The organism is Pseudomonas sp. A125 (assembly GCF_055409485.1).
Genome location: NZ_JBUZVP010000025.1, coordinates 56,435 through 110,895 on the forward strand (window position 1 = coordinate 56,435; position 54,461 = coordinate 110,895).

The 54,461-nt window shown below is 61.0% G+C and carries 56 protein-coding genes (2 of these 56 running past the window's edge); 24 read left to right on the plus strand and 32 right to left on the minus strand.

Translation table 11 applies throughout. The annotated features are described in order from the left end of the window. Positions 1 to 236: the 5' end (the start) of an SURF1 family protein gene (locus tag ACZRN6_RS27275; protein WP_464009277.1), read on the minus strand. Its footprint begins 505 nt before the window's first position; only the first 236 of its 741 coding nucleotides appear in the window; its start codon is at positions 234 to 236; its stop codon lies beyond the left edge, outside the window. Between the two features lie 84 nt (positions 237 to 320). Here ACZRN6_RS27275 and ACZRN6_RS27280 point away from each other — a divergent pair, with 84 nt between their 5' ends. Then, a complete protein-coding gene (locus tag ACZRN6_RS27280) occupies positions 321 to 524 on the plus strand; it encodes a twin transmembrane helix small protein (protein WP_010168612.1) in 204 nt (67 codons plus the stop codon). Positions 525 to 530: 6 nt separating this feature from the next. On the opposite strand, the gene ACZRN6_RS27285 is transcribed toward ACZRN6_RS27280, so the two are convergent. The 4 genes from ACZRN6_RS27285 to coxB form a co-directional block, all read right to left on the minus strand. After that, positions 531 to 1,418 (minus strand): cytochrome c oxidase subunit 3, encoded by an 888-nt coding sequence (locus ACZRN6_RS27285; protein WP_076013312.1) that lies wholly within the window; start codon positions 1,416 to 1,418, stop codon positions 531 to 533. Between the two features lie 35 nt (positions 1,419 to 1,453). Further along, positions 1,454 to 2,005, minus strand: coding sequence for a cytochrome c oxidase assembly protein (locus tag ACZRN6_RS27290; protein ID WP_008439615.1), 552 nt, complete (start codon positions 2,003 to 2,005; stop codon positions 1,454 to 1,456). A 141-nt stretch (positions 2,006 to 2,146) separates the two neighbouring features. Beyond that, positions 2,147 to 3,736 carry a cytochrome c oxidase subunit I gene (ctaD, locus tag ACZRN6_RS27295; RefSeq protein ID WP_088426070.1) on the minus strand — a complete coding sequence of 530 codons (1,590 nt, stop codon included), beginning with the start codon at positions 3,734 to 3,736 and terminating at the stop codon, positions 2,147 to 2,149. 58 nt (positions 3,737 to 3,794) lie between these two features. Further along, positions 3,795 to 4,922 carry a cytochrome c oxidase subunit II gene (gene coxB / locus ACZRN6_RS27300; protein WP_322142642.1) on the minus strand — a complete coding sequence of 376 codons (1,128 nt, stop codon included), beginning with the start codon at positions 4,920 to 4,922 and terminating at the stop codon, positions 3,795 to 3,797. 368 nt (positions 4,923 to 5,290) lie between these two features. Between coxB and ACZRN6_RS27305 the strand changes: the two genes are divergently transcribed. Continuing rightward, the gene (locus ACZRN6_RS27305; RefSeq protein WP_464009278.1) at positions 5,291 to 5,938 is read left to right on the plus strand and encodes a hypothetical protein; all 648 of its coding nucleotides are present in this window, start codon (positions 5,291 to 5,293) and stop codon (positions 5,936 to 5,938) included. Between the two features lie 128 nt (positions 5,939 to 6,066). Here ACZRN6_RS27305 and ACZRN6_RS27310 read toward each other — a convergent pair whose 3' ends face one another. The 6 genes from ACZRN6_RS27310 to ACZRN6_RS27335 all read right to left on the minus strand — a co-directional run bounded on the left by ACZRN6_RS27310 (position 6,067) and on the right by ACZRN6_RS27335 (position 13,628). Further along, on the minus strand, positions 6,067 to 7,608 hold the full coding sequence (locus ACZRN6_RS27310) for a SulP family inorganic anion transporter (protein WP_322142640.1): 1,542 nt from the start codon (positions 7,606 to 7,608) through the stop codon (positions 6,067 to 6,069). 84 nt (positions 7,609 to 7,692) lie between these two features. Beyond that, the gene (locus ACZRN6_RS27315; protein WP_076013306.1) at positions 7,693 to 8,424 is read right to left on the minus strand and encodes a carbonic anhydrase; all 732 of its coding nucleotides are present in this window, start codon (positions 8,422 to 8,424) and stop codon (positions 7,693 to 7,695) included. A gap of 225 nt (positions 8,425 to 8,649) precedes the next feature. Then, positions 8,650 to 9,708 (minus strand): PA0069 family radical SAM protein, encoded by a 1,059-nt coding sequence (locus ACZRN6_RS27320; RefSeq protein WP_322142639.1) that lies wholly within the window; start codon positions 9,706 to 9,708, stop codon positions 8,650 to 8,652. 81 nt (positions 9,709 to 9,789) lie between these two features. Next, entirely contained in the window at positions 9,790 to 11,088 is a 1,299-nt protein-coding gene (locus ACZRN6_RS27325; RefSeq protein WP_464009279.1) for a c-type cytochrome, read from the minus strand. Between the two features lie 12 nt (positions 11,089 to 11,100). Continuing rightward, positions 11,101 to 12,885, minus strand: coding sequence for a GMC family oxidoreductase (locus ACZRN6_RS27330; protein WP_322142637.1), 1,785 nt, complete (start codon positions 12,883 to 12,885; stop codon positions 11,101 to 11,103). Positions 12,886 to 12,887: 2 nt separating this feature from the next. Further along, positions 12,888 to 13,628 carry a gluconate 2-dehydrogenase subunit 3 family protein gene (locus tag ACZRN6_RS27335; RefSeq protein WP_322142636.1) on the minus strand — a complete coding sequence of 247 codons (741 nt, stop codon included), beginning with the start codon at positions 13,626 to 13,628 and terminating at the stop codon, positions 12,888 to 12,890. Positions 13,629 to 13,912: 284 nt separating this feature from the next. Between ACZRN6_RS27335 and ACZRN6_RS27340 the strand changes: the two genes are divergently transcribed. After that, a complete protein-coding gene (locus ACZRN6_RS27340; RefSeq protein ID WP_464009280.1) occupies positions 13,913 to 14,599 on the plus strand; it encodes a dual specificity protein phosphatase family protein in 687 nt (228 codons plus the stop codon). A 27-nt stretch (positions 14,600 to 14,626) separates the two neighbouring features. On the opposite strand, the gene ACZRN6_RS27345 is transcribed toward ACZRN6_RS27340, so the two are convergent. After that, entirely contained in the window at positions 14,627 to 14,899 is a 273-nt protein-coding gene (locus ACZRN6_RS27345; protein WP_322142634.1) for a YheV family putative zinc ribbon protein, read from the minus strand. After that, complete coding sequence (gene prlC, locus ACZRN6_RS27350; RefSeq protein ID WP_464009281.1) at positions 14,896 to 16,947, minus strand: oligopeptidase A; 2,052 nt, start codon at positions 16,945 to 16,947, stop codon at positions 14,896 to 14,898. The genes ACZRN6_RS27345 and prlC overlap by 4 nt, the downstream gene beginning before the upstream one ends. A 102-nt stretch (positions 16,948 to 17,049) precedes the next feature. Between prlC and ACZRN6_RS27355 the strand changes: the two genes are divergently transcribed. Beyond that, a complete protein-coding gene (locus tag ACZRN6_RS27355) occupies positions 17,050 to 17,592 on the plus strand; it encodes a gamma carbonic anhydrase family protein (RefSeq protein ID WP_322142632.1) in 543 nt (180 codons plus the stop codon). A gap of 11 nt (positions 17,593 to 17,603) precedes the next feature. After that, positions 17,604 to 18,257, plus strand: coding sequence for an HAD family hydrolase (locus tag ACZRN6_RS27360; protein ID WP_464009282.1), 654 nt, complete (start codon positions 17,604 to 17,606; stop codon positions 18,255 to 18,257). Positions 18,258 to 18,374: 117 nt separating this feature from the next. Here the strand turns inward: ACZRN6_RS27360 and ACZRN6_RS27365 are convergent, their stop codons facing one another. Further along, positions 18,375 to 19,445 (minus strand): aminopeptidase, encoded by a 1,071-nt coding sequence (locus ACZRN6_RS27365; protein WP_464009283.1) that lies wholly within the window; start codon positions 19,443 to 19,445, stop codon positions 18,375 to 18,377. A gap of 142 nt (positions 19,446 to 19,587) precedes the next feature. On the opposite strand from ACZRN6_RS27365, the gene ACZRN6_RS27370 reads away from it, so the two are divergent. Beyond that, on the plus strand, positions 19,588 to 20,010 hold the full coding sequence (locus ACZRN6_RS27370) for a PA0061/PA0062 family lipoprotein (protein ID WP_322142629.1): 423 nt from the start codon (positions 19,588 to 19,590) through the stop codon (positions 20,008 to 20,010). On the opposite strand, the gene ACZRN6_RS27375 is transcribed toward ACZRN6_RS27370, so the two are convergent. Continuing rightward, positions 20,011 to 20,250 carry a DUF1161 domain-containing protein gene (locus ACZRN6_RS27375; protein WP_322142628.1) on the minus strand — a complete coding sequence of 80 codons (240 nt, stop codon included), beginning with the start codon at positions 20,248 to 20,250 and terminating at the stop codon, positions 20,011 to 20,013. A 191-nt stretch (positions 20,251 to 20,441) separates the two neighbouring features. Continuing rightward, positions 20,442 to 20,873, minus strand: a complete 432-nt coding sequence (locus ACZRN6_RS27380) for an OsmC family protein (protein ID WP_322142627.1) — start codon at positions 20,871 to 20,873, stop codon at positions 20,442 to 20,444. Between the two features lie 216 nt (positions 20,874 to 21,089). On the opposite strand from ACZRN6_RS27380, the gene ACZRN6_RS27385 reads away from it, so the two are divergent. Beyond that, positions 21,090 to 22,091 (plus strand): LLM class flavin-dependent oxidoreductase, encoded by a 1,002-nt coding sequence (locus ACZRN6_RS27385; RefSeq protein ID WP_322142626.1) that lies wholly within the window; start codon positions 21,090 to 21,092, stop codon positions 22,089 to 22,091. Between the two features lie 59 nt (positions 22,092 to 22,150). On the opposite strand, the gene ACZRN6_RS27390 is transcribed toward ACZRN6_RS27385, so the two are convergent. Further along, a complete protein-coding gene (locus ACZRN6_RS27390; protein ID WP_322142625.1) occupies positions 22,151 to 22,375 on the minus strand; it encodes a DUF1161 domain-containing protein in 225 nt (74 codons plus the stop codon). 117 nt (positions 22,376 to 22,492) lie between these two features. Further along, a complete protein-coding gene (locus tag ACZRN6_RS27395; RefSeq protein ID WP_003187305.1) occupies positions 22,493 to 22,708 on the minus strand; it encodes a dodecin in 216 nt (71 codons plus the stop codon). 156 nt (positions 22,709 to 22,864) lie between these two features. Here ACZRN6_RS27395 and ACZRN6_RS27400 point away from each other — a divergent pair, with 156 nt between their 5' ends. Beyond that, positions 22,865 to 23,191, plus strand: a complete 327-nt coding sequence (locus tag ACZRN6_RS27400; protein ID WP_032885107.1) for an ElaB/YgaM/YqjD family protein — start codon at positions 22,865 to 22,867, stop codon at positions 23,189 to 23,191. Here ACZRN6_RS27400 and ACZRN6_RS27405 read toward each other — a convergent pair. Next, the gene (locus ACZRN6_RS27405; RefSeq protein WP_464009284.1) at positions 23,188 to 24,084 is read right to left on the minus strand and encodes a LysR family transcriptional regulator; all 897 of its coding nucleotides are present in this window, start codon (positions 24,082 to 24,084) and stop codon (positions 23,188 to 23,190) included. The two genes, ACZRN6_RS27400 and ACZRN6_RS27405, sit on opposite strands and share 4 nt — an antisense overlap. Positions 24,085 to 24,193: 109 nt before the next feature. Here ACZRN6_RS27405 and trpB point away from each other — a divergent pair, with 109 nt between their 5' ends. The 3 genes from trpB (at position 24,194) to ACZRN6_RS27420 (ending at position 26,831) form a co-directional block, all read left to right on the plus strand. Beyond that, positions 24,194 to 25,435, plus strand: a complete 1,242-nt coding sequence (trpB, locus tag ACZRN6_RS27410) for a tryptophan synthase subunit beta (RefSeq protein ID WP_322142623.1) — start codon at positions 24,194 to 24,196, stop codon at positions 25,433 to 25,435. After that, positions 25,436 to 26,245 (plus strand): tryptophan synthase subunit alpha, encoded by an 810-nt coding sequence (gene trpA, locus ACZRN6_RS27415; RefSeq protein WP_322142622.1) that lies wholly within the window; start codon positions 25,436 to 25,438, stop codon positions 26,243 to 26,245. It abuts the gene before it with no gap. Positions 26,246 to 26,384: 139 nt separating this feature from the next. Beyond that, a complete protein-coding gene (locus ACZRN6_RS27420) occupies positions 26,385 to 26,831 on the plus strand; it encodes an anti-virulence regulator CigR family protein (protein WP_322142621.1) in 447 nt (148 codons plus the stop codon). A gap of 96 nt (positions 26,832 to 26,927) precedes the next feature. Here the strand turns inward: ACZRN6_RS27420 and ACZRN6_RS27425 are convergent, their stop codons facing one another. From ACZRN6_RS27425 to ACZRN6_RS27450, 6 genes are all read right to left on the minus strand, one after another. Beyond that, positions 26,928 to 28,232 carry an MFS transporter gene (locus ACZRN6_RS27425; RefSeq protein WP_464009285.1) on the minus strand — a complete coding sequence of 435 codons (1,305 nt, stop codon included), beginning with the start codon at positions 28,230 to 28,232 and terminating at the stop codon, positions 26,928 to 26,930. 172 nt (positions 28,233 to 28,404) lie between these two features. Continuing rightward, entirely contained in the window at positions 28,405 to 29,553 is a 1,149-nt protein-coding gene (gene dgoD / locus ACZRN6_RS27430) for a galactonate dehydratase (RefSeq protein WP_003213645.1), read from the minus strand. Between the two features lie 33 nt (positions 29,554 to 29,586). Then, positions 29,587 to 30,207, minus strand: coding sequence for a 2-dehydro-3-deoxy-6-phosphogalactonate aldolase (locus ACZRN6_RS27435; protein WP_322142619.1), 621 nt, complete (start codon positions 30,205 to 30,207; stop codon positions 29,587 to 29,589). Between the two features lie 13 nt (positions 30,208 to 30,220). Further along, the gene (locus ACZRN6_RS27440; protein WP_464009286.1) at positions 30,221 to 31,189 is read right to left on the minus strand and encodes a 2-dehydro-3-deoxygalactonokinase; all 969 of its coding nucleotides are present in this window, start codon (positions 31,187 to 31,189) and stop codon (positions 30,221 to 30,223) included. Between the two features lie 102 nt (positions 31,190 to 31,291). Then, positions 31,292 to 31,618 carry a DOPA 4,5-dioxygenase family protein gene (locus tag ACZRN6_RS27445; protein ID WP_322142617.1) on the minus strand — a complete coding sequence of 109 codons (327 nt, stop codon included), beginning with the start codon at positions 31,616 to 31,618 and terminating at the stop codon, positions 31,292 to 31,294. 31 nt (positions 31,619 to 31,649) lie between these two features. Next, complete coding sequence (locus ACZRN6_RS27450) at positions 31,650 to 32,600, minus strand: choline sulfate utilization transcriptional regulator (protein ID WP_322142616.1); 951 nt, start codon at positions 32,598 to 32,600, stop codon at positions 31,650 to 31,652. 103 nt (positions 32,601 to 32,703) lie between these two features. On the opposite strand from ACZRN6_RS27450, the gene betC reads away from it, so the two are divergent. From betC to ACZRN6_RS27465, 3 genes are all read left to right on the plus strand, one after another. After that, entirely contained in the window at positions 32,704 to 34,218 is a 1,515-nt protein-coding gene (gene betC, locus ACZRN6_RS27455; protein WP_464009287.1) for a choline-sulfatase, read from the plus strand. Positions 34,219 to 34,234: 16 nt separating this feature from the next. Next, positions 34,235 to 35,155, plus strand: a complete 921-nt coding sequence (gene choX / locus ACZRN6_RS27460) for a choline ABC transporter substrate-binding protein (protein WP_322142614.1) — start codon at positions 34,235 to 34,237, stop codon at positions 35,153 to 35,155. 175 nt (positions 35,156 to 35,330) lie between these two features. Next, positions 35,331 to 36,899 carry a SulP family inorganic anion transporter gene (locus ACZRN6_RS27465; protein WP_464009288.1) on the plus strand — a complete coding sequence of 523 codons (1,569 nt, stop codon included), beginning with the start codon at positions 35,331 to 35,333 and terminating at the stop codon, positions 36,897 to 36,899. 53 nt (positions 36,900 to 36,952) lie between these two features. Here ACZRN6_RS27465 and aroE read toward each other — a convergent pair whose 3' ends face one another. Both aroE and hemF read right to left on the minus strand, forming a co-directional pair. Next, entirely contained in the window at positions 36,953 to 37,771 is an 819-nt protein-coding gene (gene aroE / locus ACZRN6_RS27470) for a shikimate dehydrogenase (RefSeq protein WP_464009289.1), read from the minus strand. Further along, positions 37,771 to 38,700 (minus strand): oxygen-dependent coproporphyrinogen oxidase, encoded by a 930-nt coding sequence (hemF, locus tag ACZRN6_RS27475; RefSeq protein ID WP_322142611.1) that lies wholly within the window; start codon positions 38,698 to 38,700, stop codon positions 37,771 to 37,773. Before hemF ends, aroE begins: the two co-directional genes overlap by 1 nt. 159 nt (positions 38,701 to 38,859) lie before the next feature. Between hemF and ACZRN6_RS27480 the strand changes: the two genes are divergently transcribed. After that, positions 38,860 to 39,837: an NADPH:quinone reductase gene (locus ACZRN6_RS27480; protein ID WP_322142610.1), complete on the plus strand. Its 978-nt coding sequence runs from the start codon at positions 38,860 to 38,862 to the stop codon at positions 39,835 to 39,837. 140 nt (positions 39,838 to 39,977) lie between these two features. Here ACZRN6_RS27480 and tsaC read toward each other — a convergent pair whose 3' ends face one another. Both tsaC and dprA read right to left on the minus strand, forming a co-directional pair. Continuing rightward, a complete protein-coding gene (gene tsaC, locus ACZRN6_RS27485) occupies positions 39,978 to 40,535 on the minus strand; it encodes an L-threonylcarbamoyladenylate synthase type 1 TsaC (RefSeq protein ID WP_322142609.1) in 558 nt (185 codons plus the stop codon). A 54-nt stretch (positions 40,536 to 40,589) separates the two neighbouring features. Next, entirely contained in the window at positions 40,590 to 41,684 is a 1,095-nt protein-coding gene (dprA, locus tag ACZRN6_RS27490) for a DNA-processing protein DprA (RefSeq protein ID WP_322142608.1), read from the minus strand. A 313-nt stretch (positions 41,685 to 41,997) separates the two neighbouring features. Here dprA and def point away from each other — a divergent pair, with 313 nt between their 5' ends. From def to ACZRN6_RS27515, 5 genes are read left to right on the plus strand one after another with little or no spacing between them, the layout of a single operon-like run. Beyond that, on the plus strand, positions 41,998 to 42,504 hold the full coding sequence (gene def, locus ACZRN6_RS27495) for a peptide deformylase (RefSeq protein WP_003213617.1): 507 nt from the start codon (positions 41,998 to 42,000) through the stop codon (positions 42,502 to 42,504). Between the two features lie 57 nt (positions 42,505 to 42,561). Further along, positions 42,562 to 43,521: a methionyl-tRNA formyltransferase gene (gene fmt, locus ACZRN6_RS27500; protein ID WP_464009290.1), complete on the plus strand. Its 960-nt coding sequence runs from the start codon at positions 42,562 to 42,564 to the stop codon at positions 43,519 to 43,521. Then, entirely contained in the window at positions 43,518 to 44,828 is a 1,311-nt protein-coding gene (rsmB, locus tag ACZRN6_RS27505) for a 16S rRNA (cytosine(967)-C(5))-methyltransferase RsmB (RefSeq protein ID WP_322142606.1), read from the plus strand. The genes fmt and rsmB overlap by 4 nt, the downstream gene beginning before the upstream one ends. A 22-nt stretch (positions 44,829 to 44,850) precedes the next feature. After that, positions 44,851 to 46,224, plus strand: coding sequence for a Trk system potassium transporter TrkA (trkA, locus tag ACZRN6_RS27510; protein WP_003213611.1), 1,374 nt, complete (start codon positions 44,851 to 44,853; stop codon positions 46,222 to 46,224). A gap of 18 nt (positions 46,225 to 46,242) precedes the next feature. Beyond that, entirely contained in the window at positions 46,243 to 46,554 is a 312-nt protein-coding gene (locus ACZRN6_RS27515) for a tetratricopeptide repeat protein (RefSeq protein WP_464009291.1), read from the plus strand. A gap of 130 nt (positions 46,555 to 46,684) precedes the next feature. Here the strand turns inward: ACZRN6_RS27515 and ACZRN6_RS27520 are convergent, their stop codons facing one another. Together ACZRN6_RS27520 and ACZRN6_RS27525 are read right to left on the minus strand one after the other, a co-directional pair. Continuing rightward, positions 46,685 to 47,572 carry a lysophospholipid acyltransferase gene (locus ACZRN6_RS27520; protein WP_322142604.1) on the minus strand — a complete coding sequence of 296 codons (888 nt, stop codon included), beginning with the start codon at positions 47,570 to 47,572 and terminating at the stop codon, positions 46,685 to 46,687. 40 nt (positions 47,573 to 47,612) lie between these two features. Next, on the minus strand, positions 47,613 to 48,170 hold the full coding sequence (locus ACZRN6_RS27525; protein WP_464009292.1) for a DNA-3-methyladenine glycosylase I: 558 nt from the start codon (positions 48,168 to 48,170) through the stop codon (positions 47,613 to 47,615). 81 nt (positions 48,171 to 48,251) lie between these two features. Here ACZRN6_RS27525 and glyQ point away from each other — a divergent pair, with 81 nt between their 5' ends. The 4 genes from glyQ to ACZRN6_RS27545 all read left to right on the plus strand — a co-directional run bounded on the left by glyQ (position 48,252) and on the right by ACZRN6_RS27545 (position 52,648). Continuing rightward, on the plus strand, positions 48,252 to 49,205 hold the full coding sequence (glyQ, locus tag ACZRN6_RS27530) for a glycine--tRNA ligase subunit alpha (protein ID WP_071486670.1): 954 nt from the start codon (positions 48,252 to 48,254) through the stop codon (positions 49,203 to 49,205). After that, entirely contained in the window at positions 49,202 to 51,256 is a 2,055-nt protein-coding gene (glyS, locus tag ACZRN6_RS27535; protein ID WP_322142602.1) for a glycine--tRNA ligase subunit beta, read from the plus strand. Before glyQ ends, glyS begins: the two co-directional genes overlap by 4 nt. A gap of 2 nt (positions 51,257 to 51,258) precedes the next feature. Next, positions 51,259 to 51,795, plus strand: coding sequence for a D-glycero-beta-D-manno-heptose 1,7-bisphosphate 7-phosphatase (gene gmhB / locus ACZRN6_RS27540; protein WP_166742131.1), 537 nt, complete (start codon positions 51,259 to 51,261; stop codon positions 51,793 to 51,795). Positions 51,796 to 51,877: 82 nt separating this feature from the next. Continuing rightward, entirely contained in the window at positions 51,878 to 52,648 is a 771-nt protein-coding gene (locus ACZRN6_RS27545; protein WP_003213596.1) for a lysophospholipid acyltransferase family protein, read from the plus strand. Between the two features lie 180 nt (positions 52,649 to 52,828). On the opposite strand, the gene ACZRN6_RS27550 is transcribed toward ACZRN6_RS27545, so the two are convergent. Then, a protein-coding gene (locus ACZRN6_RS27550) for a CHASE2 domain-containing protein (RefSeq protein ID WP_322142600.1) crosses the window boundary here: on the minus strand, positions 52,829 to 54,461 show its 3' portion. Its footprint extends 659 nt past the window's final position; 1,633 of the gene's 2,292 nt are visible here — the last part of the coding sequence; its start codon lies beyond the right edge, outside the window — the gene reads right to left on this strand; it ends in the stop codon at positions 52,829 to 52,831.

Below are 54,461 nucleotides of genomic sequence, written 5' to 3' on the forward strand. Positions count from 1 at the left end.
ACGCTGTGCTCGGCATCGAACTGCCCGCGCAAATGCACACGACGGAACGCCGGATCTTCGCTGGCCTGTAATTGCGTACTGCTCATGGGCTCGGCAGCGCGGCGTTCGGCGTAAGTGTCCAGCAGCGCCTGTTTTTCGTGGCCGCGTGACAGCTGCCAAAAGCCGAGAAACACCAGCAACGGCAGCAGCACGAGCACCACCAGCGTCGGCGCAATACCGGGGCGAAAGGGTTTCATGGCATTGCCGCAGAAGTCGGTGCTGCGCTGGCTATACTGAATCTCATTGCTCGCCCCCTCCAAAAAAGAGCCCCGGAGCCCACCATGCTCAAAGCAGCCATTGCCCTGATGCTGATTGCTACCGTCGTGAGCCTGTTCAGTGGCTTGTTCTTCCTGGTCAAGGACGAGGGCAACTCCAACCGCCTCGTCACTGCCTTGACCGTGCGTGTGGTGCTGGCCGTGATCACCCTCGGGTTGATCACCTGGGGGTTCTTCAGCGGCCAGCTGGTGTCTCATGCGCCGTGGTGAAACACCTCAAAGCACGTAAACGAAGAAAAACAGCCCGATCCACACCACGTCCACAAAGTGCCAATACCAACTGGCTGCTTCGAAGCCGAACTGGTGCTCGTCATTGAAATGCCCCTTCAGGATGCGCATCAGCATCACAAACAAAATGATCGTGCCGATGGTCACGTGGGCGCCGTGAAAACCCGTGAGCATGAAGAAGGTCGCGCCATACACGCCGGAACCGAGTGTCAGGCCCAGCTCTTTATAGGCGTGGATATATTCCTCAGCCTGGAACCCGAGAAATGCCCAACCCAGCAACACCGTGATCGCCAGCCAGATCTTCAGCGCGCCGCGATGGCCTTTGCGCAGGGCATGGTGAGCAATGGTGATGGTCACGCTGGAGCTGACCAGCAAGATCGTGTTGATCAGCGGCAAGCCCCACGGGCTGATGGTGCCCTTGGGCGCCGGAAACAGTTTTGGGTCAGGATTGTTCAGCAGCGGCCAGGCAAATTCGAAGTTCGGCCACAGCATGTGGGCAACGCCTTTTGAGCCTTCGCCCGCCAGCCACGGCGCCGACATGTGCCGCACATAAAACAGCGCGCCAAAAAACGCGATGAAGAACATCACCTCGGAAAAGATGAACCAGGTCATGCCCCAGCGAAACGAGCGGTCCATCTGCGAACTGTACAACCCGGCGCGGCTCTCCTTGATCACCGCGCCGAACCAGCCAAACATCATGTAGGCCAGCAGCAGGCCGCCGACAAAAAAGATCAGCGGGCCGTGGGATTCCGGGCGTGCCGCCTTCAGGTCGTTGAACCAGGTAGCCAGCCCGAACACCGTAATCAGCATGCCCAGCGTGGCAATTATTGGCCATTTGCTTTGCGCCGGTACGTAGTACGTATCATGAGTCGACATGTATTCGTTCTCCTAATCGAGCCCGCAAGCAACGCCTAGCCGCCGGTATGGACAGCCACGGGCGGTTGGCGCGCGGTGATATCGAACAGCGTGTACGCCAGGGTCAAATGCTTCACATCCTTGGGCATGTCGCGGTCGACAATGAAGCGCACCGGCATCTCTATGCGCTGACCTGGCTGCAGCACTTGCTGGGTGAAGCAAAAACACTCGGTCTTGTGGAAGTACATCGCCGCCTCGGCAGGCGAAATACTCGGCACCGCCTGGGCGGTCATCGGTTTGTCGGTGGGGTTGTAGGCCACGAACAGCATCTCGGTGACCGCGCCAGGGTTGACCACCACCTCGTCGGCCTTGGAATGGAACTCCCAGACCATGTCGATGGCATTGGTGGACAGGAACTGCACGCGCACCTGCCGCGTCGGGTCCACCACCTGCTCGCCTTCGTACTGCCCGGCGGTCTTGCCGTTGATGCCGAACGCCTTGCACATCACGTCGTAGATCGGCACCAGGGCAAAGCCAAAAGCGAACATTGCCACCACCAGGATCAGCAGCCGCGTGACCAGGCGCTTGATAGGCACGGACTCAAGCATGGCGGCCACCTGCGAATGAATGTTCTGTGAATGGCCTTTCTGTGGGAGCTGGCTTGCCTGCGATGCTGGCAACTCGGTCTTTCAGGTACACCGAGGTGATGTCATCGCAGGCAAGCCAGCTCCCACAGGATAGGGAGGTGTTCATTTGACCTCCGGCGGCGTGGTGAATGTGTGGTACGGCGCAGGCGAAGGGATGCTCCACTCCAGCCCTTCGGCGCCATCCCACGGCTTGGCCGGCGCAGGCGGGCCGCCACGGATGCACTTGATGACGATGAACAGGAAGAAGATCTGCGTCGCGCCAAAAGTGAAGGCACCGATGGAGGAGACCATGTTGAAGTCGGCGAACTGCAGGTTGTAGTCCGGCACCCGACGCGGCATGCCAGCAAGTCCTACAAAGTGCATCGGGAAGAACGCCATGTTCATCCCCACGAACGACAACCAGAAGTGCAGCTTGCCCAAGGTTTCGTCGTACATGTGGCCGGTCCATTTCGGCAGCCAGTAGTAGGCCGAGGCGAAGATCCCGAAGATCGCGCCAGGCACCAGTACGTAATGGAAATGCGCCACCACAAAGTAGGTGTCGTGGTACTGGAAGTCCGCCGGGGCGATGGCCAGCATCAACCCGGAGAAACCGCCGATGGTGAACAGAATCACGAAGGCCACCGCGAACAGCATCGGCGTCTCGAAGGTCAGCGAGCCTTGCCACATGGTGCTGACCCAGTTGAACACTTTCACGCCCGTGGGCACCGCGATCAGCAGCGTGGCGTACATGAAGAACAGCTCGCCCACCAGCGGTATGCCCACCACAAACATGTGGTGCGCCCACACGATGAACGACAGGAACGCGATGCTCGCCGTGGCGTACACCATCGAGGTGTAGCCGAACAGCGGCTTGCGCGAGAAGGTCGGGATGATGGAACTGACGGCGCCGAAGGCCGGCAGGATCATGATGTACACCTCAGGGTGCCCGAAGAACCAGAACACATGCTGGAACAACACCGGGTCACCACCACCTGCGGCACTGAAGAAGCTGGTGCCGAAGTGGATGTCCATCAGCATCATGGTCACGCAACCCGCCAGCACCGGCATTACCGCGATCAACAGGAACGCAGTGATCAGCCAGGTCCAGACGAACAGCGGCATTTTCATCAACGTCATGCCGGGAGCGCGCAAGTTCAGGATGGTGGCGATCACGTTGATCGCGCCCATGATCGAACTGATGCCCATCAAGTGGATGGCGAAGATGAAGAACGTCACGCTTTCCGGCGCGTAGGTGGTCGAGAGTGGGGCGTAGAAGGTCCAGCCGAAGTTCGGCCCGCCGCCGGGCATGAACAGGGTGGAAACCAGCATCAGGAACGCCGCCGGCAGCAGCCAGAAGCTGAAGTTGTTCATGCGCGGCAAGGCCATGTCGGGCGCGCCGATCATCAACGGGATCATCCAGTTGGCCAGGCCGACAAACGCCGGCATCACCGCACCGAACACCATTACCAGGCCGTGCATGGTGGTCATCTGGTTAAAGAACGCCGGCTCCACGATCTGCAGGCCCGGCTGGAACAGCTCGGCGCGGATCACCATGGCGAACGAGCCGCCGAGCAGGAACATCGCGAAGCTGAACCACAGGTACATGGTCCCGATGTCTTTGTGGTTGGTGGTCAGCACCCAGCGCATCAAGCCCTTGGCGGGGCCGTGGGCGTGGTCACCGGCATGACCGTGGTCATCGATCACTGCGCTCATGGCTTTTCTCCTGCGAACGAGTGGGCGGGACGGTTCAGGGAATACGCAATGAAGGAAGTCATTTGCTTTGCGCCTGTTTCAAAGCCAGCACATCTTTAGGAGTGACCATGTCGCCTTTGTTGTTGCCCCAGGCGTTACGTTCGTAGGTCACGACCGCCGCAATATCGACTTCCGACAGTTGCTTGCCGAACGCCGCCATGGCGGTGCCGGGCTTGCCGAAGTACACGCGGTGCAAGTGGTCTTCCTTGGGCCCGGTAGCAATCGGCGAGCCTTTGAGCGCCGGGAACATCGGCGGCAAGCCCTGGCCTTCAGCCTGGTGACAGGCCACGCAAGTGGTGTGGTAGATCTTGTCGCCACGGGCCACCAGCTCATCCAGGGTCCATTCCTTGGAGGTCAATTCCTTGAGCTTGGCGGCTTCTGCCTTGCGCTCGCCGAGCCAGGTGTCGTAGTCGGCCTTGGACTTGACCTCCACCACGATCGGCATGAAGCCGTGGTCCTTGCCGCACAGTTCGGCGCACTGGCCACGGTAGATGCCGGGCTTCTCGACCCGGGTCCAGGCCTCGTTGACAAAACCGGGAATCGCATCACGCTTCACCGCAAACGCCGGCACCCACCAGGAGTGGATCACGTCGGCGGCGGTCACCAGGAAACGCACCTTGGCGCCCACCGGCAGCACCAGCGGCTGGTCGACTTCCAACAGGTAATGCTCGCCTTTGACGGCCTGGTTATGGATCTGCTCGGCAGGCGTGGCCAGGTTGCTGAAGAACTCGACGTCCTGGCCCAGGTATTTGTAATGCCACTTCCACTGGTAGCCGGTGACCTGGATATCGATATCCGACTCGGTGCTGTCGTAGATGTTGATCAGTGTCTTGGTGGCCGGAATGGCCATGGCCACCAGGATCAGCAAGGGCACCACGGTCCAGAGAATCTCTACCGTCGTGCTTTCGTGGAATTTGGCTGCCACCTGGCCCGTGGAGCGCCGGTGAACGATCATCGACCAGAACATCGCGCCAAACACGACGATGCCAATCGCCACACAGATCCAGAAAATGGTCATGTGCAGGTCAAACACGGCGTGGCTGACTTCAGTGGCCCCTGGCGCCATATTCGTTGTCCAGGCGGCGTGCGCCTGGCCGAATACTGACCACAACAGTAGGCCCATCCAAACATGTGGATGTCGCGTCATTGCGGGTTCCCCTTATCGTTCTTGTTATCCCGCCGGTTTGCACCTGCGGCCAAGGGAGCGGCTTCCATACTGCTTACAACCGCTAAGCCTTGCCTGCTCATGCAGTCGGGCGTCATCAGCTAATTGCGTACAAAATCGAGTATAGACAGCGACCGCCACCCCGCAATGTGATCGGGCAAATGAACGAAAATGAAGAAACGGACCACACAACAGGACCGATGGCGCGTGTTATCCGACGAACGATGGCGATTTGATATAACGCCAGCGCATAACCATGAAATAATTATGACAAATGCGTCTTAGGCTCTCGTATAAACGAGCTACCTTATGCTCTCCCTATTTCCTACGCCTGCATCACTGGAGCTTTCATGAACACCGCCGCATTGCGCGAGCAGATTTCCCGTGCACATCAACACGAATCCAGCACTGGCCAGCTTGCTCAACAGCTGGAAGTCCAGTTACCGCACCTGCACCCGGCGATTTCCCTGCCGGATGTCGACGCCAAGGGCGTGATGACGCGTTTTGTCAGCGCCTACATCGACCAGGTCCCGGATTTGCTGGATGCGGCCAACGATGTCGCCCGCGAAGCCGGTATTGAAAGCCAGATCAAGCCGGTGCTGAAAATCGCCGAGCATTTCTTCCTGCAGCCGCCAGCGATCCTGGCCGGGCATGAAGGCCTGGACGGTTTGCTGGACGAGGCTTACCTGGCGCATCGCCTGGTGGAAGAGGTCAACGACCTGTACATCAAGCATTTCGGCCAGCCGTTGATTCCGCTGGATACCACCGTGGCGAACGTGATTGCTCACCAATTGATCGGCGAGACGTTTGCCAATCAACTGGATGAAGCGGTGCACCACGCGGTGGATGAGATGCTCAACGAAGAAAGCTTTGCACTGGAGTCGGTCGAGGCGTACCGCGACAAGCTCAAGAGCCCGCACACGGAAGCCGCGTGGAAGCGCTGGCCGTGCCTGTCGCGGCAATTGGGCGTGGGGCTTGAGCTGGACCAGCCGGCTTAAATTTCCCGACCTGCATAAATCAAATGTGAGAGCGAGCTTGCCCGCGATGCCGGTGTATCAGCCAATATATTTTTGACTGATCTATCGCCATCGCGGGCAAGCCCGGCTCCCACAGGGTTATATATAGTTCACACGGCAGCTGAACCAATCCCGGTGGTCGTCCGCACCCGTCCTTCCAACCTGCGCTTTAACCCCCGCGCCTCGATCATCAGCTTCGAGCCCTTGGCCGCATTGGCGCGCCCCCATTCCTCCAGCAATTCAAGGCAGGAGTGGTCGATGTAACTCAGGTTACTGAGCGGCACGTGCAAGGTGGTCCCGGCGGGTACCGTCGACAGCACCTGGGTCAATGCCGGCACCTTGAGAAAGGTCCCCGCCCCGGTCAATCGCAACTCCATCTCGCCGTCCTGCGGCAGGTCGATCAGGCTTATTTTCAAGCGTGAAGCCTTGAACGCCAGCTTCACCAGCGTCAATCCGAAGCCCACCAACACACCCGTCAGCAAGTCGGTAAGGATGATTGCCAGGGCCGTCGCCGCGTAGGTAAACATCGGCATTCGCCCATAACGCGCCAGGCCACGAAACGCCTTCATGTCCACCAGCTTGATCCCGGTGTACACCAGCACGCCCGCCAGGCTCGCCACCGGAATGCTTTGCAGCACGCTGGACAGCAGCAATACGAACGCCAGCAGCCACAAGCCGTGAAACATCGCCGACAAACGCGTGGTAGCGCCAGCCTGGACGTTGGCCGAACTGCGCACGATCACACCCGTCATCGGCAAGGCGCCGACCAGGCCACACAACATGTTGCCCACGCCCTGCGCCGACAATTCCTTGTCGAAATCGGAACGCTGGCCACTGTGCATACGGTCAACTGCCGCCGCCGACAGCAGGGTTTCAGCACTGGCGATAAACGCCACCGCAAAGGCCGCGATCAATAGATTGGGATCCGCGAGGTTGAGTAAGTCGCTGGGGCGCAGCCAGTCGATGGCATCCGCCAGGTTTTCCGGCACCTCTACACGCTTGACCTGCAACGCCAGCACCAGGCTGGTGACGGTCGCCAAGCCCACGCCGAGCAGGGCGCCGGGCACGAAGCGCAGCTTTTGCGGACGGAACTTGTCCCACAGCCACATCACCAGAATCGTCGCCAACCCGAGCAAACCGGCCTGCCAGCCAAGCCCGCCGCCGAGGGAAGGAATCGCTTGGACCAACGCTGCCGGAAACCCGGCGAGGTTATCCAGCCCCGAAGGTTTTGGCACGCCGTCGAGCATCACATGCACTTGCGACAGGACAATCAGCACACCGATCCCCGCCAGCATCCCGTACACCACTGCAGGCGCGGTCACGCGAAACCAGCAACCCAGCCGCAGGCGCCCGGCCACCAGTTGCAGGAAGCCCGCCAGCAACAGGATCGGCCCGAGCATGGCCATGCCATGCTGACGCACCAGTTCGAACACCAACACCGCCAACCCGGCAGCCGGGCCGCTGACTTGCAGCGGCGACCCCGCCAACCAACCCACTACCAGCCCACCGATGATCCCGGTGATCAGGCCTTTGGCCGGCGGCATCCCTGATGCGATGGCGATCCCCATGCACAGCGGCAGGGCGACCAGAAACACAACCACGGAGGCCAACAGCTCCCGCGGCAGTACAGCTTTTAATTGAGCAGCACGCATGATGACTCTCCCGAGGCATTCGCCGGGCGTGGCAAGGCCTGGCTGCTCGAATGGCAGCCATCGCGTTACCCGACAGGGGATGTTTTAGAAGCGCGCTTTAGGCGTCGCGGAGGGGATCGGTTGAGTACCGTTCAATGGCAGGAACGCTGCCTGATCCGCATCGTATGCCCTGATTTCGCTGGTCTCGATGTCATAGACCCAGCCATGGATAAACAAATGCCCGTTGGCCATGCGCGAGGCCACCGACGGGTGCGTGCGCAGGTGCTGCAGCTGGGCGATCACGTTTTCTTCGGTCAGCACATGCATGCTTTCGTGTTCGTTGGCGCAGTCGCAGTTGTCCTGGACCATGGTCTTGGCGACCTCGGCGTGGCGCAGCCAGGCCTTTACCGTGGGCATTTTTTCCAGGCTTTGGGGGTTGAGCACCGCGCGCATGGCGCCGCAGTCGGAGTGGCCGCAAATGATGATGTGCTGCACGCCCAGGGCCAGTACCGCGTACTCGATGGCCGTGGAAACACCGCCGTTCATCTGCCCATAAGGCGGTACGACGTTGCCGACGTTACGGGTCACGAACAAATCCCCCGGGGAGCTTTGGGTGATCAGTTCGGGAACGATGCGCGAGTCGGCGCAGGTAATGAACATCGCCCGTGGGCTCTGGGCCGTGGCGAGTTTTTTGAAGAGTTCTTCCTGCTGAGGAAAGATCTCGTTGTGGAAATGCAAAAAGCCTTCAACGATGTGCTGCAGCGCTGCATCGGCGGACTCCGCCTCGTGAGGGGCTGAAGCCGACGCAGCCAACGGCTGTTTATCCTTGTCACTCATGATTCATCCTCTTGGTTGGAGTAGGGGAGCTTTGCGTTTCGTCCAGCGTCGCACCATTGGAATAGTTGGAGAAACCTGGAAGGTGCGAATCCGACTCATTAGTCACTCGATAAACAAGGTACCCGCCGAAACTTAACTCAAACTGAATGAACCGCTCTAGATCGGGGCTTTCATTGATATCAAAACGCGACTATTCCTACAAGACAGTGAGTTTTACCCAACAGTCTACAACAATGCCATCTGCCTGCCCGGCGGGCAAAACGCCGTGCAGTCCAGGTTAAACCCTTCCCGGCGGTTGAGCCCCAATCGCTTGATCGCCTTGGCGAAACGTTGCGCCAACAGATCGGCAAACGGCCCTTCGCCGCGCATGCGTACCCCGAAGCGACTGTCATAGACCTCACCGCCACGCACCTGCCGCACCAGGCTCATCACATGGGCCGCCCGCTGCGGGTAATGGGCCGCCAGCCATTCCTCAAACAGCGGCGCCACTTCCAGGGGCAGGCGCAGCATCATGTACGCCGCGCTTTGTGCACCCGCGGCATGGGCTTCGGTCAGCAGGCTCTCCAGCTCGCTGTCGTTGATCATCGGAATCATCGGCGAACACAACACGCCTACCGGGATCCCCGCCTCACGCATCACCCGAATCGCCCGCAACCGGGCCTTGGGCGCAGCCGTGCGAGGTTCGAGGATGCGCTTAAGCTCGTCGTCCAGGCTGGTAAGGCTGATCATCACCGCCACCAGTCGCTGCTGCGCCAGCTCGGTCAACAGGTCGAGGTCGCGCAGGATCAGCGAGCCCTTGGTAATGATGGTTACCGGGTGGCGATAACGCAGCAGCACTTGGAGGGTTTGGCGGGTGATCTTGTACTCGCGCTCGATGGGCTGGTAGGGGTCGGTATTGGAGCCCAGGTTGATCGGTGCGCAGGTGTAGCCCGGTTTCGACAGTTGTTGCTCCAGCACGTCGGCGGCGTTGGTCTTGGCGATCAGCTTGGTTTCGAAATCCAGCCCCGGCGACAAGTCCCAATAGGCATGGCTGGGCCGCGCATAGCAGTAGATACAGCCATGCTCGCAGCCGCGATACGGGTTGATCGCCCGGTCAAACGGGATATCCGGCGAGCTGTTGCGGGTGATGATGGTTTTCGCGGTTTCGATACGGACTTCAGTGCCCTGGGTCTGTGGCACTTCCTGATACCAACCGTCGTCTTCCGCCACGCTGACGGTGGGCGCAAAACGGTTGTGCAGGTTGGTGGCCGTGCCGCGCCCGCGAGGCGGCAGAGGAGTAGACATGAAAGCGCCTCTATACTGTTTTTTTATACAGTATAGAGGCGCAAGGTTTCTGACCAGTGCCATTGGGCGGCCAACCTCCAATTAATGCTTGGAGGTCACCTGGCCAAGGTCATCGCCAGAGGTGGTCTGCATGTCATTCTTGCGCAGGTTCGCCACGTCACTGGCTTTCACCGGCGCACCTTTGTTGCCCCAACTGCCCCGCACGAAGCTGACGACATCCGCCACTTCCTGATCCGACAACCGCCAGGCAAATGCCGGCATGGTGAAGGTCGAAGGCGCTGTGTGAGTCGCCGGCAACGTACCGCCGTTCAACACGATGTTGATCAACGAGGTGGCGTCCGCCGTCTGCAACACCGGGTTGCCCGCCAGCGCCGGGAATACTCGGGTGTAGCCATGGCCGTCGGTACGGTGGCAGGCTGCGCAGTTGTCGATGTACACCGAGGCGCCGGGCTTGCTGTCATCGCCCTTCCACAGCGCGTCGGCCACCTGCTTGTCGTACTGGTGCGGCTGATCCTTGGGGTCCACCGCCGGCAGGCTCTTGAGGTAACGGGCGATAGCCGTCAGGTCCTGTTGCGACATGTACTGCATGCTGTGGACGACAACGTCGCTCATGCCGCCAAACACTGCGCTGCGATCGCTGCGGCCGGTCTTGAGGAATTGCACCAACTGTTCTTCGCTCCAGCTGCCCAGGCCGTCCTTGTGGTCACCGCGCAGGCTCTTGGCAATCCAGCCTTCCAGCGGTGCGCTGCCGGACAGGAAAGCACTGCCATCCGACGCACTCAGGGATTTTTCCTGCATGGTCAGCGCCCGTGGCGTATGGCAGGCGCCGCAATGCCCGAGGCCTTCCACCAGATACGCACCACGGCTGATCACCGGGTCGGCGCCCGCCTGGGCCTGATAATCCTCGACCTTGGGCGCGAACATCCAGCGCCAGCCAGCCAGCGGCCAGCGCATGCTCAATGGCCAGGGAATATCGCTGTCCTTGTTCACCTGCGCCACCGGCTCCACGCCCTTCATGAAGTACGCATACAGCGCCTGCATGTCGCTTTCGCTGACACGCGCGTAAGACGGGTAGGGCATCGCCGGGTAAAGGGTACTACCGTTCTTGGCGACGCCATGGCGCACGGCCTGGTCGAAGTCTTCGAAGCTGTAGTCCCCCAGGCCGGTTTTATCCGGGGTGATGTTGGTTGAGTAAATAGTGCCGATCGGCGTTTCCATCGGCAGGCCACCGGCGAACGGCTTGCCACCCTTGGCGGTGTGGCAGGCCACGCAGTCACCGGCGCGCGCCAGGTATTCACCCTGCTTGACCAGGTCGGTGTCGGCCGCACTCACCGAACAGCTGCTGATCAAGGCCAGGGAGGCAATAACAAATGCTTTCATGGTCATCGCTCCTTATGCCTGAACCAATGGGCCGGGGTTTTTCAGGTACTGCTCGCGAATCGCCCGCGCCGACCAGTAGGTCAATGCCGCCACCAGGCCCGTAGGGTTGTAGCCCAAGCCTTGTGGGAACGCGGAAGCGCCAGGGACAAATACGTTGTGCACGTCCCAGCACTGCAAGTAGCGGTTCAAGGCGCTGGTTTTCGGGTCGGTGCCCATGATTGCGCCACCGTTGAGGTGGGTGGTCTGGTAAGCCGCGGTATTGAAGTGCTCGCCGACCTTTTTGCCCAGCAAGGCGATGGCCTTGGGGTTCATCGCTTCGGCAACCTTGCTCATTTTGTCGACCATGAAGCGGTTCATCTTGATGTCGTTTTCCTGCCAGTCGAAGGTCATGCGCAGCAGCGGCATGCCGTAGGCATCGCGGTAAACCGGGTCCAGGTCGAGGTAGTTGCCACGGTAGGATTGATGAGCGCCGTGGGCATCCATCGACACTTGGTGGGTGTAATAGTCGGCGGTGGCGCGCTTCCAGGCGCTGCCCCAGGCCGGGGTGCCCGGTGGGTTGGAGGTGCCGGCAATCGGCCGGCTGCCCGCCTGGTTGACCCACATCGGCGAACCGCCCACGAAACCATGAGGCCCGTGGTCGAAATTGTCGGCGTTGAAGTCATCGATCGCCACGCCGTTGCCGCCGGCACCGATGAAATTGTTGGTGTGCACGTCCTTGTCGAAGAACACCTTGATCGTAGCCATGTTCTGGTAGGCGAAGTTGCGGCCCACCACGCCCTCGCCGGAGATCGGGTCGTAGGGTTTGCCGATGCCCGACAACAGCATCAGGCGCACGTTGTTGAACTGGAAGGAACCGAGGATCACCAGGTCCGCTGGCTGCTCGCATTCGCGCCCTTGGGCGTCGACATACGTCACGCCGGTGGCCTTGCGCTTGGTGCTGTCGAGGTTGACCTTCAGCACGTGGGAATTGGGCCGCAGTTCGAACTTGGGCTCCTGGCGCAATGCCGGCAGGATGTTCACGTTCGGCGAAGCCTTGGAATACATGTAGCAGACATAACCGCTGCAGAAGCCGCAGAAGTTGCACGGGCCCATTTGTGCGCCGTAGGGGTTGGTGTACGGCCCCGACGTATTCGCGGAGGGCAGGTTGTAGGGCTTGTACCCCACGGCGGTGGCGGCCTTCTGGAACAGCTGTGCAGAGACGGTGTTCTTCTGCGATTCCAACGGAAAATGATTCGAGCGATCCGGTGCATAAGGGTTACCACCCTTGCCTTCGCCCACCAACTGACCCTTCACCGTCCAGGCTTGCCCGGAGGTCCCGAAGACTTTCTCGGCATAGTCGAAAAACGGCTCCAGCTCTTCATAGCTGACGCCGAAATCCTGAATAGTCATGTCCTTGGGAATGAAGTTTTTCCCGTAGCGCTCTTCGTAATGGCTGCGCATGCGCAACTCGATCGGGTCTACCCGAAAGTGCACCCCGGACCAGTGCAGACCAGCACCGCCCACACCGTTGCCAGGCAGGAAGGCACCGAGCTGACGGTTGGGCATGGCGACATCATTCACGCTATGGCGAATGGTGACGGTTTCCTTGGAGATGTCCTGGAAGAGTTTTTTACGCACGCTGTAGGTCAGTTCGTCGATGACCTGGGGATAGTTGCCGTCGGGGTAGGTGTCCTGCATCGGGCCGCGCTCCAGCGCTACCACGTTAAGGCCAGCTTCCGTCAGCTCCTTGGCCATGATCGCTCCGGTCCAGCCAAAGCCCACGATCACTGCATCCACTTTCTTCATGATGGTCGCCACGTTTACGCCCTCTCGCCACGGATCGAAACAGCCGGGAAGGGGTATTGTTCGTTGCGTTCAACCCAATCCATGAAATCGGCGCGGGCGCCGGGGAAGCCGATCATGGTCCAGCCGACCATGCCTTTGTTGCCACCGTGGACCGGGTCGCAGAAGAACCCTTCCTTGGTGTTTTGCAGCAACAGATTGAAAAAAATCTTCGGCGGAACGCTGTCGAACTGTGCGTCACCGGCTTCCAGACGCTGAAGCAACTTTTCCTGGGTAGCGCTGTCTTGCTCGGCAAATAGCTTACCGTTCATCGCTTTCGACCAGGCATCCGTGGCAGCAATGCCCAGGCGATAGATTTCCTTGGGCACCAATTTGCTCTGCCAGCCCATTTCAGGCGGCGCGTCGGCATTGAACGGGCCTTGCATGAACCACAGCGCGCCCGCTGCGTAAGGCGTGTTCATCTGGCGGTCGATGTATTCCGGCGCGCCGGCTTCCAAAGCGCCTGGGCCCTGGTCGTCCGCCGGGATCAGGCGGGCAACGGCTGCGTTGATAAAGGCCCATTCCTCGGCAGTGAAATAGCTCGGCTCGTAGGCCTTGCCGCTGACAGGCGTTTTCTCGGGGCTGGCTTGAACCGGCTCCGGAACCGCCATCAGCATCGAACCGCCCAGGCCCGTGCTGGCGACAGTGACCACCGGGATCAAGGTCAAGGATTTGCGCAAAAACTCACGCCGGGGGTTGTCTTGATCTTGATCAGACATGGTGGCACCTCATCATGTGGTCACGGATTTATCAGCCGCTTCTGGGAGCGACTTATAGTATTGGCGGTAAATGGGATCCAAAGGACCCAAAAAGATAGAACACAGCAGCAATCAATAGTTACAAAGGATAGCAGCCTAAGCATCCAGGAGAATCGATTCAGCGGGAAAAAACAGACTGGCAGCCGGCTTATTCACGATTCTTTGACGAGTACCTCACACGACGTTGACCCCATGTAGGTGAATCTGGAGCTCATCGGCCCTTTACCTATTCGGTCACATCGCACATGTTCAAGAATCAATTGCTGCCTGCCCTCGGCCTCGTGTTCATGGCGATGTTCTCCACCGTCCCTACCCAGGCCGAAGAACTCACGCCCATTCGCTCGCCGGAATGGGCCCAGCCGGTGGGCAACCAATACAATCTGTACCAGATGACGCCCACGCTTTACCGCAGCGCGCTGCCAGACAGCAGTGCTGTGCCTGTACTTGAACAACTCAAGATCGGCACGGTGATCAACTTTCTGCCGGAATCCGACGCCGACTGGCTGAAATCACCCGCGATCAACCAGGTGCAATTGTCTTACCACACAAACCACGTTGACGACGCCGACGTGCTCGCCGCGTTGCGTGCCATCCAGGACGCCGAAGCCAACGGCCCGGTGCTGATGCACTGCAAGCACGGTTCCGACCGCACAGGCCTGATGGCGGCGATGTACCGAGTGGTGATTCAGGGATGGAGCAAGGAAGACGCGCTGAACGAAATGACCTTGGGTGGCTTCGGCGCCAGTAATGGCTTCAAGGACGGCGTTCGCTACATGATGAAGGCTGATGTCGACAAGTTGCGCACTGCACTGGCCAACGGAGAATGCAGCACCAGCGCTTTTGCACTGTGCTCGATGAAAAGCTGGCTGAATACGGCTGACAACGCTATTGACCCGGGCCAGGAAAAAACAGCGCTGGTCATCGCTCCCTGAGCCGTCGGCTAAGGGAGCGCTGGGTGGTCAGTCTTTTTTCAGCTTCGGATTAGGGAAGAACTGCACTGCTTGTACCTTGGGGTCCGGTGCTTTCAGCGCCGAGGTATTTACCCGTGTACCCAATTCCTTGGGCACTGACAGACCTTGCTCATTGAGCGTGTCGGAATAACCGCAGGCCACGCATTCGCGGTGCGGCACGTCGTTCTCGCTCCACATCATCAACTTGTCCGGCTCGCTGCACGCCGGGCAGACCGCCCCGGCGATAAAGCGTTTTTTGGTTTTCACAGGCCCCTCACTCATGCTGCCGCGTCCTCACTCAGGCCGCTGTGGCGCAAGAGTGCGTCAATCGACGGCGCACGTCCGCGGAAGTCGACGAACAGCACCATCGGCGCCTGGGAGCCACCACGGGCCAGGATCGCCTCGCGGAACGCCCGGCCCGTCTCGGCGTTGAGTACGCCGTCTTCTTCGAACTTGGAGAAGGCATCGGCCGACAACACTTCCGCCCACTTGTAGCTGTAGTAACCCGCCGCGTAACCGCCGGCGAAGATGTGCGCGAAGCTATTGGGGAAGCGGTTGTAGGCGGGCGGGCGCATCACCGACACCTCGTCACGCACGCCTTCAAGCACCTGCAACACACTGCGACCGTCGCCGTGGGTGGCGTGCAGCTCAAAGTCGAACAGCGAGAATTCCAGCTGGCGAACCATCATCAGCCCGGACTGGAAATTTTTCGCCGCGAGCATTTTTTGCAGCAGGTCCTGAGGCAGCGGCTCACCAGTTTCGTAGTGACCGGAAATCAGCGCCAGGCCTTCCGGCTCCCAGCACCAGTTCTCCATGAACTGGCTCGGCAACTCCACCGCATCCCAGGCCACGCCGTTGATGCCGGACACGCCAGCGTGTTCAACACGGGTCAACAGGTGATGCAGGCCGTGGCCGAATTCGTGGAACAGCGTAGTCACTTCATCGTGGGTCAGCAGGGCCGGCTTGCCGCTGTCAGCCGGGGTGAAGTTGCACACCAGGTTGGCCACCGGGCTTTGCAGCACGCCATCAATGGTGCGGCGACGGTCGCGGGCGCCGTCCATCCAGGCACCGCCACGCTTGTTGGCGCGGGCATACAGGTCGAAGAAGAAGCGGCCGACGTGCTGGCCGTTTTCCTTGATTTCAAACAGGCGAACGTCCGGGTGCCAGGTGTCGAAGCCTTTCTGCTCGGCGATTTCGATGCCGTACAGACGCTGCACAATGGCGAACAAGCCGCTGAGTACCTTGTCGATCGGGAAGTACGCGCGCAGGGCTTCCTGGGCCACGCTGTAGCGTTGTTCACGCAGCTTTTCGCCGAAGAATCCGCTGTCCCAGCTTTGCAGGTCCGGGCAGCCTTGCTCGGCGGCATAGGCCTTGAGCTGTTGCAGGTCCTGGGTGGCAAACGGCTTGCTGCGCTTGGCCAGGTCGCGCAGGAAGCTCAGTACCTGGTCACTGGACTCGGCCATTTTGGTGGCCAGGCTCAGTTCGGAGAACGAGGCGAAGCCCAACAGTTGCGCGAGCTCCTGACGCAGGTCGAGGATCTGTTCCATGACCGGGCCGTTATCGTTCTGGCCGGCATTCGGGCCCTGGTCCGATGCACGGGTGCAGTAGGCCGCGTAGATTTCTTCACGCAGGGCACGGTCGTGGGCGTAGGTCATTACCGCGTAGTAGCTCGGGAACTCCAGGGTGATCAGCCAGCCGTCGAGGCCTTTGGCCTGGGCAGCGGCCGCCATTTGCGCCTTGGCCGAATCGGTCAGGCCGGCGAGGGTCGCTTCGTCAGTGACGTGCTTGGTCCAGGCCTGGGTGGCGTCGAGCAATTGGTTGGAGAACTTGCTGCCCAACTCCGACAGCTTGCTCTGCACTTCGGCATAGCGTTTTTGCTGCTCCGGCGGCAAATCGATACCCGACAGGCGGAAGTCGCGCAGCGAGTGTTCCAGAATAGTTTTTTGCGCCACGTCGAAGCCGGCGGCTTCCGGGCTGTTGGCCAAGGCTTCGAAGGCCTGGAACAGCTCACGGTTCTGGCCCATTTCGGTGGAATAGGCGCTCAGTGCCGGCAAGCACGCCTCGTATGCTTCGCGCAGTTCGGCGCTGTTGCACACGGCATTCAGGTGGCTGACCGGGCTCCAGGCGGCGCCCAGGCGGTCATTGAGTTCGTCCATGGCCAGGATCAGCCCGGCCCAGGTCGGATTTTTACCCTGGCTTTGCAGGATGCCTTCGATGGCGACGCGGTTGTCGGCGAGGATCTGTTCGATGGCCGGCTGCACGTGCTCGGCACGGATCGCCGAGAACGGCGGCAGGTCGTAGGACTGCAGAAGCGGGTTGTTCGCGCTCACGGTTGGCACCTTGGCTGAAGAAACATGTAAGAACAAAGATGGGGCCATCTTAATTACAATCAACGCCCACCGCAGCTATCAGCAGAAGAGAGAGAGCCTATCGTGACCCTTCGCACCTACCAGAATCACACGCCGGCCTTGGCCGCCGGGGCTTTCGTCGATGCATCGGCGGTGGTGATCGGCGACGTCGAAATTGGCGCCGACAGTTCGGTATGGCCGCTGACGGTGATCCGCGGCGACATGCACCGCATCCGCATCGGTGCCCGTACCAGCGTGCAAGACGGCTGCGTGCTGCACATTACTCACGCAGGGCCCTTCAATCCTGATGGTTTCCCGCTGCTGATCGGCGACGATGTGACCATTGCCCACAAGGTCATGCTGCATGGCTGCACGGTGGGCAGCCGGATTCTGATCGGCATGGGCAGCATTGTGATGGACGGCGCCGTGGTGGAAGACGACGTGATCATCGGCGCCGGCAGCCTGGTGCCGCCGGGCAAGAAACTCGAGAGTGGTTTTTTGTATGTCGGCAGCCCGGTTAAACAAGTCCGCGCGCTGACTGACAAGGAACGGGCGTTTTTCACCTACAGCGCCGCGAACTACGTGAAGCTCAAAGACCTGCACCTGGCCGAAGGCTTCGACCAATGACAAGGACACCCATGCATTACCAAACCGTTTTGTTCGACCTCGATGGCACCCTCACCGACCCGCGCGAAGGCATCACGCGCTCGATCCAGTACGCCCTTGCCAAACTGGGGATCGATGAACCGGACCTGACCAAACTTGAGCACTTCATCGGCCCACCGCTGCTGCAGGCGTTCATGCAGTTTTATGGCTTCGACGAGGCGAAGGCCTGGGAGGCAGTGAATTTTTACCGTGAGCGTTTCAAGGTCACCGGCCTGTACGAAAACCGCGTGTTCGACGGCGTGATACCGCTGCTTGAGCAGCTGAATGGCCAGGGCCGCCAGCTGTATGTGGCCACGTCCAAGCCGTGGGTATTTGCCCGGGAGATCGCCCGGCACTTTGATTTCGCCCGGCACTTCAAGCTGATCTACGGCAGCGAGCTGGACGGCACCCGCACCCACAAGGTCGAGCTGATCGCCCACCTGATGGCCGAAGAAGGCCTGGACCCGGCCAGCACCTTGATGATTGGCGACCGCAAGCACGACCTGATCGGGGCCCGCAGCAACGGGCTGGACTGCGCGGCGGTGGGTTACGGGTTTGGCAGCCATGAGGAGCTGAGTGCCGAAGCGCCGACCTGGCATTTCGAAACATTGGCGCAGATGCATCGGGCCTTCCTGCAGCGGCCATAAAACAATCCCGTAGCAGCTGTCGAGCCCCAGCGAGGCTGCGTCGGGTGCGACTCGGTCCCAAGCTTGGTTTGAGAGCTGCGGTGCGGCCTACGCAGCCTCGCTGGGGCTCGACAGCTGCTACGGCGGGGACGGGGACGGGGACGGGGCTTCCAGTGTTCTGAGTGCCGCCTTGCGCTGATCCGCCGGCAACCCGCCCAGCGTCTCCACCGCCGCAAAAAACTTCAGCCAATCCCCGCCTTCCTCCCGGAACAACGCGGCAAACGCCGGCACCCACTGGTCATACAGGCCAAACGGCAACAGCCTTGCGTTGTTCATCGGCAAGTTCATCCAGGCGTCATAGCGCTTGTCGCCGCCCCACTGGCTATCGCGCATTTGCCGGTAGTCACTGCGCAAGCGTTCGAATTCAGCCGCCTTGGCCTGGCGCATGGCATCTGGCGCCAGCGGCTGCGGCTGCGGCTGCGTATACAACTGCTCAAGGCGCTTGCGGGTGTCGAGCACCAGCCGGGTGAACTGGTCGCGCTGTTTCAACGCAGCCTCGCTCACAGGCGGCACGCCCTGGGCGGCGCGCCATTGCCGGCTGCCTTCTTGCTCGACAAAGGTGGCGTACGACTCGTTGAACTCAGTGTCGTCCTTCACATAAAAGCGCTGGTGCGCCAACTCATGAAAAATCAGCGTGGCCAGGCGCTCATCGCCCCAGCTCATCATCGAACTCATGATCGGGTCGTTGAACCAGCCCAGGGTGGAATAAGCCTCGACGCCACCAATCGACACGTCCATGCCTTGCTGCTTCAACAACGCTGCCTGGCCACGCGCCGCGCCCTGGTTGTAATACCCGCGATAGGCCACGCAACCGGCAATCGGGAAGCAGTGGGTTTGCGGCGACAGGGAAAATTCCGGCGTGGCGAAGACGTTCCAAACTACATAAGGACGGCCGATATCGGCATACAGGCGGTAACTCTGGTTATCCGGCAGGTGCAGGTGTTCGCTCGCGAACGCGCGGGCTTTCTGCGACTGCGCCAAGTGGTCACGCAGGAGCTGCGAGCGGGACGGGTCGGCGATGACCTCGGAAACCGGCTCCCGGGCCCGCAGCAATTGCCATTGGCCGTCGGCCAGTTGGCTGTAATAACTGACGCTGGAACAGCCACTGAGCACCAGCAACATCAACCCGGGAAGTAAACGCCTGACCATTAAAACCTCTCACCGGTAACCATCCCGCCAGACTATCTCGCCTGTGGGGAATTTTTCCATGGCGTGGCGTGTTTATACTCACAGGGAGCCTGCTGTCGAACGCAGCCGCTCAAACAACCATTCCTAGCCTTGAGTGCTTAACATGCGTCAGCTACTGCTTCCCGTCGCCGCGATTTTTCTCAGCGCCTGCGCGTCGACGCCGCTACCGGCCGTTGATCCGCAGCAAGCCTGGGTCGACTTCGCCACCCCAACGCCCGGCGCCAAGCTGGTTATGGCGCAACGCCTGGACGGAAAGAACCTGAACGACGGGCGCTTCTTCCAGGTGCCGCCTGGCAAGCATGAACTGATGGTGCGTTTTGATTTCGAGGTGCCTACCGGCGGCAGCTTTGGCGGGTTTGGCCAAACCACCGACCGAACCTGTTTCATGACCCTGCAATACGACCGATTCGAGGCAGGCCAGCGCTATCGCCTGGAAGGGCGGTCACTGGGCTACAACCCGAATATCCGGTTGTACAACAAAGCGGGTCAGTTGCTGGCTGAAGAACGTAGCGTCAACTGCATCTGATCAGTCGTTGTTCTTCTGGTAGACGATAGCCTTGGTGCCGTTCTCACAGCTGCCGACAACCATGGCGCTGTCGTGCTTGTCAGCTTCTTCCTTGCTGACGACTTCGAGGGTGTAGGACGGAACGGCATTCGCCTGGATCTTGATCTCAATCTCTTTCCTGAGCTCTTCACAGTCTTTCGGCGCGGCCAGGGCCGATGTGGCCAGTGCACCGCAGATAACCGCTAAAACCAAACGTTTCATCAGTGAAGCTCCCTGAATGCATGCGCACGGGTGTGCGCTAAGTCTGCAATCGGCTATTCGACCACACCTGAACGCGTAGGAGCGAGCTTGCTCGCGAAGAACGTTAACGATGACGCGTTTATCCTGGATAAACGCGGCGCCCTCAGGTTTTTCGCACGCAAGCTCGCTCCTACAAGAAGCAGGGTGCCTGGTTAGCTTACGAGGGTGCCATCCAGGGTGATGGTTGCATTCAACACCTTGGACACCGGGCATCCTTCCTTGGCCTTTTTGCTCAGTTCATCAAACTGCGCCTGGCTGGCGCCCGGGATCTTCGCCTTGAGGATCAGGTGCACGGCAGTAATCGCAAAGCCCCCTTCTACCTGGTCCAGGGTCACTTCGGCCTGGGTGTCGATGCTGTCGGCCTTGAGCCCGGCGTCGCCGAGAATCATGGAAAAGGCCATGGAGAAACAACCGGCATGGGCCGCGCCAATCAACTCTTCAGGGTTGGTGCCCTTGCCCCCTTCGAAACGGGCTTTAAAGCCGTAGGGCGCTTCGCGCAACACGCCGGTTTCCGTGGAAATGGAACCGATGCCGGTTTTCAGATCACCTTCCCAATGCGCCGATGCTTTCTTCTTGATACTCATATCAATCTCCTCGTGCCTGTGGTTTTCCGTCAGTAAGGGTTCTGAGGATAGAAGCGCTGGCAAAGTTCACCTCGTCGGACTAAACCGTTTTAAAGGTAGGCAAATTCACCTCAGCTATTGAATCTCGGGTATATGCCCTCATTGCATAGACATGCACATGAAGCGGCAGGTTTTGGCTCGACATAAAACCTGCGGCCCCCTTGGAGAAGCAGGCTTATGAAACCGCTGTCCGACGTAAAATTCTCGACCCTCGACCTGGTGCCCGTGCGGGCCAACGGCAGTCCGGCGCAGTCGCTGCGCAATTCCCTGGACCTGGCCCAGCACGTGGAAAAGCTCGGCTACAACCGCTTCTGGGTCGCCGAACACCACAATATGGACGGCATCGCCAGCTCCGCGACCTCGGTTTTGCTGGGTTACCTGGCCGGCGGCACCTCGACCATTCGCGTCGGTTCCGGTGGCGTGATGCTGCCCAACCACGCGCCACTGGTGATCGCCGAGCAGTTCGGCACCCTGGAAAGCCTGTACCCGGGCCGCATTGACCTGGGCCTTGGCCGCGCGCCGGGCTCCGACCAGATGACCGCCCGCGCCCTGCGCCGTGAACGTTCCGGCAGCGCCGACGACTTCCCGCAAGACGTAGCCGAACTGATGGCCTACCTGGGCCCGCGTACCCCGGACCAACGCGTGATTGCCGTACCCGGCACCGGCACCAACGTGCCGGTGTGGCTGCTGGGTTCGAGCCTGTTCAGTGCACAGCTTGCGGGCGAACGCGGTTTGCCTTACGCCTTTGCTTCACACTTCGCACCGCGCCTGATGCATGAAGCGATTCGCGTCTACCGTAACCACTTCAAGCCTTCGGCCGTGCTGGACAAACCCTACGTGATGCTCGGCATACCGCTGGTAGCCGCCGACACTGACGAGCAAGCCGATTACCTGGCCACCTCGGTGTACCAGAGGATCCTCGCGTTGATGCGTGGGCAAAGCTTGGTGCAGCGCCCACCGGTGAAGACCATGGAGGGCCTGTGGCTGCCCCATGAAAAAGACGCTGTAGGCAGTTTCCTTGGCCTGGCCATGGTGGGCAGCCCGCAGAAGATCCGCGCCAAGCTGGAGGTGCTGGTAGAGCAAACCGGCGCTGATGAGCTGATCTTTACCTGTGATTTGTACGAGCACGCCGACCGGATTCATTCCTACGAACTGCTGTCGCAAGTCATGAAGGGCTGAACTGCAGGCATAAAAAAACCGACGCACTCGCGTCGGTTTTTTACGTCTGCAACACGGGATCACCCGCGCTTGTAGACGATTTCCTTGGTGCCGCCTTCGCAGCTACCCACTACCTTGCTATCGCTGGCAGCTCCTTTATCCACAACGTCCAGCGAATAATGCGCAACACCCTTGGCATCCAGTTTCGCCGCAATCTCGCTTTTCAGCTCGTCACAAGGCTTGCCCGCCGCCAGGGCTGTGCCTGCAATGCTCAACAAACCTACCGCCAACAAAAAGTTCTTCATCCGTCACTTCCTTGGGTTGATCGAAAGGAAGCACATCGCCGCTCGTCACGTCGACGTGCCTAAAGGTTGTAGCGGAGTTTATGGCAATCGGCCAGCGCGCAAGTTCAACCGGCGGTATCAACTACTGGCAATACGGAACCCCACCTTGAGGGTGACCTGGAAATGCGCGGCCTTGCCGTCTTTGATATGGCCACGGGTTTCGGTCACCTCAAACCATTCCAAGTGCTTGATGCTCTTGTTGGCTTCTGCAAGGGCATTGTTGATGGCGTCCTCGATGCTGGTCGCGGAAGAGCCCACCAGTTCGACTTTCTTGTAGGTGTGATGATCACTCATAAGGTTTTCTCCTGGGGTCGTTAATCAAGACTAGCAGTGAATTCTCGTACTGCTTCTGGCGACCATTCCCACCGGAAAGTTCAGATTTACTGCACTTTCTGAAACCGCCGCAGTCGGAAACAACACACGCCACTCAATCACTCCAGGAGAGCCCACATGGCCAACACCTCTTTACGCAAAGCGTCATTGGAAAGCATGGAAGCCGAGATTTCGAGCCTGCTCAAATCTTTGGAAAGCCTCAAGGACGATGCCTCTGACGAGTCGCGCAAAACCTTGAAGGCCCTGAAAAGCAATGCCGAGAATGCCCTCAAGCATTCCCGCCACCTGATCAGCGATGCTTACGAAGAAAGCAAAGTCAAAATCCGCGAAACCAGTGTTGCAACACGGGACTACGCCCAAGAACACCCGTGGACTACCGCTGGCGTAGCCGTCGGTGCGCTGGGCCTGCTGGCGGCTTACCTGCTGTGCAAACGCGGCGACTAAACCACCTGGCGCGCAAGTTCAGCCTTGAGCCACTGCGCCAGTTGCCCGGCGCGCCCATCTGCGGCGCGCTTGGGTAGCCACAACGCCAGTTGCGCCGGGGTTTCACCAAAACCCCACGGCGCAACCAGGCGGCCCGCTCGCAGGTCCTCTGCTACCAGCGGCTCAGGCGCAATCGCCACCCCCAGCCCGGCTACCGCCGCTTCCAGCAAATAATACAAATGCTCGAAACCCTGACCGTACTTCAACGCGCCAGCGTCGATCCCGTGGTGCTGCGCCCAACTGGGCCAGGCTTGAGGGCGTGAGGTGGTGTGCAAGAGGGCTTCATCGCGCAACGCCTCGGCAGGCGCCTGGCGCAACCGCTCGTAATGGGCGAAGCGCGGGCTCATCACCGGGCCAATGCGTTCGCTGGCCAATTCGTACACCTGCATATCTGCCGGCCACGGCGGTTCGGCGAACACCAGCAGCGCATCCAACCCGGGGCGACGCGGGTCCAGGTCGCCTTCGCCGGCCGACAGGTGCAGGCGCAGATCCGGAAGCTCCGCATTCAGACGGCCAAGGCGCGGAATAAACCAGCGCGCCAGCAAACTGCCGGAGCAGCCGAGCACGAACGGGGCATCCGCACTGTTTTGTGTGAGTTCGGCGCAGGTGTCCCTTAAACGCTCGAAGGCCTCGAAACTCGCGTCCCGCAGACGGGTGCCGGCATCTGTGAGTTTGAGGCCGCGCCCATCCTTGATGAACAGGCTCACACCCAGGTGTTCTTCCAACACCTTCAGCTGGCGGCTGACCGCGCCATGGGTCACGTGAAGTTGTTCAGCGGCCTGGCTTACACTGTTCAGGCGTGCAGTCGCCTCGAAAGCGCGCAGGGCATTCAGCGGGGGAAGGTCTCGGCTCATCTGTGAGTTTTCCTGACAGGTTGTGGCGATCTTATCGGTTTTCACGTGGAAGCGTCAGGGGTAGAGTGACCGTCATTGCCTCATACCTATTTTCTAGCTGGAGCGTCCCATGACTCAGACCCAGACCGATTTACGCAACGGCCCAGACGCCAATGGCCTGTTTGGTTCGTTCGGCGGCCGCTACGTGGCAGAAACCTTGATGCCGTTGATCCTTGACCTGGCGCGCGAATATGAAGCGGCCAAGATCGATCCGGCCTTCAACGAAGAACTGGCCTACTTCCAGCGCGACTATGTCGGGCGTCCAAGCCCGCTGTATTTCGCCGAACGCCTGACCGAATTCTGCGGCGGCGCCAAGATCTACCTCAAGCGCGAAGAGCTGAACCACACCGGCGCCCACAAGATCAACAACTGCATCGGCCAGATCCTGCTGGCGCGGCGCATGGGCAAAAAACGCATCATCGCCGAGACCGGCGCCGGCATGCACGGTGTGGCCACTGCCACCGTCGCCGCGCGTTTTGGCCTGGATTGTGTGATCTACATGGGCACCACCGACATCGAGCGCCAGCAGGCCAACGTGTTCCGCATGAAGCTGCTGGGCGCCGAAGTGATCCCGGTGGTGGCCGGCACCGGCACCCTGAAAGACGCGATGAACGAAGCCCTGCGTGACTGGGTCACCAACGTCGACAGCACCTTCTACCTGATCGGCACCGTGGCCGGCCCGCACCCGTACCCGGCGATGGTCCGCGACTTCCAGGCCGTGATCGGCAAGGAAACCCGTACCCAACTGCAAGCCCAGGAAGGCCGCCTGCCCGACAGCCTGGTGGCCTGCATCGGCGGTGGCTCCAACGCCATGGGCCTGTTCCACCCGTTCCTGGATGACACCAGCGTCGAAATCATCGGCGTTGAAGCAGCCGGCTACGGCATCGAAACCGGCAAGCACGCGGCCAGCCTCAACGGCGGCGTACCGGGTGTACTGCACGGCAACCGTACCTTCCTGTTGCAGGACGACGATGGCCAGATCATCGACGCCCACTCGATTTCCGCCGGCCTCGACTACCCGGGCATCGGCCCTGAACACGCCTGGTTGCACGACATCGGCCGCGTCCAGTACACCTCGGTGACCGACAACGAAGCCCTCGACGCCTTCCACAAATGCTGCCGCCTGGAAGGGATTATTCCTGCACTGGAAAGCGCCCACGCCCTGGCCGAAGTATTCAAGCGCGCACCGACCTTGCCGAAGGATCACCTGATGGTGGTCAACCTCTCCGGCCGTGGCGACAAAGACATGCAAACCGTGATGCACCACATGGAACACTCTTCACAAGAGCCATCCCAGCAGGAGAAACACTAAATGAGCCGCCTGCAAACACGTTTTGCACAACTGAAAGAACAAAACCGCGCCGCCCTGGTGACCTTCGTCACCGCCGGCGACCCGGGGTATGACACCTCGCTGGCGATCCTCAAAGGGTTGCCGGCGGCCGGCGCCGATGTGATCGAGCTGGGCATGCCGTTCACCGACCCGATGGCCGACGGCCCGGCGATTCAGCTGGCCAACATCCGCGCACTGACCGCCAAGCAGAACCTCACGAAAACCCTGCAAATGGTCAGCGAGTTCCGCAAGGACAACAGCGACACGCCGCTGGTACTGATGGGCTACTTCAACCCGATCCACATGTACGGCGTGCCGCGCTTTATCAGCGACGCGAAAGAAGCCGGCGTCGACGGCCTGATCGTGGTCGACATGCCACCCGAGCATAACGGCGAGCTGTGCGACCCGGCCCAGGCTGCCGGTATCGACTTTATCCGCCTGACCACGCCGACCACCGACGACGTGCGCCTGCCGACCGTGCTCAACGGCAGCTCCGGGTTTGTGTACTACGTGTCGGTGGCCGGCGTGACCGGCGCCGGCGCCGCGACCCTGGAACACGTCGAAGAAGCCGTGACCCGCCTGCGTCGCCATACCGACCTGCCGATCAGCATCGGGTTTGGCATCCGTACCCCAGAACAAGCGGCTGCAATTGCCCGCCTGGCAGACGGTGTGGTGGTGGGTTCGGCACTGATCGACCACATCGCCAATGCCAGCAACGATCAGCAGGCCATCGACGGTGTATTGACCCTGTGCTCGGCGCTGTCGGAAGGTGTGCGCAACGCCCGTAAGTAAGCGGCTCGTAAGCGGTAGGTAAAGTTCCTGATACAGAGGAATCATGCTGGCAACTCAGCACCTAAGCTAACAAGACCAAGGGATTTCGAACGCGGTTCGAAATCCCTTTTTGTTGTTTGTGCAGTTGAGGAAACCCCTGATGAAGATGCCAAAGCGTGTGATAGCCAGTATCGGTGTGCTGTTACTTGGCGCCAGCGCCCTGGTGCAAGCCGCGCCGTACGACCAAGGCGGCGGGCCTGAGCGTGGCGGCCCCCAGGGCCAACAAAACGATCACCGTGGCGATGACCATCGCGGGCCGCAGGACAACCATCGTGGCGGGCCTCCTCAGGACTTCGGCCCGGTGCGGCAGGTGATTCGCGATAACCATGGCGACTTCCGCCGTGGCGCACCACCACCTCCCGGCATCCACCTGGAACGCGGCCAGCGCCTGCCACCGAACTACTACGGCGAGCGTCTGGACCCTCGAGCGTTGGGCCATCTGCCGCAATACCCAGGCTACGAATGGCGTCGCTCGGGCGGGGACATTGTGCTGATCGCGGTGGGTACCAGCATCGTCTATCAGATTCTGGATGGCGCGCTGTACTAGAGCCGGACTGCTTTTGTGGCGAGGGGGCTTGCTGTGGTGAGGGAGCTTGCTCCCTCACCACAGCAAGCCCCCTCGCCACAGATACTTATCAGTCCTCTAAAGTTCGATGCGCTCGACCTTGCCCACCAGCAAGATGTACGAAAGCGCCCCCAGCAACGCCAGCACCGCGATATACGTAATTGCCGGTGCAAACGAATCGCCAGTGGCCAGAAAGCCAATCACGATCGGCGTGGTAATCGCCGACAGATTGCCGATGAAATTGAACACCCCACCCGTCAACCCCAGCAGCCTTGCCGGCGCCAGGGTCGACACCAATGACCAGGTGATCGACGCCAGGCCATTGCCAAAAAAAGCCACCGCCAGAAACCCAATAACCCACGCTGTGGAGTCAACAAAGTTGGCGCCAATGATCGCCGTGGAGATCAACAACCCGCCAATGATCGGCAACTTGCGCGCAAACCCCACCGACGTACCCCGGCGAATCAGCCAATCGGAAAACAACCCCGAGCACAGCACCCCGACAAACGCCGCCAGAAACGGCAGCGACGCCAACAGGCCGGACTTGATGAAGTCCATTCCGCGGTATTTCACCAGGTAGGTCGGGAACCACGTCAGGAAAAACCACAGCGTGGAGTTCAGGCAGAACTGCCCCAGGTAAATCCCCCACAGTTTGCGCTTGCTCAACACGATACCGAGGTCGACCCAACTGAACGGCGCCTTGGCTGCCTGCGCCTGGATATCCACCAGCCCGCCGCCTTCGCAGATCAGCTCGATTTCTGCTGCATTGGCGCCCTTGAAATCCCGTGGCTCGCGGTACACCGCGTACCAGATCAACGCCCACACAATGCCCACGCCGCCGGTGGCGACAAACACCATGTGCCAGCCAAACGCGTGCTGCAGCCACGCCAATACCGGCGTGAGAAACGCCAGCCCGACAAACTGCCCGGAGGTGTAGACACCAATCGCCGTGGCCCGCTCACGCTCGGGAAACCAGGTGGTGACCACGCGGCTGTTGATCGGGTAGGCCGGCGCCTCCAGGGCGCCCACCGCCATGCGCAACACGAACAGCGCGATGAAACTGGCGGCAAAACCGAGCATCACCGTGGCCACCGACCACAGCAGCAGGGCAACGCTGTAGAGAATGCGCGGCGGCACCCGGTCCACCAGCCAGCCACCGGGGATTTGCATGGCGGCGTAGGTCCAGCCGAAGGCGGAGAAGATCAGCCCGACATGCACCGGGTCGATCCCCAGCTCGCTGGTCAGGGCCGGGGCGGCAATCGACAGGTTGCTGCGGTCCAGGTAGTTGATCACCACTGTGATGAACAGCAGCACCATGATGAAGTAGCGCTTTCGGCTGGGCGTGACTAAAGAAGCCTGCCCGGTGAAGGACTCGGATTGCATGGAGGTTGCCTCTTCTTATGATTATTGAGGACAGGTCTTACTGACGAAACGCGATACCTGTGGGAGCTGGCTTGCCTGCGATAGCGGAGTGTCAGCGCCGCAGATGCAAGCTGACTCACCGCTATCGCAGGCAAGCCAGCTCCCACACTGACGGTGTTTCTTCAGGAGGAAATCACCACTCCGCAAAACTGCCATCGGCATGGCGCCAGATCGGGTTGCGCCAGCGATGGCCGATGGCCGCGCGCTCTATCACGTATTCCTCGTTGATCTCGATGCCCAGGCCTGGCCCATTGGGGATCTTCACGAAGCCTTGGTCATAGTCGAAAACGCCCGGGTCGCGCACGTAGTCCAGCAGGTCATTGCTCTCGTTGTAGTGGATGCCCAGGCTTTGCTCCTGGATGAACGCGTTGTAGCAAACCGCATCCAGCTGCAGGCACGCCGCCAGAGCAATCGGGCCGAGCGGGCAGTGCAGGGCCAAGGCCACATCGTAGGCTTCGGCCATGTTGGCGATCTTGCGGGTTTCGGTGATCCCGCCAGCGTGAGAGGCATCCGGCTGGATGATGTCGACGTAGCCTTCACTGAGCACGCGCTTGAAGTCCCAGCGCGAGAACAGCCGCTCGCCGAGGGCAATCGGGGTGCTGGTCAGCGGCGCCAGCTCTTTCAGTGCTTCGTAGTTTTCGCTGAGCACCGGCTCTTCGATGAACATCAGTTTGTAGGGGTCGAGTTCCTTCATCAGCACCTTGGCCATGGGCTTGTGCACCCGGCCATGGAAGTCGACGCCGATGCCGACGTTGGGGCCGACCGCATCACGCACGGCGGCGACGTTGGCCAGGGCCTGGTCGACTTTTTCGAAGCTGTCGAGAAATTGCAGCTCTTCAGTGCCGTTCATTTTGACCGCGGTAAAGCCACGGGCCACGGCTTCCTTGGCGGCGCGGGCAGTGTCTGCCGGGCGGTCGCCACCGATCCACGAATACACGCGGATCTTGTCGCGCACCTGGCCACCCAGCAGGTCGCTGACCGACACACCGAGCGCCTTGCCCTTGATATCCCACAGCGCCTGGTCGATACCGGCGAGGGCGCTCATATGGATCGCACCGCCACGGTAGAAACCGCCGCGATAGAGCACGGTCCAGATGTCTTCGATATTGCGCGGGTCTTTGCCGATCAAGTAGTCGGACAATTCTTCGACGGCAGCAGCCACGGTGTGGGCGCGGCCCTCCACCACAGGTTCACCCCAACCGGTCACGCCCTGGTCGGTTTCAACCTTGAGGAAGCACCAGCGCGGCGGGACGATGAAGGTGGTCAATTTGGTGATTTTCATCTTCTTATCTCTCTTGTAGATGGAGAACGCTGATCAGCCCAAGGCATTCCAGGCCGCGACGTAGGCCTGGGCATTGCTCGCCACCTGGGCGACGCTCATGCCTGGCTTGAACAAACCGGAGCCCAGGCCAAAGCCTTTGACGCCCGCGTCGAAAAATACCTGCATGTTGTCCGGGGTGATGCCGCCCACCGGCAGCAACACCGTGCCTGCGGGCAGTACCGCAAGCCAGGCCTTGACCACCGCCGGGCCCATTTGCTCGGCCGGAAACAGCTTCAGCACGTCGGCGCCTTCGGCCAGCGCGGCAAACGCTTCAGTGGGCGTGGCCACACCCGGCGACAGGAACAGGCCTGCCGCCTTGGCAGCCCGCAGCACCTTGGCATCGCTGTGGGGCATGACGATCACCTGGCCGCCGGCCGCCTTGACCTGATCGACCTGCTCCGGGGTCAGCACGGTGCCGGCGCCGATCAGGCAATCGGCGGGCAGGCTGTCGCGCAGGATACGGATGCTGGCGTAGGGGTCCGGTGAGTTGAGCGGTACTTCGATAACCCGCAAACCCGCCTGGTACAGCACTTCGCCGATCGCCAACGCCTCGTCCGGTCGCAGGCCGCGCAGGATCGCGATCAAACCGTTGTGTGTCAGTGCTTGCTTGAGCATGTCGGGCCTCTCGTCAGGTTGCAGGCAGCAGCCCCGCCGCCATGGCCAGCTGCCAAAGGCCACGTTCGGTAGCCTCCTGCGCCAGGGTCACGTGGGGGAAGCCGCAGAGTTGGAGTGCACGCTGGTAGCGGGTGCAGAGTTGGGTTGCGCCGATCAGGACGATGTCGCGCGCCTGGGCATCCTTGCGGGTGCGCAGGCCCAATAGTTCGTGGCCGATCAGCAGGCCAGACAGATAGTCGGGCTGCTCGTCAGGCGCCAGCTCGCCGGTCAATCCCAGGGAACGCGCGCTGAACAAGTTCGACAACAGGCCCGTGCGGCCCTCTGCCGACAGCGCCACGTGCACGCCGCGATCAAAAGCTGCCGCCTGGAACTGTTCTGAAGGGTGCTGGGTGCGGCCCAAAATGCTGTGTTGGCTGAGTACGGCGAACAACTCGCCGGTCATGAAGGTGTCGAAATGGCTGATGCAGCCTTCCACCACCTCGACCCACTTGGAATGGCTGCCTGGCAGGCCGATCAATACGTCGCGCCCGATATTGCCGGACAAGCTTTGCAACACGCCGAGGACCTGGGTTTCTTCGCCGCGCATCACATTTGGTAGAACGCCGCGCTGAATCACCCCGGGAACGATGTGCACCGCCGCGCCCCGCAGGCTGCGCACCACGTGCAGCGCCTGGCCGAGGGTCGCGACATCCGCCGGAGTGTCGCGATAAGCCGCTTCGCTCCAGCCCTGGGCGCTGCCGACCATGCCACAGGCAATGACCGGAAGACCGGGATGGGCATCGAGCCAGTCACCACAGGCCGCATCAAATGCCAGCTCAAAGCCGTTGCTGCAACGAACACCGGCAATTTCCCGGGGTTCGGTGGGCAAGTGCATGATCCCAGACGCCAGGGCGCGTCGTTCAATCACCACGCCTGCCGGGCCGAGCTTATAAGCACGAAGGGAGCTGGTTCCCCAATCGAGCGCGATCAATTGCGCCTGCATCGCTTCACCTGAGTGTTCTGAGCGGATGAGGCGAATATAAACCCAAGACCGGCAAAGTCTCAATATATAAATATCAGTCCCACATATAGGGATAAAGCAGACTTAGAATATCGACAAATCCAGTGTGCGCATCGCCCCCATCCAGATCGCATGTTCGGTGTGGTCCTTGAGGTCATCGCCGGTGGTGGGGTGAAGGAACACCACCAGGCCGTTACGGTTGAGTGCCAGCCACGGCAGCACAACGCCGATGTATTCCGGATCGAACGCCAGTTGGCAGCTCCAGTCCGGGTGCGGGCCCACCGGGCGCTCATGAACGCGGCCCATGCGCAGCGGGAACAATTGCGCGGCGTCTTCGCAGAGTTTGCGCGCCTGGTCGATTGTGCTGGCGTTGAAGTAGATGTGGGCGTGGTAGCCCTTGATACGTTGCATGACAGGCTCCGGCCTCAATGATCGGCAAATGCTAGACCGCAATGGATGGCAGGGCCAGGCCGGTCAGTGATTGTGCGCTGCTGGCCTGCTCGGCCATCAACCAGTCGACGAAACGTTCGATCAACTGGCTGCGACGTTTGCGCTGGGGCAGCACCACGTAATAGCCGAAGCGTGAGATGACCGTGTCGCCAATCGGCCGGCACAGCCACTTCTGCTCCAGCAGGTTATCCACCAGGTGACGCCAGCCGATGGCCACGCCCTGGCCGGCAATCGCCGCCTGGATCAACAACGTGTAGTTATCGAACCGCAATTGGCCCGGGGTGGGCGCGGTGCTGATGCCCAGCTCGCGGAACACGCCGGTCCAGTCGAACCACTGGTTGTTGTGTTGCTGGCGCAGGTGCAGAAGCGGGAACTCCAGCAGGCTCTGCACCGGCAACGGCGCGGCGCGGCCCTGAAGCAACTGCGGGCTGCACACCGGGAATACTTCCTCGTTGAACAGCCACAGGCTGTCGCCCTGTTTAAAGCGGCCATCGCCAAACAGCACCGCTACATCGATATCGCTGCGCAACGTCGCGTGATTGCGTTCACTGGTGACCAGGCTCACGTCCACCTGCGGGTTGGCTTCATGGAAGCGATGCAGGCGTGGCATCAGCCAATAAGCGGCGAAGGCAAAGTCCGTCGCCACTTGCAGGACTTCGTGCTGGTCCTGCTCGGCAATCGCACTCAGGCCCTGGTTGATGCTCTGCAAGCCGGCCTGCACCTGCTCGAACAACAAGGCGCCAGCATCAGTCAACTCGATGCCACGGTAAATGCGATCAAACAGGCGCACCTTCAGTTGCTCTTCCAGGCGTTTGATCTGCTGGCTGATGGCTGGCTGGGTGGTGCCCAGCTCCGTTGCCGCCGCCGTAAAGCTGCGTTGGCGCGCCGCCGCCTCAAACGCACGCAGCAGGTCAAGGGACAGGCTACCGAGGGATTCATACATAAGCTGTGCTTATCCTAGACATTGCTTCTCATGGGCTTTACCACGTTTTCCATGGCCTGCATGCTCATTCACATAAACATCGACTATGGAATGCCGCGAAACCATGAAGCGCAAGAACATTCTTTTCATCATGGCCGATCAAATGGCCGCGCCGATGCTTCCGTTCTACGGTTCTTCGCCTATCAAACTGCCAAACCTGAGCCGCCTCGCCGCTGAAGGCGTAGTGTTCGACGCGGCCTATTGCAATAGCCCGCTGTGTGCGCCATCGCGTTTCACCTTGGTCAGCGGCCAGTTGCCGAGCAAGATCGGCGCCTACGACAACGCGGCCGACTTTCCCGCCGACGTGCCGACCTATGCCCATTACCTGCGCCGCCTCGGCTACCGCACGGCGCTGTCGGGCAAGATGCACTTTTGCGGCCCCGACCAGCTCCACGGTTATGAAGAACGCCTGACCAGTGACATCTACCCGGCCGACTATGGCTGGGCAGTGAACTGGGATCAGCCAGACGTACGTCCCACCTGGTACCACAACATGGCATCGGTGCTGCAAGCCGGGCCGTGCGTGCGCACCAACCAGCTGGATTTCGACGAGGAGGTGGTGTTCAAGGCCCAGCAATACCTGTTCGACCATATTCGCGAAGACGGCGACCAGCCGTTCTGCCTGACCGTGTCGATGACGCACCCACACGACCCGTACACCATTCCCAAGCCGTTCTGGGACCTGTACGACGACAACGACATCCCGTTGCCTGCAACCCCGCCACAGGCCGAGCTGGACCCGCACTCTCAGCGCCTGCTCAAGGTCTATGACCTGTGGGACAAGCCGCTGCCGGTGAACAAGATCCGCGATGCGCGCCGCGCCTACTTCGGCGCGTGCAGCTACATCGACAGCAACGTCGGCAAGCTGCTGCAAACCCTGGAAGACACGGGCCTGGCCGACGACACCATCATCATCTTCTCCGGCGACCACGGCGACATGCTCGGCGAACGCGGCCTCTGGTACAAAATGCACTGGTTTGAAATGGCCGCCCGGGTGCCGCTGCTGATCAGCGCGCCGGGGCAGTTTGCCGCCAGCCGCGTGACCGCCGCCGTGTCCACCGCCGACCTGCTGCCGACATTGGTGGAGCTGGCGGGTGGCAAGCTCGACGCCAACCTGCCGCTGGACGGCCGCTCGCTGCTTTCGCACTTGCAAGGGCTGGGCGGGCATGACGAAGTGTTCGGCGAATACATGGCCGAAGGCACCATCAGCCCGCTGATGATGATCCGCCGTGGCGCCTACAAGTTCATCTACAGTGAGGACGATCCGTGCCTATTGTTCGATGTGCACAACGACCCGCACGAGCGGGAAGACCTCAGCCAGTCACCGGAACACCGGCCACTGTTCGAGGCGTTTTTGAGTGAAGCGCGGGCCAAATGGGACATCCCGGCGATCCACCAGCAGGTACTCGCCAGCCAACGCCGTCGCCGCCTGGTATTCGAGGCGCTGACCCAGGGCAAGCTGAAGAGCTGGGACCACCAGCCGCTGGTAGATGCCAGTCAGCAATACATGCGCAACCACATCGACCTCGACGATCTGGAGCGCAAGGCACGTTTTCCGCAACCCTGCCAAAACCAATAAAACTGAGGGGAAGGCCATGCAAAAATTATCCACCGTGTTGAGCGTTGCGCTGCTGGCATTGAGCAGTGCCGGCGCCTACGCGGACACCAGCTGCGACACCGTGAAGATGGCTGATCCGGGCTGGAGCGATATCGCCGCCACCAATGCCATCACCGGTTTTCTGTTGAACGGCATGGGCTACAAGGCCAAGGTCGACACCCTCGCGGTGCCGATCACCTTTGGCGGGCTCAAGGACGGCCAGGTGGATGTGTTCCTGGGTAACTGGATGCCGGCGCAGCAGGGCTTCTATGACAAGTTCGTGGCCAATGGCGATGTGGTGCAACTGGCGAAGAACCTCGACGGCACCGAGTTTACCCTGGCCGTACCGGACTACGTGTGGGACGCCGGGGTGCACGACTTTGCCGACCTGAACAAATTTGCCGACAAGTTCGACAAGAAGATCTACGGCATCGGTTCGGGTGCGCCGGCGAACATCTCGTTGCAGGAGATCATCAAGAAGAATGACTTTGACCTGGGCCAGTGGAAGTTGATTGAGTCCAGCGAACAAGCCATGTTGGCCGAAGTGTCGCGGGCGGTGAAGAAGCAGAAGTTCGTGACCTTCCTCGGCTGGACGCCACACCCGATGAACGTGCAGTTGAAGATGCATTACCTCAAGGGTGGTGAGAAGTACTTTGGAGACACCGGCAGCGTGTATACGTTGACCCGCAAGGGCTACGCGCAGGCGTGCCCGAATGTGGGGAAATTGCTGACCAACCTGAGTTTCACCCAGGAGATGGAAAACGCCATCATGGCTGAGGTGGTGAACAAGAAACTCACCAATGCCGAGGCGGCGAAGGCGTGGATCAAGGCGAACCCGGCGGTGCTGGATAAGTGGCTGGACGGGGTTAAAACCGCCGACGGTCAGGATGCGCTGGCCGCTGTAAAAGCCAAGCTCTAACGGCTGACGCCGCACCCTGTGGGAGCCGGGCTTGCCCGCGATAGCATCACCGCGGTGTCCCTGTAGGACCGAGGCGCCTGTATCGCGGGCAAGCCCGGCTCCCACAGTCAGCGGACTCCCACAGTCCGGCGTTTGTCCTGATACCCTGATTCAAACCTATCAATCCGAGCCCTAAATGCCCCGGCCCAACCGCCACACACTCTTCCCCTTCCTCAGCTGGCTCCCGCGCCAAACTCGCGCCAGCGTCGGGCGGGACGCGATCGTCGGCCTGAGCGGGGCAGTCCTGGCATTACCTCAATCCATCGCCTACGCGCTGATCGCCGGTCTCCCACCGGAATACGGCCTGTACGCCGCAATCATCCCGGTGCTGATCGCCTGCTTGTGGGGCTCCTCCTGGCACCTGATCTGCGGCCCCACGGCGGCGATTTCCATCGTGCTGTACGCCAGCGTCAGCCCGCTGGCCGTGCCCGGCTCCCAGGACTACATCACACTCATCCTGTTGCTGACGTTCCTGGCCGGAGTCTTCCAATGGCTACTGGGCATGCTGCGCTTCGGCGCCCTGGTGAATTTCGTCTCGCACTCGGTGGTGCTCGGGTTCACGCTCGGTGCGGCGGTGGTGATCGCCCTGGGCCAGTTGCCCAACCTGCTGGGGCTCGACCTGCCCAGCCAGGCCACGGCGATCAACAGCCTCCTGGCGCTGATCAACCATGCCGGGGAGTGGGACCGGGCGTCACTGCTGCTTGGGCTGGGCACCTTACTGGTGGGTGTGTTGCTGAAACTGTGGGTACCGCGCTGGCCAACGCTGTTGATTGCATTGGCCTTGGGCAGCGTCATTGCATGGCTGTGGCCGGCGATGTTCGGGCACGTGGCGCGGGTCAGTTCATTTGTCGGCAAGCTGCCGCCCTTCAGCCCGCTGCCGATGGACCTGGACATGGTCTTGCGCCTGTTACCGAGCGCCGTGGCGGTGGGCATGCTGGGGCTGGTGACCAGTCTGTCGATTGCGCGCTCGCTGTCGGCCCGCTCCCAGCAATTGCTCGATGCGAATCAGGAAGTGCGCGCGCAGGGTTTATCCAACATCGTCGGCGGATTTTTTTCCGGGTACTTGTCGGCAGGTTCCTTTACCCGTTCGGGCCTGAGCTATGAGGCGGGCGCTTGTTCGCCGCTGGCCGGGGTATTTTCCGCGCTGTGGGTGGCGCTGTTTGCGCTGTTCGGCGCGGTGCTGATCGCACACATTCCAATCCCGAGCATGGCCGCGAGCATCCTGCTGATTTGCTGGGGGTTGGTGGACCATCGCGGCATCCGGGCGCTGTTCCGGGTCAGCCGCGCGGAGTTCGTGGTGATGAGCCTGACCTGCATCGCCACGCTGTTGCTGGAATTGCAGACGGCGATTTACGCAGGCGTGCTGGCGTCACTGTTTTTCTACCTCAAGCGCACCTCGCAGCCGCGGGTTCAGCAATGGCGTGACGGTGAGGACGATGTGCTGCGGGTGGGCGGGTCGATCTTTTTCGGCGCCAGCCATTACCTGCAAGTGCGGCTGCAAAGCCTGCACGGCCAGCGGGTGGTGATCGAGGCGCAGCAGATCAACTTTATCGACTATTCCGGGGTGGAGATGCTGCACCAGGAGGCGCGTCGATTGAATGGCGTGGGACGCAGCCTGGCGTTGCGCAAGGCCCGGCCGCAGGTGGTGGAAGAGTTGAAGAAGCTGGAAGGGGCCGATAAATGCCCCATCCAATTCGAAGACTGAAAACGGTTGAAGCTGTGGGAGCTGGCTTGTCTGCTCCCACATTTAGATTTGCATCAGGCCAGTTGCCGGCGCAGTTCAGCCAGTACCGGTGCCGAATCCGGGCGCACGCCGCGCCACAGGAAGAACGCTTCCGCGGCCTGCTCCACCAGCATTCCCAGGCCATCCATCGCAACCGCTGCGCCCTGCTCACTGGCCCAACGGCAGAACGCCGTTGGCTCTTTGCCGTACATCATGTCGTAGCAAAAGGTCTTGCCCGGCTCAACGAGGCTGCCGGCAATCGGCGGTACATCGCCCGACAGGCTGGCGGACGTGGCGTTGATGACCAGGTCCACCGGCTCACGTAGCCAGTCGAAACCACTGGCAGACACCGGGCCGAGGTCGTCGAACAGCTCGGCGAGCAATTCGGCTTTTTCTACGGTGCGGTTGGCGATAATCAGCGACGCCGGTTGTTCAGCCAGCAACGGTTCCAGCGCACCGCGCACGGCGCCACCGGCACCCAGCAGCAGGATACGTTTACCTTGCAGGCTAAACCCGGCATTCACCGTCAAATCCCGTACCAGGCCAGCGCCGTCGGTGTTGTCGCCCAGCAGAGTGCCATCGCCGAGCTTGCTCAGGGTATTCACCGCGCCAGCACGTCGGGCACGTTCGGTCAGGGCGGTGGCCAAGCGGTAGGCATCCTCCTTGAACGGCACGGTGACGTTGGCGCCACGGCCTTGCTGGAAAAACTCACGGGCACAGCCGGTGAAATCCTCCAGCGGCGCGAGCAAGGTGTTGTAGTCCAGTTGCTCACCAGTTTGTTCGGCAAACAGGCGGTGAATCAGCGGCGATTTGCTGTGGCCAATGGGGTTGCCGAAGACGACGTAACGATCCATCAGACCGCCGCCTTGGGCAGCACGCCCAGCCAGTCGCGGTCTTGCAGGAAGTAGTCGGTGAGGCGTGCTTCTTCGCTGTCGGGTGCGGCCTTCCAGTCATAGCTCCAGCGCACTTGCGGTGGCAGCGACATCAGGATCGACTCGGTGCGCCCGCCCGATTGCAGGCCGAACAGGGTGCCACGGTCGTAGACCAGGTTGAACTCGACGTAGCGGCCACGGCGAAACTCCTGGAACTCGCGCTGCTGCTCGGTATAAGCCATGGCCTTGCGGCGCTGGACGATCGGCAGGTACGCGTCGATGTAGGCGTCGCCGATCGCACGCATGAAGGCGAAGCTGGTGTCGAAGTCCCACTCGTTCAAGTCATCGAAGAACAAGCCGCCGATGCCGCGCGGTTCGTTGCGGTGCTTGATGTGGAAGTAGCTGTCGCACCAGGCCTTGTAGCGCGAGTACACGTCCGGACCAAATGGCGCGCAGGCCTGTTCGGCCACGCGGTGCCAGTGGATGCAGTCTTCTTCGTTGCCGTAGTAGGGCGTCAGGTCGAAGCCGCCACCGAACCACCACACTGCCTCTTCGCCTTCTTTTTCGGCAATGAAAAATCGCACGTTGGCGTGGGAAGTCGGCACATGCGGGTTGTGTGGGTGAATCACCAGCGACACGCCAAGGGCTTCGAAGCCGCGACCGGCCAATTCTGGGCGATGCGCGCTGGCAGACGGTGGGAGGCCGCTGCCAAACACGTGGGAAAAGTTAACGCCGCCCTTTTCAATTACCGAACCGTTTTCGATCACACGGGTGCGACCACCGCCGCCGGCAGGCCGGGTCCAGGCGTCTTCGATAAAGCGAGTGTCCGTCTCGAAGGTTTCCAGGGCGCTGCAAATGCGGTCTTGCAGGTCGAGCAGGTAGGCTTTGACAGCCTCGGTGCGGGTAGTCATGACATCACCTTGAATCGGGCAAAGCTACGCGAGGCCATTGGGCGTCGGCGGCAAATGGGCGCACAGGATACCACTGCACCCACCACTGCCGCAGTTGACGAAGATCAAGCTTAGGAGTCCGATAGGGGGCTACGCGAAATTGACTTGAGGAGAGTGCAGATGGCCAAACGTATCCAGTTCCGTGCCCATGGCGGCCCCGAAGTGCTTGAGTATGTGGACTACACCCCGGCAGAACCCGGCCCACAGCAGGTCCGCGTGCAGAACAAGGCCATTGGCCTGAACTTCATCGACACTTATTTTCGCAGCGGCCTGTATGCGCCACCGGCCTTGCCATCGGGCCTGGGCGCGGAAGGCGCCGGCGTTGTTGATGCCGTGGGCAGTGAAGTCACTCAATTCAAGGTCGGTGACCGCGTGGCATACGGCAGCGGCCCGCTGGGTGCCTACAGTGAATTGCATGTATTGCCTGCCGCCAACCTGGTGCACCTGCCGGACGACATCAGCTTCGAACAGGCCGCCGGTGCAATGCTCAAGGGCCTGACCGTGCAGTACCTGTTGCGCCAGACCTATGAGTTGAAGGGTGGCGAAACCATCCTGTTCCACGCCGCAGCCGGTGGTGTGGGTTCGCTGGCTTGCCAATGGGCCAAGGCCTTGGGCGTGAAGCTGATCGGTACCGTCAGTTCGCCGGAAAAAGCGGCGCTGGCCAAATCCCTCGGCGCCTGGGAAACCATCGACTACAGCAAGGAAAATGTCGCACAGCGCGTGCTGGAGCTGACTGACGGCAAGAAATGCCCGGTGGTGTACGACGGCGTAGGCAAGGACACCTGGCTGACCTCACTGGACAGCGTGGCGCCACGCGGGCTGGTGGTGAGCTTTGGGAATGCGTCGGGTGCCGTGGACGGCGTCAACCTGGGGATTCTGGCGGCGAAGGGCTCGCTGTATGTCACCCGGCCAACTTTGGCGACCTACGCCAACAACCCGGAAACCCTGCAGGCGATGGCCGATGATCTGTTTTCGATGATCATCAGCGGGAAATTGCAGATTGATATTAATCAGCGGTTTTCGCTGGGGGATGCGGCGAAGGCGCAAACCGAGTTGTCGGCGCGGCGCACGACTGGGTCGACCATTCTGTTGCCGTAAGGCTTTAGGTCACTGGGGCCTGCGAGGGCCTCATCGCGGGCAAGCCCGGCTCCCACAGTTGATCTTCAGTGCACACAAATAGGTGTTCAACAGAGATCCCTGTGGGAGCCGGGCTTGCCCGCGATGGTCGCGACTCGGTCTCAGGAAGGCCGCACAACCTCGCCCGTCGCCAGGTCCCGAATCAGGCTCGGGTTCTTGCGCCCCCCCAGATTCCCGCCCAACACCAGGTCCACCTGCCCACGGAAATACTGCTCCACACGAATTCGTGTGCGCGCCGCCGGGCGGCCTTGTGGATTGGCCGAGGTAGAAATCAACGGCCCAACCAGCGAACACAAATCCCGCACCTGTGGATGATCGGTCACCCGCAGCGCCACCGTGTCATGCACCCCGGTGATCCACTCGGGCAGCAGGTCCTGATGGGGCACCAGCCACGTATTGGGGCCCGGCCAGGTGCTGGCCATGCGGTCTATCCACAGGTCCGGGAAGTCTTCGAAGAGGAAATCAAACTGGCGGATATTGTCGGCAACCAGGATCAGGCCTTTATCCACAGAACGGCCCTTGATCGCCAGCAAGCGATCCACGGCTTCCTCATTCCAAGGGTCACAACCCAACCCCCAGACCGCCTCGGTTGGATAGGCAATCACCGCGCCTGCGCGAATCTCTCGTGCGGCTTCTCGCACACGCCACCTGTTGACCATTGCTCACTCTCCGGACTAAAGCTCTGCGCAGTTTACCGATCTTCGTTACAAAACCTAGCCGCGCGCAAGCCAGCGTCCGCTTTCGCAAATCACCCAGCCTTCCAGTTCCAGCTCCGTGAGGCTGGCCAGCACCTCGGACAGGGCTCTTCCGCTGGCAATCGCCAAGGCTTCGCTGGTGTGAGGCGCGGCGCGCAACAACCCCACCAGCGGATGAGTCACCGCAATCGGTGCCGGGCGGGACAGCGCCTGCCAGCCGCGCAGGTTTTCCAGAATGTGTTCAATGGTTTCCACCAGCACGGCGCCGTCGCGGATCAACTGATGGCAGCCCTTGGCCCCGGGGTGATGGATCGAGCCGGGAATCGCGTAAACCTCACGCCCTTGTTCAGCCCCAAGCTTCGCGGTAATCAGCGAACCGCTGGCCATGCTGGCCTCCACCACCAGCACGCCGAGGGACAAGCCACTGATAATACGGTTGCGCCGTGGGAAGTTACCGGCCTGTGGCGGGGTGTCCAACGGAAACTCGGAAACCACCGCGCTGCCTTGGGCAATCATCGCCTCGGCCAGGCGTCGGTGGCGCTGTGGATAAAAGTTTTCGAGCCCGGTGCCCAGCACGCCGATTGTATGTCCACCAACATCCAAAGCCGCCTGGTGAGCAGCACCGTCGATACCCAGGGCAAGGCCACTGGTGATGACAAAACCGGCACTTGCCAGGCTGCGGGAAAACGCGGCGGCGGTGTCCATTCCCGGCCTTGAGGCACGGCGGCTGCCGACCATCGCCAATTGCGGTTTATCCAGGATTGCCGGGTTGCCAGCAACGAATAATAGCGGCGGCGCGTCATCCAGTTCTGCGAGCAGTGCCGGGTAGTCGGGTTGGTCCCACATCAGCAAATGCTGGGCCGGGCGCTCCAACCAGCGCAATGCCGCACTGGCGCCATCACGTACTGCCTCGCTGCGCCGGGCATCGGCGCTGGCCGCCTTGAGGCCAAGCGAACGCCAGGCACTGGCCGGAGCGCTGATGGCTTTTGACGCAGAACCAAATGCCTCAATAAGTTTTTGAAAGCCTTTGGGACCCAGTTCCGGCAGCCTGTGCAAGCGTAGTCGGGCTTCCAGTTCTGCCGGGGAAATTTCGCGGTCATTCGTCGGTAACATTTGATCGTCCTTGATCGGAACAAGCTGTGGATAACTCTGTTGGTAACTTATTTAGCAACCTAATTATTGCCTTCGATCAGGCACCTGAAAACGGTCTATCACCGCCAGGGAGCGTGATACGTTGCAGCACGACGGCCCGGGCCCGCAGCCGCAAGACGAGTAGCGATTTCCTCATGGGGTGAATCTCCTTTATTATGTGCATTCGCGTGATACGCCAGAGCCATCGCGGCTTCCGGACGTTTTCCAGCGGCACCTTGGGGTTCCATCCCCGGCGCCGACTTGCCTTTACCTCACATGTGCAGCAATTACGCTTATGGCTATTTTGAACATCCTCGAATTTCCGGACTCACGCCTGCGCACCATCGCCAAGCCAGTGGCCGTAGTGGACGCCAAGGTTCGTCAGTTGGTCGATGACATGTTTGAAACAATGTATGAAGCCCCGGGTATCGGCCTCGCCGCGACTCAGGTCGATGTGCATCAGCGCGTCGTGGTCATGGACCTGTCCGAAGACCGCAGCGAGCCCTTGGTGTTTATCAACCCTGAGTTCGAAACCCTGACCGACGAGATGGGCCAGTACCAGGAAGGCTGCCTGTCGGTGCCCGACTTCTACGAGAACGTCGACCGTCCCCAGCGCGTCAAGATCAAAGCCCTGGACCGTGACGGCAAGCCGTTCGAGATGATTGCCGAAGGCCTGCTGGCGGTGTGCATCCAACACGAATGCGACCACCTCAACGGCAAGTTGTTTGTCGATTACCTGTCCACGCTTAAACGCGACCGGATCAAGAAGAAGCTGGAAAAAAAGCATCGCCAGCAAGCTTGATTCCCTTCTTTCAAAGGCTTGCTCCGGCAAGCCTTTTTCTTTTGTGAGACGTTTCCCATGACCGAGCCACTGCGCATCGTTTTTGCCGGCACCCCCGAATTCGCCGCCGAACACCTCAAGGCCCTGCTCGCCAGCCCTTATGAAATCGTGGCGGTCTACACCCAGCCCGATCGCCCGGCCGGTCGTGGGCAAAAACTGATGCCCAGCCCGGTCAAGCAGTTGGCGCTGGAAAACAACATCGTAGTGTTGCAGCCGCCAACCCTGCGCAACGCCGATGCCCAGGCCGAACTGGCCGCGCTGAAGCCGGACCTGCTGGTGGTGGTGGCCTACGGTTTGATCCTGCCCCAGGCCGTGCTGGATATCCCGCGCCTGGGCTGTATCAACAGCCACGCCTCGCTGCTGCCACGCTGGCGCGGTGCGGCGCCGATCCAGCGTGCCGTCGAAGCCGGTGATGCCGAAAGTGGCGTAACGGTGATGCGCATGGAGGCAGGCCTGGACACCGGCCCGATGCTGCTGAAAGTCACGACCCCGATCACCGCTGAAGACACGGGCGGCAGCCTGCACGATCGCCTCGCCGAATTGGGCCCGCCGGCTGTAGTCCAGGCCATCGCCGGCCTGGCCGCCGGTACTCTGGAAGGCGAAGTGCAGGACGACAGCCTCGCGACCTACGCCCACAAATTGAACAAGGACGAAGCCCGCATCGACTGGAGCCGCCCGGCCGTGGAGCTGGAGCGCCTGGTACGCGCCTTCAACCCGTGGCCGATCTGCCACAGCACGCTCAATGGCGAAGCCTTGAAAGTACTGGCCGCTACTCTGGCCGACGGCCAGGGCGCCCCCGGTGAGATCATCGGCGCCAGCAAGGACGGTCTTCTTGTTGCCTGCGGCGAACAGGCGCTGTGCCTGACCCGTCTGCAATTACCCGGCGGCAAGGCGCTGAACTTCAGCGATTTGTTCAACAGCCGTCGTGAGAAATTTGCCGCAGGCATCGTTCTCGGCCAAGCGGTGGACGCGCAATGAACCCACGTCTGGCCGCCGCCAAGGCCCTGGCCGCCGTCCTCAACGGCAAGGCCTCCCTCAACAGTTCGTTGCCGACCCAACTGGATAAAGTCGAAGACCGTGACCGCGGTTTCACTCAAGACCTGGCCTTCGGCACCGCCCGCTGGCAGCCACGGTTGTCGGCGCTGGCGGCCAAGCTGCTGCAAAAACCGTTCAAGGCCGCAGATGCCGATGTCGAAGCGCTGTTGCTGGTGGGCCTGTACCAACTGCTCTACACCCGCGTGCCGGCCCACGCCGCCATCGGCGAAACCGTCGGTTGCGCCGACAAGCTGAAAAAGCCTTGGGCCAAAGCCTTGCTCAACGCCGTGCTGCGCCGTGCCCAGCGTGAAAGCGAAGCCCTGCTGGCCGAGCTGGAACACGACCCGGTGGTGCGTACTGCCCACCCGCGCTGGCTGCAAAAATCCCTGAAAGCGTTCTGGCCGCAGCAGTGGGAAGCCATCTGCGCCGCCAACAACGCGCACCCGCCGATGATCCTGCGGGTCAATCGCCGTCATCACACGCGTGACGCCTACCTCACGCTACTCGGCGAAGCCGGTATCGCGGCCACAGCCTGTGTCTACAGCCAGGACGGCATTGTTCTTACAGAACCTGGCGATGTACGTAACTTGCCTGGGTTCGCCGAAGGCTGGATCAGCGTGCAGGACGAAGCCGCGCAACTGGCCGCCGACCTGCTGGACCTGGCCCCGGGCCAACGCGTACTGGACGCCTGCTGCGCCCCCGGCGGCAAGACCTGCCACATCATGGAAGTACAGGCAGACCTGGCCGGCGTCGTCGCCGTGGACCTGGAAGCCAAGCGCCTGGTGCGCGTGCGGGAAAACCTCGCGCGCCTGGGCCTCAGCGCCGAGCTGATCGCCGCCGATGGTCGCGATACCGCCAGCTGGTGGGACGGCAAGCCCTTCCAGCGCATCCTGCTGGACGCGCCGTGTTCCGCCACCGGCGTGATCCGCCGCCACCCCGATATCAAGCTGACCCGCCAACCCGACGACATCGCAGCCCTGGCCGTGTTGCAAGGCGAGTTGCTGGACGCGTTGTGGCCGACCCTGGAAGTCGGCGGCGTCCTGCTGTACGCCACGTGCTCAACACTGCCCACCGAAAACACCGAAGTCATCGAGGCCTTCCTGGCCCGCACCAGCGGGGCACGCGAACTGGACCTCGACATCCAGGCCGGGATCAAGCAGCCTCATGGCCGCCAGTTGCTGGCCCAGGAAGGCGGCCACGACGGGTTCTATTACGCCAAGCTGATCAAGATTGCCGCCGCTCGCGGCTGAATGGTTTTAAGGGAGTGACCGGATGAAAATCATCATCCTCGGCGCAGGGCAGGTTGGCGGTACGCTGGCCGAGCATTTGGCCAGTGAAGCCAACGACATCACCGTGGTCGACACCGACGCGGAGCGCCTGCGGGATCTGGGCGACCGCCTGGACATCCGTACCGTACAAGGTCGTGCGTCGTTTCCTACGGTGCTGCGCCAGGCCGGTGCCGACGATGCCGACATGCTGGTGGCGGTCACCAACAGTGACGAGACCAACATGGTCGCCTGCCAGGTCGCCCACACCCTGTTCCACACCCCGACCAAAATCGCCCGGGTGCGTGAGGCGGCCTACCTGACCCGTGCCGGGCTGTTCGACAACGACGCAATTCCGGTAGACGTGCTGATCAGCCCGGAACAGGTGGTGACCCACTACATCAAGCGCCTGATCGAACACCCGGGCGCCTTGCAGGTGATCGACTTTGCCGAAGGCAAGGCGCAACTGGTGGCGGTCAAGGCCTACTACGGCGGGCCGTTGGTGGGCCAGCAACTGCGCCAGCTGCGCGAGCACATGCCCAACGTCGAGACGCGAGTGGCGGCGATCTTCCGCCGCGACCGGCCGATTTTGCCCCAGGGCGATACGGTGATCGAGGCAGACGACGAAGTATTTTTCATCGCGGCCAAGGCGAATATTCGCGCGGTGATGAGCGAAATGCGCCGTCTGGATGAAACCTACAAACGCATCGTTATCGCCGGCGGCGGGCAGATTGGTGAGCGGTTGGCCGAGGCCATCGAAAGCCGCTATCAGGTGAAGATCATCGAGATGAATCCGGCACGCTGCCGGTACTTGTCCGACACCCTCGACAGCACTGTGGTGCTGCAAGGCAGCGCCTCGGACCGCGACCTGCTGCTGGAAGAGAACATCGCCGACGCCGACATTTTCCTGGCCCTGACCAACGACGACGAAGCCAACATCATGTCCTCGTTGCTGGCCAAGCGGCTGGGGGCGAAGAAGGTGATGACCATCATCAACAACCCGGCCTATGTCGACCTGATCCAGGGCGGCGATATCGACATAGCCATCAGCCCGCAACTGGCGACCATCGGCACCTTGCTGGCCCACGTGCGGCGCGGCGATATCGTGAGCGTGCACTCATTGCGCCGGGGCGCGGCGGAGGCCATCGAGGCGATTGCCCATGGTGACTCGAAGTCGAGCAAGGTGATTGGCAAGGCGATCCGCGACATTGGCCTGCCGCCGGGCACCACCATTGGCGCAATCATCCGTGATGAAGAGGTGATCATCGCCCACGACGACACGGTGATCGCCACCGGCGACCATGTGATTTTGTTCCTTGTGGATAAAAAACATATCCGCGATGTGGAGAAGCTGTTCCACGTGGGCCTGAGCTTTTTCTGATCAAACGGAGTGACCGACATGCTCGAATCCCTGGAAAAAATGCTCGCCAAGGGCGTGGATAACTCGCTGCTGCGGTTTGGCTTGGGCAAGGGCTATCTGGACCTGAAGGACAACGCCAAGGCGGCCGAGCATTTGCGAAAGTGCGTCGAGTTTGATCCGAAGTATTCGGCGGCGTGGAAGCTGTTGGGCAAGGCGCAGCTGGGGCAAGGTGATCAGGCTGCGGCTCGGCTGGCGTGGGAGCAGGGGATTACAGCGGCCCAGGCCCATGGCGACAAACAGGCCGAAAAAGAAATGACGGTGTTCCTGAAGAAACTCGACCGCCAGGCCTGAAAGAGACTCCTGTGGGAGCTGGCTTGCCTGCGATGCAGGCGACTCGGTCTTTCAGTTACACCGAGGCGATGCCATCGCAGGCAAGCCAGCTCCCACACTAGATCTGCATGGGTCTACAGATCCACGTACATCAGTACCACCGCGCCTCACCCGGCGGGCGTTTCTTGAAACGCTTCATGCTCCACATGTACTGGCTTGGGTAGGCCGCCACATACCGCTCCACGACCTTGCTCATCGCCGCACACGACGTGGCGGTGTCGGTGCTGTACATGTCTTCCGGCGCCGCTTCCAGGATCACTTTATAGCCCGAGCCATCCGGCAGGCGCAGGGCATGCAGGAACACCCCGACCGCTTTGTGCCCCGCCAACATGTTCGGTACGAACTTGCTGGTCAGCGCCTGGGTGGCGAAGAATGGCACAAAGATCCCGGCCGACTCTGCCGGCTCCGGGTCGGCGGGAATGCCCACCTGGCCGCCTTTACGCACTTCCTTGATCACACTGAGGATGCCTTCCTTGGTGGACGCCGCCACGCGGTTGCCCAGTTGCACCCGCTGTTTGCGCAGCAGGTCGTCTACCGCCTTGAGCTTGGGCGGACGGTAGAAAATGATCGGCTTGCACTGGCTGCAATAGAAGTGATTCAACACTTCCCAGTTGCCCAGGTGGCTGGTGATGCCCACCACGCCTTTGCCCGACGCCAACGCGTCGTGCAGCACTTGCAGGCCTTCGACTTCACGCACCAGGTCGATGGAACGCTGGGCCGGCCAGATCCAGGCGCAGGCGCTTTCGGTCAGGGACTTGCCGATGTCCTTGAGGCTCTGGCCCACCAGGCGCTCGCGCTCGGCCGGGTCCATGTCGGGGAAGCATTTGGACAGGTTGATCCGCACCGTGTCGCGGGAGCGGTTGGGGGTTTTCCACATGAGCCAGCCAATCGCCGAACCGACCGCTTGCACCGCGCGCCAAGGCAGCAGGGCAAACAACCGAAGAGCGCCTACCAGCAAGGCGCCTTTAAACTTTTCCACAGGTCACTCCTGATCGTGTGTGGTGCGCAAAGCCGCCATTCTACCCGGCGTTGGCCAGGTCCGCGTAACGGTCGCAATCCTGGGTGTGGTCCATGACCATGCCCGAGGCCTGCATGAACGCGTAACAAATGGTCGGCCCGACGAACGTGAAGCCGGCTTTTTTCAAGGCGCGGCTCATCGCTTCAGCCTCGGGCGTAATCGCCGGGACCTGGCTGCGATCCGTGAAATGATTGACCTTGGGCACGCCACCGACAAACGACCAGAGCAACCCCACCGGATCCTCCAACGCCAGCCAGGCGGCGGCATTGCGCCGGGTGGCATTGAGTTTCAGGCGGTTACGCACGATGCCCGGATCGAGCATCAGCACTTCAATCTCGGCATCGCTTAGTTGCGCCAAACGCTGCGCATCAAAGCCGAACAAGACCTTTCGATAATGCTCGCGCTTGCGTAAAACGGTGATCCAGGACAGGCCCGCCTGGAACCCTTCGAGCAAAAGCAACTCGAACAAGCCCTGCGCATCGCGCAGCGGCGTTCCCCACTCCTGATCGTGATAAGCCATGTACAGCGGATCTTCAGAACACCAAAAGCAGCGTGGCATAAGGCTCCAGGGGATGGTGGCGCGGCCGAATCGGGTATACTCCCGCTCTTTAAATCGCAGCCCAAGTAACAGGTGAATTTCGTGAGCCAGCCTACGCCAGCCGTGCGTACCTTCCAAGACTTGATCCTCGCCCTCCAGCAATACTGGGCCGAGCAAGGTTGTGTGGTACTTCAGCCCTACGATATGGAAGTAGGCGCCGGCACTTTCCACACCGCTACCTTCCTGCGGGCCATCGGCCCGGAAACCTGGAACGCCGCTTATGTGCAGCCCAGTCGTCGCCCGACTGACGGCCGCTACGGCGAAAACCCGAACCGCCTGCAGCACTACTACCAGTTCCAGGTGGTATTGAAGCCAAACCCGGATAACTTCCAGGAGCTGTACCTGGGCTCGCTGAAACATGTCGGCCTGGACCCGCTGGTCCACGACATCCGTTTTGTCGAAGACAACTGGGAATCACCAACCCTCGGCGCCTGGGGCCTGGGCTGGGAAGTCTGGCTCAACGGCATGGAAGTGACGCAGTTCACTTACTTCCAGCAAGCCGGCGGCATCGAGTGCTACCCGGTGACCGGCGAGATCACCTACGGTCTCGAGCGCCTGGCCATGTACCTGCAAGGCGTGGACTCGGTCTACGACCTGGTATGGGCTGACGGCCCGTTCGGCAAGGTCACCTATGGCGATGTGTTCCACCAGAACGAAGTGGAGCAGTCGACCTACAACTTCGAACACGCCAACGTCGAGAAGCTGTTCGAACTGTTCGACTTCTATGAAAGCGAAGCCAAGCGCCTGATCGAACTGGATCAGCCGCTGCCGTTGCCGAGCTATGAAATGGTCCTGAAGGCATCCCACACCTTCAACCTGCTGGACGCCCGCCGTGCCATCTCGGTAACCGCGCGCCAGCAATACATCCTGCGTGTACGCACCCTGGCGCGTTCCGTCGCCCAAGCCTACCTGCTGGCTCGCGCCAAGCTGGGCTTCCCGATGGCGCACCCGGACCTGCGTGATGAAGTGTTGGCTAAGCTGGAGGCTGCACAATGAGTGCTCAAGATTTCCTGGTTGAACTGGGCACCGAAGAGCTGCCACCCAAGGCACTGAACACCCTGGCCGACGCGTTCCTGGCCGGCATCGAAAAGGGCCTGCAAACTGCTGGCCTGAAGTTCGCTGCAAAGAAGGTCTACGCTGCGCCGCGTCGCCTGGCTGTGTTGCTCACTGCGCTGGAAACCCAACAGCCCGACCGCAGCATCAACCTCGACGGTCCGCCACGCCAGGCGGCCTTCGATGCTGAAGGCAACCCGACTCAAGCCGCCCTTGGTTTTGCCAAGAAGTGTGGCGTTGAGCTGAGCGAAATTGACCAGAGCGGGCCGAAACTGCGTTTCAGCCAGGTGATCAAGGGCAAGCCAACCGCCAGCCTGTTGCCGACCATTGTCGAAGACTCCTTGAACGACCTGCCTATCCCCAAGCGCATGCGCTGGGGTGCCCGCAAGGAAGAGTTCGTGCGCCCAACCCAGTGGCTGGTAATGCTGCTGGGCGACGCAGTGGTCGACTGCACTATCCTCGCCCAGAAGGCCGGCCGTGACTCCCGGGGTCACCGCTTCCACCATCCTGAAGCCGTTCGCATCACCTCGCCGGCCAACTACGCCACCGACCTGCGTGCCGCCTACGTGCTGGCCGATGCCAATGAGCGTCGCGAGCTGATCAGCAAGCGCACCGAAGAGCTGGCCCGCCTGCAGGAAGGCACCGCCATCGTGCCGCCAAGCCTGCTGGACGAAGTGACTGCCCTGGTTGAATGGCCTGTGCCGCTGGTGTGCTCGTTCGAAGAACGCTTCCTCGACGTACCGCAAGAAGCGCTGATCACCACCATGCAGGACAACCAGAAGTATTTCTGCCTGCTGGACGTGGACGGCAAGTTGCTGCCGCGCTTCATCACCGTGGCCAACATCGAAAGCAAGGACCCGCAGCAGATCATCGCCGGTAACGAAAAAGTCGTTCGCCCGCGCCTGACCGACGCCGAGTTCTTCTTCAAGCAAGACAAGAAGCAGAAGTTGGAAGACTTCAACCTGCGCCTGCAAAACGTGGTGTTCCAGGAAAAACTCGGCAGCGTCTACGACAAGGCGGTGCGGGTTTCCAAGCTGGCGGCCTACATCGCGCCGCGTATTGGTGGCGATGCTGCCTGGGCAGCGCGTGCAGGCCTGCTCTCCAAGTGTGACCTGGCCACCGAGATGGTCGGCGAGTTCCCGGAGATGCAAGGTGTCGCCGGCTACTACTACGCCCTCAATGATGGCGAGCCGCAAGACGTTGCCCTGGCGCTGAACGAACAATACATGCCGCGCGGCGCTGGCGCTGAACTGCCAACCACCCTCACCGGTGCAGCAGTGGCCATCGCGGACAAGCTGGATACCCTCGTCGGTATCTTCGGTATCGGCATGTTGCCTACCGGCAGCAAAGACCCGTATGCCCTGCGCCGTGCGGCCTTGGGCGTGCTGCGCATCCTGATCGACAAGAAGCTCGACCTCGACCTGACCCAGGCCGTGGTGTTCGCGGTTGGCCAGTTCGGTGCCAAGGTCAAGCAAGCGGGCCTGGCTGAACAAGTGCTGGAGTTCGTGTTCGACCGCCTGCGGGCGCGTTACGAAGACGAAGGCGTGGACGTTTCGGTATACCTCTCGGTGCGCGCCCTGCAACCGGGTTCGGCGCTGGACTTCGACCAACGCGTGCAGGCTGTGCAGGCCTTCCGCAAGTTGCCGGAAGCCGGTGCGCTGGCCGCGGTGAACAAGCGTGTGTCGAACCTGTTGAGCAAGGCCGACAACCTCGGCAATGCCGAAGTCGACCCAGGCCTGTTTGCCGATGCCAAGGAGTTCTCGCTGAACTCGGCCATCGCCAAGGCAGAAAACGCGGTGAAACCACTGATCGCCGAGCGCAACTACGCCGAAGCACTGGCGCGCCTGGCCACCTTGCGTGAGCCGGTGGATGCGTTCTTCGAAGCGGTGATGATCAATGCCGAAGACGCGGGCGTGCGCAAAAACCGCTACGCCATGTTGGCGCGCCTGCGTGGCTTGTTCGTCAATATCGCTGACATTTCGACCCTGAGCTGACCATGTTGAAACTGCTGATTCTCGATCGGGACGGAGTGATCAATTACGACTCCGACGCTTACATCAAATCGGTGGCGGAATGGATTCCACTGCCCGGCTCGATCGAGGCCATTGCGCAGTTGAGCAAAGCGGGCTGGACGGTGGCCATCGCCACCAACCAGTCCGGCATCGCCCGCGGCTACTACGACATTGCCACACTCGACGCCATGCACGCGCGCCTGCGCACGCTGGTGGCCGAGCAGGGCGGTGAGGTAGGGCTGGTGGTGTATTGCCCGCACGGCCCGGATGAAGGCTGCGATTGCCGCAAGCCCAAACCGGGTATGCTTAAAACTATTGCTGAACATTACAACGTGCCGTTGGCGGGTCTATGGTTTGTCGGGGACAGCCTTGGTGACCTGGAAGCTGCCAAAGCCGTCGACTCTCAGCCAGTTTTGGTAAAGACCGGGAAAGGCGAAAAGACCCAGGCTAAAACCCTGCCGGTAGGTACCTTGATTTTTGACGATCTGGCGGCGGTTGCCGCAGAACTTATCAACAACTAGCAGCCCTCGACTTCCTGACCAAGGACTGTTCGGGAGCGCGCTTTTAACAGGCGGGCGTTGTCCCGCAACGGTAAATGCCGCCATGTCGATTTTGCAGGCCATCAGAACCTTCTTCTTTTACCTGCTGCTGGGCACCAGTTCTTTTCTCTGGTGCACCCTGAGCTTTTTTATCGCGCCTTTTCTGCCGTTCAAGGCGCGCTATCGTTTCATCAACGTCTTTTGGTGCAACTGCGCGTTGTGGTTGACCAAGGTGTTCCTGAACATTCGTTTCGAGATCAAGGGCGCCGAAAACGTCCCGGACCAGCCGTGCGTGATTCTGTCGAACCACCAGAGCACCTGGGAAACCTTTTTCCTGTCTGCTTACTTTTCGCCCCTGAGCCAGGTGCTCAAGCGTGAACTGTTGTACGTGCCGTTCTTCGGCTGGGCCATGGCCATGCTGCGACCAATCGCCATCGACCGCGACAACCCCAAGGCGGCGCTCAAGCATGTGGCAAAGAAGGGCGACGAGCTGCTCAAGGATGGCGTTTGGGTGCTGATCTTCCCGGAGGGTACGCGGGTGCCCTACGGCACCGTGGGCAAGTTCTCACGCGGCGGCACGGCATTGGCGGTGAACGCCGGCCTGCCGGTGCTGCCGATTGCCCACAACGCCGGCAAGTTCTGGCCAAAGACCGGCTGGGCCAAGCGTGAAGGCACTATCACCGTGATCATTGGTGAACCGATGTATGCCGAGGGGGAAGGCCCACGCGCCATTGCAGCGCTGAACGACCGTGCCCAGGCGTGGAATGAAGCGCAACAAAGGGCCATGGGTTCGCTGCCGCCTGAGCCAGTTGTAGTGGATACGCCGGTGATTTGAGTTTCTGTGGATAACCTGTGTACGGTTTGTTGGCGAATCGGTGTTTTTGGCTCATAGGCTGCTGATTTACTTACATATTTCCCAAGCTCATAAAACAACGGAAAAGGTGCATAAGTTTTTTCCGCATTAAAAAACCGGTCCTTGAGACCGGTTTTTTATGCACAGGCAAAAAGCAGCAGCTCACTCTCTCCACAACGGCAGCTGAAGGATGAAGGTCGTGCCTTTATCCACCACACTTTCGCAGCCGATCCGCCCGCCGTGGCGATCCACCACCGCCTTGACCATGGTCAGCCCCAATCCTAATCCTTCACTGCCCTGAGCCGAGGCGAAGCGTCGATATTGGCCGAAGAGTTCGGGCAGGTCCTGCGGGGCAATTCCTGTCCCCTGGTCGCTGATGCGGCATTCCAAACGTTCTTCGCTGCGGGTCAGACTTAATGTCACGGTAGTACCTGATGGGCTGTATTTGACCGCGTTCTCCAGCAGATTGAACAGGGCGCGGGTCAACAGCGACTGGTCCGCCCAGACTATCTCGTCGCCGTCCTCATCCAGGTCATGAACCAGATGGATGCGTTTCAACTGAGCGTGCACTGCCACCTGGTCAAAAGCATCAAGCACCAGCATGGCGAACACGCTGGGCTGGAATTGGTAGCCATCAGATTCAGCTTTCGCCAGTTGCACGAATGATTCGGTCAGGTTCAGCGCACGACGGACTTGCTGTTCGATTTGGGCAAAGATCGGCGCAGCCGTGTCCTGGACATCCAACAGGGCCAGGATCGCCGAATGCGGTGCGCGCAGGTCATGGGAAAGAAAGCGTAGCAAGGTTTCCCGCTGCTGCTGGGCATCACGCTCGATGCTCAGGTCTGTGAGGCTCAACAGCCAGCCCAGGGCTACATCATCGTCTGCAGGCAACAGGGGGGCCAGGTCGAGGCGCAGGCTGCGGTTAAGCGCATCGCGAAACTCGACAACCTCCAAGGCAGACAGGGCCGGGCGAGCGCCGTGTTGCAACGGTGGGTAACCTAGCGCCGCGAGCTGCTCCAGCACGTTTTCCGCCACCAGGTCGTTGCCGAACACGTTACGAGCAATCCGATTAGCCAACAGGACGTTGCCCTTGGGGTCGGTAATCAAGGTCGCTACCGGCAAACACTCCAGGCCATCGGCCATGAACCGTCGGGTGTCGCGGGTACGGCTCACTGCTTGCTCCAGAGCGAAGATGCGTCCCTGTAATACATCACCTTGGCTGGCGGGTGCTCGGCGGCGCTCCGGCAGCACTTTGGGCTCGTTGTCCAGGCGGGCCAGTTCCCAGCCGAAGTAGGCCAGGATGACGCTCAGGCGCCGCCAGTTCCAGATCAGGTAACTGAGCAACATGCCAATCAGGCACGCCGCCGGTGACCACCAATGCCCCAGGCGCAACAGGGCCCAAGCGCCAAGAAGCGCTGCGCCCATGCAACCGAGGGTCAGCCATAGCGCATAACGCGGACGAAACAGCAGCAAGCCCAATAGCAACGCGACCAGCGCGGTGGCCAGCAGCGTCGCCATCCACACGGGCAGGTCGACAATGCTGCGCCCTTGCAGCAAGCCATTGAGGATATTCGCCTGGATCTCCACGCCCGGCGTGGTACCGACGCTGGCCGACAGGGGTGTGACGTACCGGTCGCCCATGCCCGGCGCGGTGGCACCGACCAGGATCAAGCGGCCGCGCAGCAGCTCGGGCGGTACCTCGCCGCGTAATACGCTGGTATAGGGCACGCTGGGAAAGCCGGCACCGCTTGCAATGAAAGGAATTCGAATGGCGTTTTCCCGCTGCCAGCTCGCG

What these genes read in the sequence shown, in the direction of transcription:
- ACZRN6_RS27320 (WP_322142639.1), bottom strand. Translation starts at nt 9,708, where the DNA reads ATGTCTACTCCTCTGCCGCCTCGCGGGCGCGGCACGGCCACCAACCTG.
- dgoD (WP_003213645.1), bottom strand. Translation starts at nt 29,553, where the DNA reads ATGAAAATCACCAAATTGACCACCTTCATCGTCCCGCCGCGCTGGTGC.
- ACZRN6_RS27325 (WP_464009279.1), bottom strand. Translation starts at nt 11,088, where the DNA reads ATGAAAGCATTTGTTATTGCCTCCCTGGCCTTGATCAGCAGCTGTTCG.
- coxB (WP_322142642.1), bottom strand. Translation starts at nt 4,922, where the DNA reads ATGACGCGACATCCACATGTTTGGATGGGCCTACTGTTGTGGTCAGTA.
- ACZRN6_RS27420 (WP_322142621.1), top strand. Translation starts at nt 26,385, where the DNA reads ATGAAGATGCCAAAGCGTGTGATAGCCAGTATCGGTGTGCTGTTACTT.
- ACZRN6_RS27525 (WP_464009292.1), bottom strand. Translation starts at nt 48,170, where the DNA reads ATGCCACGCTGCTTTTGGTGTTCTGAAGATCCGCTGTACATGGCTTAT.
- ACZRN6_RS27375 (WP_322142628.1), bottom strand. Translation starts at nt 20,250, where the DNA reads ATGAAACGTTTGGTTTTAGCGGTTATCTGCGGTGCACTGGCCACATCG.
- ACZRN6_RS27435 (WP_322142619.1), bottom strand. Translation starts at nt 30,207, where the DNA reads ATGCTCAAGCAAGCACTGACACACAACGGTTTGATCGCGATCCTGCGC.
- ACZRN6_RS27545 (WP_003213596.1), top strand. Translation starts at nt 51,878, where the DNA reads ATGTCGATTTTGCAGGCCATCAGAACCTTCTTCTTTTACCTGCTGCTG.
- ctaD (WP_088426070.1), bottom strand. Translation starts at nt 3,736, where the DNA reads ATGAGCGCAGTGATCGATGACCACGGTCATGCCGGTGACCACGCCCAC.
- ACZRN6_RS27290 (WP_008439615.1), bottom strand. Translation starts at nt 2,005, where the DNA reads ATGCTTGAGTCCGTGCCTATCAAGCGCCTGGTCACGCGGCTGCTGATC.
- ACZRN6_RS27310 (WP_322142640.1), bottom strand. Translation starts at nt 7,608, where the DNA reads ATGCGTGCTGCTCAATTAAAAGCTGTACTGCCGCGGGAGCTGTTGGCC.
- rsmB (WP_322142606.1), top strand. Translation starts at nt 43,518, where the DNA reads ATGAACCCACGTCTGGCCGCCGCCAAGGCCCTGGCCGCCGTCCTCAAC.
- ACZRN6_RS27380 (WP_322142627.1), bottom strand. Translation starts at nt 20,873, where the DNA reads ATGAGTATCAAGAAGAAAGCATCGGCGCATTGGGAAGGTGATCTGAAA.
- trpA (WP_322142622.1), top strand. Translation starts at nt 25,436, where the DNA reads ATGAGCCGCCTGCAAACACGTTTTGCACAACTGAAAGAACAAAACCGC.
- ACZRN6_RS27515 (WP_464009291.1), top strand. Translation starts at nt 46,243, where the DNA reads ATGCTCGAATCCCTGGAAAAAATGCTCGCCAAGGGCGTGGATAACTCG.
- choX (WP_322142614.1), top strand. Translation starts at nt 34,235, where the DNA reads ATGCAAAAATTATCCACCGTGTTGAGCGTTGCGCTGCTGGCATTGAGC.
- ACZRN6_RS27345 (WP_322142634.1), bottom strand. Translation starts at nt 14,899, where the DNA reads ATGAGTGAGGGGCCTGTGAAAACCAAAAAACGCTTTATCGCCGGGGCG.
- ACZRN6_RS27385 (WP_322142626.1), top strand. Translation starts at nt 21,090, where the DNA reads ATGAAACCGCTGTCCGACGTAAAATTCTCGACCCTCGACCTGGTGCCC.
- dprA (WP_322142608.1), bottom strand. Translation starts at nt 41,684, where the DNA reads ATGTTACCGACGAATGACCGCGAAATTTCCCCGGCAGAACTGGAAGCC.
- ACZRN6_RS27315 (WP_076013306.1), bottom strand. Translation starts at nt 8,424, where the DNA reads ATGAGTGACAAGGATAAACAGCCGTTGGCTGCGTCGGCTTCAGCCCCT.
- trpB (WP_322142623.1), top strand. Translation starts at nt 24,194, where the DNA reads ATGACTCAGACCCAGACCGATTTACGCAACGGCCCAGACGCCAATGGC.
- gmhB (WP_166742131.1), top strand. Translation starts at nt 51,259, where the DNA reads ATGTTGAAACTGCTGATTCTCGATCGGGACGGAGTGATCAATTACGAC.
- hemF (WP_322142611.1), bottom strand. Translation starts at nt 38,700, where the DNA reads ATGACTACCCGCACCGAGGCTGTCAAAGCCTACCTGCTCGACCTGCAA.
- ACZRN6_RS27440 (WP_464009286.1), bottom strand. Translation starts at nt 31,189, where the DNA reads ATGCAGGCGCAATTGATCGCGCTCGATTGGGGAACCAGCTCCCTTCGT.
- glyS (WP_322142602.1), top strand. Translation starts at nt 49,202, where the DNA reads ATGAGTGCTCAAGATTTCCTGGTTGAACTGGGCACCGAAGAGCTGCCA.
- trkA (WP_003213611.1), top strand. Translation starts at nt 44,851, where the DNA reads ATGAAAATCATCATCCTCGGCGCAGGGCAGGTTGGCGGTACGCTGGCC.
- ACZRN6_RS27405 (WP_464009284.1), bottom strand. Translation starts at nt 24,084, where the DNA reads ATGAGCCGAGACCTTCCCCCGCTGAATGCCCTGCGCGCTTTCGAGGCG.
- ACZRN6_RS27450 (WP_322142616.1), bottom strand. Translation starts at nt 32,600, where the DNA reads ATGTATGAATCCCTCGGTAGCCTGTCCCTTGACCTGCTGCGTGCGTTT.
- aroE (WP_464009289.1), bottom strand. Translation starts at nt 37,771, where the DNA reads ATGGATCGTTACGTCGTCTTCGGCAACCCCATTGGCCACAGCAAATCG.
- def (WP_003213617.1), top strand. Translation starts at nt 41,998, where the DNA reads ATGGCTATTTTGAACATCCTCGAATTTCCGGACTCACGCCTGCGCACC.
- betC (WP_464009287.1), top strand. Translation starts at nt 32,704, where the DNA reads ATGAAGCGCAAGAACATTCTTTTCATCATGGCCGATCAAATGGCCGCG.
- ACZRN6_RS27395 (WP_003187305.1), bottom strand. Translation starts at nt 22,708, where the DNA reads ATGAGTGATCATCACACCTACAAGAAAGTCGAACTGGTGGGCTCTTCC.
- ACZRN6_RS27400 (WP_032885107.1), top strand. Translation starts at nt 22,865, where the DNA reads ATGGCCAACACCTCTTTACGCAAAGCGTCATTGGAAAGCATGGAAGCC.
- ACZRN6_RS27390 (WP_322142625.1), bottom strand. Translation starts at nt 22,375, where the DNA reads ATGAAGAACTTTTTGTTGGCGGTAGGTTTGTTGAGCATTGCAGGCACA.
- ACZRN6_RS27280 (WP_010168612.1), top strand. Translation starts at nt 321, where the DNA reads ATGCTCAAAGCAGCCATTGCCCTGATGCTGATTGCTACCGTCGTGAGC.
- ACZRN6_RS27305 (WP_464009278.1), top strand. Translation starts at nt 5,291, where the DNA reads ATGAACACCGCCGCATTGCGCGAGCAGATTTCCCGTGCACATCAACAC.
- ACZRN6_RS27285 (WP_076013312.1), bottom strand. Translation starts at nt 1,418, where the DNA reads ATGTCGACTCATGATACGTACTACGTACCGGCGCAAAGCAAATGGCCA.
- tsaC (WP_322142609.1), bottom strand. Translation starts at nt 40,535, where the DNA reads ATGGTCAACAGGTGGCGTGTGCGAGAAGCCGCACGAGAGATTCGCGCA.
- ACZRN6_RS27335 (WP_322142636.1), bottom strand. Translation starts at nt 13,628, where the DNA reads ATGTCTGATCAAGATCAAGACAACCCCCGGCGTGAGTTTTTGCGCAAA.
- fmt (WP_464009290.1), top strand. Translation starts at nt 42,562, where the DNA reads ATGACCGAGCCACTGCGCATCGTTTTTGCCGGCACCCCCGAATTCGCC.
- ACZRN6_RS27370 (WP_322142629.1), top strand. Translation starts at nt 19,588, where the DNA reads ATGCGTCAGCTACTGCTTCCCGTCGCCGCGATTTTTCTCAGCGCCTGC.
- ACZRN6_RS27445 (WP_322142617.1), bottom strand. Translation starts at nt 31,618, where the DNA reads ATGCAACGTATCAAGGGCTACCACGCCCACATCTACTTCAACGCCAGC.
- ACZRN6_RS27365 (WP_464009283.1), bottom strand. Translation starts at nt 19,445, where the DNA reads ATGGTCAGGCGTTTACTTCCCGGGTTGATGTTGCTGGTGCTCAGTGGC.
- ACZRN6_RS27425 (WP_464009285.1), bottom strand. Translation starts at nt 28,232, where the DNA reads ATGCAATCCGAGTCCTTCACCGGGCAGGCTTCTTTAGTCACGCCCAGC.
- ACZRN6_RS27465 (WP_464009288.1), top strand. Translation starts at nt 35,331, where the DNA reads ATGCCCCGGCCCAACCGCCACACACTCTTCCCCTTCCTCAGCTGGCTC.
- ACZRN6_RS27480 (WP_322142610.1), top strand. Translation starts at nt 38,860, where the DNA reads ATGGCCAAACGTATCCAGTTCCGTGCCCATGGCGGCCCCGAAGTGCTT.
- ACZRN6_RS27360 (WP_464009282.1), top strand. Translation starts at nt 17,604, where the DNA reads ATGCATTACCAAACCGTTTTGTTCGACCTCGATGGCACCCTCACCGAC.
- ACZRN6_RS27340 (WP_464009280.1), top strand. Translation starts at nt 13,913, where the DNA reads ATGTTCAAGAATCAATTGCTGCCTGCCCTCGGCCTCGTGTTCATGGCG.